The following is a 53,239-nucleotide window of genomic DNA, read 5'->3' on the forward strand; positions in this document are numbered from 1 at the left end:
GCACGCGCCTGCTCGCCGCGGTCGCTGACCATGGGCGCAACCACATCATGTACCCGATCATCGACTTCACGCAGCTGGGCGACCATCTGCTTGCGCTCGTTACGCGCATTCCACCAGCGGGTGATCCCCCCCTGCACCAGCTCGACGAGATCCAGCGTGATCTTGCCGGTCAGGTCCATCACCCGGAACCAGGAGAGATCGGCAAAGACGGTAAGACCGAAGAGGAACAGGGCAATGAACAGCAGCGTGCTGCCCTGGATATTGAGCGCGCCCTTGGCCAGGTCGCCCAGACCGCTGCCCAGCATGCCGCCGGCCGATGCGGGCATGTCGACACCCGCGGTGAAATGGATATCGGCCAGCGCCGCACCGCTGACCACCAGCAGCATCAGACCGACCAGGCGCAGAGAGAACAACCAGCCGTTCCACTGCCAGGGCTGATGACGACGGCGGAATATCTGCAGGGACTTCAGCGCCAGCAGCGCCGGAACCAGAAAGGCAAAATAACCCAGCACCAGAAACAGGATGTCGGCGAACCAGGCGCCCGCCCGCCCTGCCGCATTGCGCACCTGGACAACGTCGCTGGTGTGGGTCCAGCCCGGATCGGCAGGGTCATGGGTGAACAGGGACATCCACAGATAGATACTCAGCGCAGCAAAAGCAATGAGCGCACCTTCCTTCAGACGGTACTGCACATGCTGGCGCCAGGCCGGGGCCGAGTTTTGGGAGGCGGCTTTCTTCAAAACGCTGGGTTCCTGCGCTGGGCGTTTCTTCAATACGGAAGGGGTAATGAGATCGGCATTGTACGGCTTCACCGGCTGCATGCCATGCGGCAGGCCACACTCGCGATCGGCTTTCCGCCATCCCCCACCTTCGGTGTAGGATACCCGGCATTCCCCACTCCGACGCGGCCCAATTGGACCACGCATTGTTTTTACAGACAAAGGCTTATGAGGTTTTTTTATGAGTGAAGTCAAGCATTCGCGCCTGATCATCCTGGGCTCCGGACCCGCTGGCTACAGCGCGGCGGTGTATGCCGCCCGAGCCAACCTCAAGCCTGTCGTCATCACCGGCATCCAGCCTGGCGGCCAGCTGACCACCACCACCGAAGTCGACAACTGGCCGGGTGATGTTGAAGGCCTGACCGGGCCGGCGCTGATGGAGCGGATGCAGAAACATGCCGAACGCTTCGATACCGAGATCGTCTTCGACAACATCAACAGTGTCCAGTTGCAACAGCGCCCCTTCCTCTTGGTTGGCGACAGCGCCACCTACAGCTGCGATGCGCTGATCATCGCCACCGGCGCATCCGCCCAGTACCTCGGCCTGCCGTCGGAAGAAGCCTTCTCCGGCAAGGGCGTCTCCGCCTGCGCCACCTGCGACGGTTTCTTCTATCGCAAGCAGGTGGTCTGCGTGGTCGGCGGCGGCAATACCGCGGTCGAGGAAGCCCTGTATCTTTCGAACATTGCCAGCGAAGTCCATCTGATCCACCGCCGCGACAAGGTCCGCAGCGAGAAGATTCTGCAGGACAAGCTGTTCGAGAAGGCCGCGAACGGCAACATTCGCCTGCACTGGAACACCACGCTCGACGAGGTTCTCGGTGATGCCTCGGGCGTCACCGGCGTGCGCCTGCGCAGCACGCTCGACGACAGCACCCGCGAAATGGCCCTGACCGGGGTCTTCATCGCCATCGGCCACAAGCCCAATACCGATCTGTTCCAGGGCCAGCTCGAGATGAAGGACGGCTACCTGGTGGTCAAGGGCGGTCGCGACGGCAATGCCACCGCCACCAATATTCCCGGCGTGTTCGCTGCCGGCGATGTCGCCGACCATGTCTATCGCCAGGCCATCACTTCTGCTGGCGCCGGCTGCATGGCGGCGCTTGACGCCGAGAAGTTCCTCGACGACCTCTGAGCCGCTCGTGCTCACCTGGCTGTCGCGTGACGATCTGGCCTTCCCCCCGCTGGAGAAGGCCCTTCGCGAGCCCAACGGGCTGTTGGCGGCCGGCGGTGACCTGTCCGCGCAGCGTCTGATCGCTGCCTATCGGCATGGTTGCTTTCCCTGGTATCAGGGCGAACAGCCACTGTTGTGGTGGTCACCCGATCCGCGCACCGTTCTCTTCCCCAACGAACTGCATGTCTCCCGCAGCCTCGCCAAGTGCCTGCGCCAGCAGCGCTTCCAGGTGACATTCGATCAGGATTTTGCCGCCGTGATCCGCGAGTGCGCAGGTCCGCGCAGCTATACCGACGGTACCTGGATCACCGACGCGATGCGGAGCGCCTACCAGCAGCTGCATGAAATGGGAGTGGCTCATTCGGTTGAGGTCTGGCACGACGAACAACTCGTCGGCGGCCTGTACGGCCTGGCGATGGGTCGCCTGTTTTTCGGGGAATCCATGTTCAGTCGCGCCGACAACGCATCCAAGGTGGGCTTCGTCACCCTCGTGCGGCAGCTTCAGCAATGGGATTTCGTACTGATCGACTGCCAGATGCCGACCACTCATCTGCAAAGCTTGGGAGCCCGCCCCATCCCGCGCAGCGAATTTGCTGCGGCGCTGCGGACCCATCTCGACCAACGGAGCCTGGCCGACTGGCGTTCCTGTGCGAGTCCGCAAGCCTGACATACACTTGTGCAAGGCCTCCCTCGAGAAGATGCCGATGACCGAACTGGCGCGTCTGAAGTTCTATGCCACCCAACCCCATCCCTGCAGCTATCTGCCGGACGAGCAGGCCACGACCCTGTTCCTAGACCCGGCACAGCCGATGGATACCCAGGTGTACGGCGAGCTGTCCGAAGTCGGCTTTCGTCGCAGTGGCGATCATCTGTATCGCCCGCATTGCCAACGCTGCAACGCCTGCATCCCTGCACGCCTGCCCGCCTGCCTGTTCCAGCCCAATCGCCAGCAACGCAAGATCATCAAGCGCAACGCTGACCTGCAGGTACGGCCGGTCAAACCGGTCTTCCGCGAGGAGTACTACCAGCTGTATTCGCGCTATATCGAACAGCGTCACGCCGACGGCGACATGTACCCCCCAAGTCGCGAACAGTTCTCCACCTTCCTGGTGCGTGACCTGCCGTTCTGCCGCTTCTACGAGTTCCGACTGGACGAGCGGCTGCTTGCGATAGCGGTCACCGACGTACTGCCCAACGGTCTCTCGGCGGTTTATACCTTCTACGATCCGGACGAGGAAAAACGCAGCCTGGGACGCTATGCAATCCTCTGGCAGATTGGCGAAACCGCACGTCTGGGGCTGGAGGCGCTCTATCTGGGTTACTGGATTCGCGCCTGTCGCAAGATGAACTACAAGACCCAATATCGGCCCATCGAACTCTTCGTCAATCAGCGCTGGAGCCTTCTGACATAGGGCCTTGGCGGACGCTGCAATTTTCGGGCACAATGCACGCCGTTTTTGCCGGCTTATGCTGGCCACTCACCAAGAAATTCCCGAGGGCTCTACTGCATGTCGAAAGAAGACAGCTTCGAAATGGAAGGCACTGTCGTCGACACCCTGCCCAACACCATGTTTCGCGTGGAGTTGGAAAATGGGCACGTCGTTACCGCGCACATCTCCGGAAAGATGCGCAAGAACTACATCCGCATTCTGACCGGCGACAAGGTACGGGTAGAACTGACTCCCTACGATCTGAGCAAAGGCCGCATCACCTACCGCGCCCGCTGAAACCGCTCAGAAAAACGCCCAGCATCTGCTGGGCGTTTTCGTTTCCGCAACTAACTCAGGCGATTTCAGCGGTGGTCTCGAAATCAAAATGCAGCTCGTCATCCTGCAGATCGATACGCACTACCCCACCCTGATCGGCCAGTTCTCCGAACAGAATCTCCTCGGCCAACGGCCGCTTGATTCGATCCTGAATGAGCCGCGCCATCGGCCGGGCACCCATCTGTACGTCGTAGCCACGCTCGGCCAGCCAGCCGCGGGCGGCATCGCTGACTTCCAGCGTGACGTGCTTGTCCTCCAGCTGCGCCTGCAGCTCGGTGAGGAACTTGTCGACGATGCTCTTGATCACCTCGTGGCTCAGGCGGCCAAACTGGATGATGCCGTCCAGGCGGTTGCGGAACTCCGGGGTAAAGCTCTTCTTGATCACTTCCAGAGCATCGCTGGTGTGGTCCTGGAAGGTGAAGCCAATCGAGGCCCGCGCCGCCGTCTCCGCGCCGGCGTTGGTGGTCATGATCAGAATGACGTTGCGGAAGTCCGCCTTGCGCCCGTTGTTGTCGGTCAGCGTGCCGTGGTCCATCACCTGCAGCAGCAGATTGAAGACCTCCGGGTGCGCCTTTTCGATTTCGTCGAGCAGCAGTACGCAATGCGGCGTCTTGGTGATCGCCTCGGTCAGCAGACCACCCTGATCGAATCCCACATAGCCGGGCGGCGCTCCGATCAGGCGCGAAACGGTATGTCTCTCCATGTACTCCGACATGTCGAAACGCACCAGTTCGATACCCATGGCCTTGGCCAACTGCCGCGCGGCCTCGGTCTTGCCGACACCAGTGGGACCGGCAAAGAGGAACGAGCCGACCGGCTTGTCCGGCGCCTTGAGCCCGGCACGCGACAGCTTGATCGCGGTGGACAGCGAGGAGATCGCCTCGTCCTGACCGAACACCGTCAGCTTGAGATCCCGATCCAGGTTGCGCAGCAGCTCCTTGTCCGAACTGTTGACGTGCTTAGGCGGAATACGCGCAATCTTTGCGACTATGTCCTCAACCTGCTCGACATCGATGCGCTTGACGCGCTTCTCTTCAGGCAACAGACGCTGGTACGCGCCCGCCTCATCGATGACATCGATGGCCTTGTCCGGCATGTGCCGGTCGTTGATGTAGCGTGACGCCAGCTCGGCAGCGGCACGCAGCGCCTCGTCGCTGTACTCGATGTGGTGATGCTGTTCGAAGCGACCCTTCAGCCCACGCAGAATACCGATGGTGTCCTCAACCGAGGGCTCGACCACATCGACTTTCTGGAAACGACGGGCCAACGCCCGATCCTTCTCGAAGATGCCGCGAAATTCCTGGAAGGTGGTTGAGCCGATACAGCGAATCTCCCCGGAGGAAAGCATCGGCTTGAGCAGGTTGGACGCATCCATGACCCCGCCGGACGCTGCGCCTGCGCCAATGATGGTGTGAATCTCGTCGATGAAGAGAATTGCATGGGGCCGCTTGCGCAGCTCATTGAGCAACGCTTTCAGTCGTTTCTCGAAATCACCGCGATATTTGGTACCCGCCAGCAGCGCGCCCAGATCGAGCGAATAGACAACGCTGTCTTCGAGCATGTCGGGAACCTGACGGTCTACGATGCGCTTGGCCAGACCTTCGGCGATGGCCGTCTTGCCCACACCGGCCTCACCTACCAGAAGCGGGTTGTTCTTGCGTCGACGGGCGAGGATCTGCGCGACCCGCTCGACTTCGGACTCACGTCCGACCAAGGGATCAATGCGTCCTTGACGGGCCAACTCGTTCAGATTGCTGGCATAGGCATCCAGCGGATTGCTGGAACTGGCGGTTTCACCGCCTTCCTCGTCCTGCATTTCCTGCTCCGGATCAACCTGCTCGCCATGTCCGGGCACCTTGGAGATGCCATGGGCAATGAAGTTGACCACGTCGATACGAGCAACGCTCTGCTGCTTGAGAAGAAAGACCGCCTGGCTTTCCTGCTCGCTGAAGATAGCGACCAGTACGTTGGCACCGGTAACCTCGCGCTTGCCGGAGCTCTGTACGTGGAATACCGCGCGCTGCAGAACTCGCTGGAAGCCGAGCGTAGGCTGGGTTTCGCGATCCTCGTCATGCTGAGGAATGAGCGGCGTTGTGGAGTCGATGAATTCCTGAAGGTCGCTGCGCAGCCGGTCCAGGCTAGCGCCGCAGGCACGCAGCACGCTGGCTGCCGCTTCGTTGTCCAGAAGGGCCAGCAGCAGGTGTTCCACGGTCATGAATTCGTGACGTTTGGCCCGGGCCTCCTTGAAGGCCAGATTGAGAGTGACTTCGAGCTCGCGATTCAACATGGCTTCACCTCATATCCGGGCGGCTGCTTCAGCCGTCCTTCTCTATCTCACAGAGTAGCGGATGCTGGCTCTCTCTTGCATATTGGTTCACCTGCATTGCCTTGGTTTCGGCGATATCGCGGGTGAAAAGGCCACAAACTGCCCTGCCTTCTGTATGAACGGTCAACATGATTTTAGTTGCCGCTTCCCGATTGTGATTGAAGAAGACCTCGAGGACCTCGACCACGAAGTCCATTGGTGTGTAGTCGTCGTTGAACAGCACCACCTTGTACATCGGCGGCCGCCGTAGCTGGGGCCGGGCCTCCTGCAGGGCCAGACCGCTGGCGTCGTCTTCCGCAGGTTGCTGGCTGTCTTGATTGAATGTTAGTCGAATAGCTGGCATCACAAGCACGCTTGAGTCGGGACTGGATAGATGGAGGATGTGGGATTCTAGATGGACTTTGACCCGGTTCTCAGGCATCCGACACACGGCCTTGACTATCGGGAAATCAATGTTAAAAAACGTAAATGCCCTTTTACGGGTGTCAGGGCCTCGCATTGCTGTCCGGTTCTCCGGATGCGTGGTTGAAGTGGATGATACTCCAGAGATGGGGTCCTTTGCAGAGGGATAACAGCATGCTCAGCGGTAAGGTCAAGTGGTTCAACAACGCCAAGGGCTATGGATTCATCCTCGCCGACGGCCGAGATGAGGACCTGTTCGCTCATTACTCGGCAATCCAGATGGATGGCTACAAGACGCTCAAGGCCGGTCAGGCCGTGCGCTTCGATATCGTGCAGGGACCCAAGGGCTTGCACGCCGTGAACATTTGCTCCGCGATCGCTGAAGCCGGCGTTGCGACCTCTCAGCAGCAGGAGGCTACCGTCGAGGTTTGAGCTCCACGGAAATGAAAAAAGCCGGTCATTTGACCGGCTTTCTTTTTACCGCAAGCGTTGCTTTTACATGTGCTCGATCATGGCGTCGCCGAACTGCGAGCAGGATTGCAACTGCGCGCCTTCCATCAGACGCTCGAAGTCATAGGTGACCTTCTTCGCCGCGATGGCGCCTTCGGTGCCCTTGATAAGCAGATCGGCCGCTTCGAGCCAGCCCATGTGGCGCAGCATCATCTCGGCGGAGAGGATCAGCGAGCCCGGGTTGACCTTGTCCTGACCAGCATACTTGGGCGCAGTGCCGTGGGTCGCTTCGAACATGGCAATGGTGTCGGACAGGTTGGCACCCGGGGCGATGCCGATGCCGCCCACTTCCGCCGCCAGGGCGTCGGAGAGGTAGTCACCGTTCAGGTTCAGGGTCGCGATCACGTCGTATTCGGCCGGACGCAGCAGGATCTGCTGCAGCATGGCGTCGGCGATCGCATCCTTGACCACGATGGTCTTGCCGGTATTCGGGTTCTTGAACTGCATCCACGGGCCGCCATCCAGCAGCTCGGCGCCGAACTCGTCACGCGCGACCTCGTAGCCCCACTCCTTGAAGGCTCCTTCGGTGAACTTCATGATGTTGCCCTTGTGGACGATGGTGACCGAACGACGATCGTTGTCCACGGCATACTGCAGGGCCTTGCGCACCAGGCGCTTGGTGCCTTCCAGCGAGACCGGCTTGATGCCGATACCACAGTTCTCGGTAAAACGGATCTTCTTGACGCCCATTTCCTCGGTAAGGAATTTGATGACCTTCTCGGCCTCAGGCGAACCGGCTTTCCACTCGACGCCGGCATAGATGTCTTCGGAGTTCTCGCGAAAAATCACCATGTCCACGTCGCCGGGATTCTTCACCGGGCTTGGTACACCGGTGAACCAGCGTACCGGACGCTGGCAGACGTACAGATCCAGCTCCTGGCGCAAGGCCACGTTCAGCGAGCGGATACCGCCACCGACCGGCGTGGTCAGCGGGCCCTTGATCGACACGACGTAGTCGCGCACGGCTTCGAGAGTCTCCTTCGGCAGCCAGGTGTCCTGGTCATAGACCTGGGTGGCCTTCTCGCCGGCATAGATTTCCATCCAGGAGATCTTGCGCTGGCCGTTGTAGGCTTTCTGCACGGCGGCATCGACCACCTTGATCATCACCGGGGAAATATCCACACCAATGCCGTCACCCTCGATGTAGGGAATGATCGGATTGTTCGGTACGTTGAGGGACATGTCGGCGTTGACGGTGATTTTGTCACCGCTCGCTGGCACCTGGATCTTTTGGTATCCCATGCTGGACTCCGTTGCTCTCGTGGTCTGGTACTTCGTCGCGCGGGTGACGCAACGAAAGAATCTGTTTGGAGGGGTCTCAAAGAAGCGCTCCATTCTTGTAGTTTTTCTACAAAAAGTCACGCCTTCGTTCTTCGGCCTTCGCCCCTCACTGCCTATACAACTGCCTGCAGGCTTGCTCTCGCTCATGTAGTCCCGCGAACAGGTGTGCCTGCCGCGCACTTATCCTAGCAGTTGCTCTGCACTCCAATGCACTAGGATGATGACCCTCGCCGCAGAGGAGAAAAAGTATGCGCTTCACCCCCCATGTAACCGTTGCGACCATAGTCGAGGACCAGGGTCGCTTCCTGCTGGTTGAAGAACTGGCCGACGGCCGGGAAGTATTAAACCAGCCTGCCGGACATTTGGAAGCAGACGAAAGTCTCACCCAGGCGGCGCTGCGCGAAACCCTCGAAGAAACCGGCTGGGAAGTCGAGCTTACCGCCGTCACCGGCATCTATCTGTACACCGCCCCCAGCAACGGCATCACCTATCAACGTGTCTGCTTTGCTGCCCGCCCGATCAGACACTGCGACGAGTTGCCGCTTGATGACGGCATCATCGGGCCACGCTGGCTGACCCGCGCCGAGCTCGCCGAACAGCCGCAGCGCTGGCGCAGCGAGCTGGTAATGCGCTGCATCGACGACTATCTGGCCGGCTCGCGCCACTCTCTGAGCCTGATTCGTTGAGCGCTCTGACGACGGATAGAGCGCAGCCCTTCTGTTAGAATCCGCGGTTTTCCGCAGTCACTGTCCTATTCCCATGACCGAGCCAGCCAAAACCCGTGTGATCGTCGGCATGTCCGGCGGCGTGGACTCCTCCGTTTCCGCACTTCTGCTGCTGGAGCAGGGCTATCAGGTGGAAGGCCTGTTCATGAAGAACTGGGAGGAAGACGACGGCACCGAGTACTGTACCGCCCGCGAAGACCTGGCCGACGCCCAGGCCGTCTGCGACCGGATCGGGATCAAGCTGCATACGGCGAACTTTGCTGCGGAATACTGGGACAACGTGTTCGAGCACTTCCTGGCCGAGTACAAGGCCGGGCGCACGCCGAATCCGGACATCCTCTGCAACCGCGAGATCAAGTTCAAAGCCTTCCTGGAATACGCGCTGAGCCTGGGCGCGGACCTGATAGCCACCGGCCACTACGTGCGTCGCCGCGATGTCAAGGGCCGGACCGAATTGCTCAAGGGCCTGGATCCGAACAAGGACCAGAGCTACTTCCTGCATGCCGTCGGCGGCGAGCAGATCGCCAGAACCCTGTTCCCGGTCGGTGAACTGGAAAAGCCCGCCGTGCGCGCGATCGCCGAAAAGTACCAACTGGCCACTGCCAAGAAGAAAGACTCGACCGGCATCTGCTTCATCGGCGAACGACGCTTCAGCGATTTTCTCAAGCAGTACCTGCCAGCCCAGCCCGGCGACATCGAGACCACCACCGGCGAGGTCATCGGCCGCCATCACGGCCTGATGTACCACACCATCGGCCAGCGCCAGGGGCTCGGCATCGGCGGCATGAAAGACGCCGGGGACGAGCCTTGGTACGTACTGCGCAAGGATCTGACTCGCAACGTGCTTGTCGTCGGTCAGGGCAACGCCCATCCGTGGCTGTTCTCCATGGGCCTGAGCGTCAGCCAGGTCTACTGGGTCAATCCGATCGACATCCCCACCGAAGGCTTGCGCCTGACGGCCAAGGTGCGTTACCGCCAGGCAGATCAAGCCTGTACCCTTCGTTGCAGCGGCGCCGGCTACCACCTGACCTTCGATCAGCCACAGCGTGCAGTTACGTCGGGGCAGTCGGTGGTGCTCTACGACGGCGAGATCTGCCTGGGTGGCGGCGTCATCGAGTCGATGGACGGCGTGCCGGAGCAGCAAGCATGAGCCCATTGCAGGAGCAACTGGTCGCCCTCGGCGCCGTCTTCGAAGCCGCCGTCCTCGCGGATCGCCTGGCGCGGACCGGCCAGATCAGTGAAGCGGGCCTTGGGTGCATGTTCGGCAGCCTGCTGGCCCGCGATCCAAAGAACACGCTCGAGGTTTACGGCGGCGACGATTTCAGCCTGCGCGACGGCTACAAGGCATTGCATAGCGCCCTCAGCCGCGACCCCGCGACCCTGCAGCGCGAGCCGCTGCGCTACGCCCTGGCGATGATTGCACTGGAGCGCAAGCTCGACCGCCGTGACGACATGCTCGACGTCATCGGCAGCCGGCTTGAGCAGATCCGTCTGCAGGTCGGTCATTTCGGCCTGACCCACGACAACGTCGCGGCAGCCTTCGGCGGCCTCTATCAGGACACCATCAGCACCTTCAGCCAGCGCATCCAGGTGCATGGCGAGATGCGCTACCTGCAGCAGGCCGGCACCGCCTCGCGTATCCGCGGACTGCTGCTCGCCGGGATTCGCTCGGCGCGGCTCTGGCGTCAGCTCGGCGGACACCGCTGGCAGCTGGTTTTCAGCCGCGGCAAGCTGCTGCGCGAACTGCAACCGATGCTGGATCGGCAATGAGCCCCGCCGCCGTCAGGGCGGTGAAGCCGCTGCAGGGCGCTGCACTGCTGGCTCTTTCGGCGTTGCTGTTCTCGCTGATGGGCGTCGGCATACGCGAAGTCTCGACCAGCGTCGGCAACGAGTCGGTGGTGTTCTTTCGCAACCTGGTCGGGGTGATCCTGTTCCTGCCGCTGATCCTTGCTCGCGGGATCCAGCCGCTGAAGACCCGGCGACTCAAGTCCCACCTGTGGCGCACCACCTACGGTCTGGCGGCGATGTACTGCTTCTTCTACGCCATCGCCCATCTACCGCTGGCCGACGCCATGCTGTTCACCTACGCAGCGCCGGTGTTCACCCCGATCATCGCCTGGTGGTGGCTGAAAGAGCCGCTGTCGCGACGCATGCTCGGCATGGCGCTGATCGGCCTGGCCGGCGTGCTGCTGGTTGCAAAACCAAGCGCCGCGATTCTGGACAGCCTGTCTCTGGTTGGCGTGGCGGCGAGTCTGCTGGCGGCCTTCGCCTTCGTCTCGATCCGCGAAATGAGCGACACCGAACCGGTCTATCGCATCGTCTTCTACTTCTCCCTGTTCAGCGCACTGGCATCGGCCATCCCGCTGATCTGGGCCTGGCAGCCGCTGAGCCTGCGCGAGCTGGTGCTGCTAGGCGTCATCGGCCTGCTCGCCACCACCAGCCAACTGGTGATGTCCAAGGCCTACAGCCTGGCGCCGCCCGGCATCATTGGTCCGTTCGCCTACCTGGCCATCGTGTTTTCCGGGATCATCGCCTGGCTGGCGTGGGATGAAACGCCCGGCCTGACCTCGCTGATCGGCGCCGGCATGATCTTCACCGCCAGCCTGCTGTCGATTCCGCGCCGGTCCAAACCATCTTCCTGACTTCGAGCCGGCGCGTTTCATGTATGATGTGCGCCCTTTTTCTGCACCCGACTGTCGAGACGCCCCATGCAGCTTTCCTCGCTCACCGCGGTTTCCCCCGTCGATGGCCGCTACGCCGGCAAAACCGCCGCCCTGCGGCCGATCTTCAGCGAATACGGACTGATCAGGAGCCGCGTACTGGTCGAGGTTCGCTGGCTGCAACGCCTGGCCAGTCATGCCGGGATCCCGGAAGTGCCGGCGTTTTCCGCCGAGGCCAATGCCCTGCTCGATCAGCTCGCGGACGATTTCCAGCTTGAGCATGCCGAGCGGGTCAAGGAATTCGAGCGCACCACCAATCACGACGTGAAAGCCGTGGAATACCTGCTCAAGGAACAGGCCAAGCGTCTGCCGGAACTGGCAGCGATCAACGAGTTCATCCATTTCGCTTGCACCAGCGAGGACATCAATAACCTGTCCCACGCGCTGATGCTGCGTGAAGGCCGGGACGGCGTGCTGCTGCCGCTGATGCGCCAGCTGGCCGACGCCATCCGCGTCCTCGCCGTCGAGTTCGCCGAGGTGCCGATGCTCTCGCGCACCCACGGTCAGCCCGCCTCCCCCACCACGCTGGGCAAGGAACTGGCGAACGTCGTCTATCGCCTGGAGCGGCAGATCAGCCAGGTCGCCGCCGTCCCGCTGCTGGGCAAGATCAATGGCGCAGTAGGCAACTACAACGCGCACCTGTCGGCCTATCCGGACGTCGACTGGGAAGCCAACGCGCGCGAGTTCATCGAGGGCGATCTGGGCCTGAGCTTCAACCCCTACACCACCCAGATCGAGCCGCACGACTACATTGCCGAATTGTTCGATGCCATCGCCCGTTTCAATACCATCCTGATCGACTTCGACCGCGACATCTGGGGCTACATCTCGCTCGGCTACTTCAAGCAGAAGACCGTGGCAGGCGAGATCGGCTCATCGACCATGCCACACAAGGTCAACCCGATCGACTTCGAGAATTCCGAAGGCAACCTGGGGATAGCCAACGCGATCCTCCAGCACCTGGCCAGCAAGCTGCCGATCTCGCGCTGGCAGCGCGACCTGACCGACTCCACCGTGCTGCGCAACCTCGGTGTCGGCTTTGCCCACAGCGTGATTGCCTACGAGGCCAGCCTCAAGGGCATCGGCAAGCTGGAACTGAACGCCGCGCGCATCGCCGAAGACCTCGACGCCTGCTGGGAAGTGCTGGCCGAGCCGGTGCAGACCGTGATGCGCCGCTACGCGGTGGAAAATGCCTATGAAAAGCTCAAGGAACTGACCCGTGGCAAGGGTATCTCCGCCGCCGCACTGCAGACTTTCATCGACGGGCTGGACATTCCGGCCGAGGCGAAGGCGCAGCTGCGCCTGCTGACGCCTGCCAACTATGTCGGCAACGCGGCCGACCAGGCCAAGCGGATCTGATCTCGGGATGCTTCCTGTACGCCCGGCGAAGTCCGGGCGTTTTTATTTGAATTCAAGGTTTTGAAGATGAATGCTGATGTACCACTACAACTGCTCGGCGGCCTGACTGCACGCCAGTTCCTCAAGGACTACTGGCAGCGCAAACCTCTACTGGTGCGCCAGGCCATTCCCGACTTCGAGAGTCCGATCAGCCCCGATGAGCTGGCCGGCCTTGCGCTCGAGGAAGAAGTGGAGTCGCGCCTGGTCATCGAGCATGGCGAGCACCCCTGGGAGCTGCGCCGCGGCCCTTTCGAAGAAGACACCTTCAGCCAACTGCCGGAGCGCGACTGGACCCTGCTGGTGCAGGCGGTCGATCAATTCGTTCCCGAAGTCGCCGAGTTACTGGAGCATTTCCAGTTTCTGCCGAGCTGGCGCATCGATGACGTGATGATCAGCTTTGCGGCACCCGGTGGTGGCGTCGGTCCGCACTACGACAACTACGACGTATTCCTGCTGCAGGGCCATGGCACGCGGCGCTGGCGGATCGGCCAGATGTGCGACAGCGACAGCCCGCTGCTGGCCCACGCCGACCTGCGCATCCTCGCCGACTTCGAACAGACCGAGGAGTGGGTGCTGGAGCCCGGCGACATGCTCTATCTGCCGCCACGCCTGGCTCACTACGGCACGGCCGAGGACGGCTGCATGACCTACTCGGTAGGCTTCCGCGCGCCCAGCGCCGCCGAAGTACTCACCCACTTCACCGACTTCCTCGCGCAGTTCCTGCCGGACGAGGAGCGCTACAGCGACGCCGGCATAGCGCCGAGCAGCGACCCGCACCAGATCCAGCGAGACTCGCTGGATCGACTCAAGGCACTACTGACCGAACACATGAGCGACGAACGCCTGCTGCTGACCTGGTTTGGCCAGTTCATGACCGAGCCACGCTACCCCGAGCTGGTCGCCGGCGAAGAAATGCCGCTGGGCGAGTTCCTCGATGCCATGGAGAACGGCGCCGTGTTGCTGCGCAATCCGAGCGCACGCCTGGCCTGGAGCGAGATCGACCTGGGGCTGATGCTTTTCGCCAGCGGACAGAGCCGATTGCTCTCTGCCGAGCTGAGGGAGCTGCTCAAGCTGATCTGTTCGGCGGAATCGCTGCATCTTGCAAACCTTTCCGAATGGCTCAGCCACGAAGACGCGCGCACCCTGCTGTGGGAGCTGATCAAACAGGGCAGCCTGGAGTTCGCCAATGACTGACATCCATATCCGCATTGCCGACTGGCAGCAGGACAACGCAGAGCTGCGGCGCATCCGTGAAACCGTATTCATCGCCGAACAGTCTGTGCCGCCGGAACTGGAGTGGGATGCCGAGGATGCCGCAGCGATCCACTTCCTCGCCCTCGACGGCGACTATGCTATCGGCACTGCCCGACTGCTCGCCGACGGCCATATCGGTCGCGTCTCGGTGCTTCGCGACTGGCGCGGACTCGGCGTCGGCGATGCACTGTTGCAGGCGGTGATCGCCGAGGCGGAACGACGCGACCTCAAACAGCAACGGCTCAGCGCACAGGTGCAGGCGACAGCGTTCTACGAGCGGCACGGCTTCACGGTGATCAGCGGTGAGTTCCTCGACGCAGGCATTCCGCACGTCGACATGCTGCGCGAGAGTCGAGGCTGAGTTCAGGCACCAGGCAAAACCGGAGCCACTGACGAGTACCGGAGGACTGCATGCACAGCAACGACGAAAGCCAGGAGCAATCGCTTGAGCTGGACCTGCAGCCGGAGGAAGCCACCGCCCCCCTGCCTGAGATCGAATTCGAATCCCCGGGCCGCTTCGCCATCCACAACCCGCCCAGCGAGGTGGTCAGCGCGGACGAGCCGATAGCGGCGCCATTCCGCCTCGGCGAACCGACCCCGCTGCAGCGCTTCAGTCTGGCGACCGATGCCAGCGCACACGCCCTGGCACTGCTGCAGCAGGCCAGGCGCAGCCTGTGCATCTACAGTGACGATCTCGATCCCTGGTTGTACAACAATCGCGCGACCCTGGATGCCTGCAGCAAATTCCTCCTCGCCAGCCCGAAGAATCGCCTGCGCATTCTGATCCGTGATCCTTCGCGCCTGATCCGCGACGGCCATCGCCTGCTGAGCCTTTCACGCAAACTCTCCAGCAGTTGCTGGATTCGCAAGATGAACCCGGACTACCCTGCCGAGGAGATGGCCTTTCTGCTCGCCGACGGCAGGGGCCTGCTGATGCGCCCGGATCCCGGCGAAACCGCAGGGTATGTCCTCTACGAAGACCTGGGGCGTGGCCGCCAGTGCCAGGGGCAGTTCGACCAGGCCTGGGAAACCAGTGTCAGCGATCCCAATCTGAGGAGCATGCTGCTGTGAACCGATTTGCCACGCTCATCCTGTTGCTGCTCTGCAGCATGCCGGTCTCGGCAGCCACCGAAGTGCTGCCGCTGGGCTACCGCACTGCCGACGAGGTGCTACCGATAGTCAGCTCGGTTCTCGGCGACCAGGGTCGCGCCAGCGCCTACGGCAACCAACTGGTCATCAGTGCCCCCGCCGACAAGATCGCGGAAATCCGCGCCCTGCTCGCCCAGCTGGATACCGCGCCACGGCGCCTGCTGATCAGCCTCGACACCAGCGAGTCCTCCGCCAGCGACAGCCATGGCTATCGCGTCGACGGCGCCGCCAGCGCCGGCAACGTGCAGATAGAAGCCGGCCGCGGCGAACGCAACGGCCGCGACAACGTGCGCATCATCCGGCGCAACACCGACAGTCGCGGCGGCGGTGTACAGCAGGTACATGCCAGCGAGGGCTCGCCTGCGCTGATCCAGGTCGGCCAGAGCGTGCCGCTCACCAGCACCAGTGTCGGCCCTTATGGCCAGGTACATCAGCAGACCCAGTATCGCAACGTGACCCGCGGCTTCTATGTGACTGCGCGAGTGGTTGGCGATCAGGTGCAGGTGGATGTCAGCAGCAACAACGACCGAATGAGCCAGTCCCAGCCAGGCGTGGTGGATATCCAGAGCACTGACACCCGCCTTCGCGGCCGGCTCGGCGAATGGCTGCCGTTGGGAGGCCTTAACGAGAGCTACCAGCAGTCGGATGATGGCTTCCTGCGTCGTCATTCCACCCAGGGCCGCGAAGACCTGACCATGCGTCTGAAAGTGGAACTACTGGATTGAGGAATATCGCTGAAAGGCCCGCGTTTGGGGCCTGCGGCGAATATGTAGTAGTTTCTGAAAAGTCACTACAAAGCGTTTGACGTATGCGCCCGCCGAAGGCATCATTGCGCCGCTCCCGCTAATCAGAGGTCCGATGAGGATCTCCGGAAAGAGTAACCGGCACACCCCGGGACAATCGATCCGTGTCAAGACGGCCCACAAAGCGGCTTGACGAGGTTGCGACTGGAACGAAGTTGTCCTGAGGGACGGGGAAGCGCTTTATCGCAACAGTCGGCCTCCGTGTTCGACCGCTGCAGCAGGATCACAGAGTTGATCGCGCCGCTGCGAAGCCAAGGCTTCGAGTTGGCAACTGCCACGCTGACACCCTCCCCCTCCGAGATGACTCTCGTTCTGGTCAAGATTTCGACATTCTGCGGTGAGCCGCCCGCAATAACCTTGGTAACAGGTTTTGAGTGGGGGAAGTCGGTGCTCAACCCAACCCATACATTGAAGGATTGACCATGTCCGCATATCAAGACGACATCAAGGCCGTTGCCGCCCTGAAAGAAAAATTCGGCAGCAGCTGGAGCGCTATCAACCCGGAGTCCGTGGCCCGCATGCGCGCCCAGAACCGCTTCAAGACCGGTCTGGAAATCGCCCAGTACACCGCCGACATCATGCGCAAGGACATGGCCGAGTACGACGCCGACTCGTCCGTCTACACCCAGTCGCTGGGTTGCTGGCACGGCTTCATCGGTCAGCAGAAGCTGATCTCGATCAAGAAGCACCTCAAGACCACCAACAAGCGCTACCTCTACCTGTCGGGCTGGATGGTTGCCGCCCTGCGTTCCGACTTCGGCCCGCTGCCGGACCAGTCGATGCACGAGAAGACTGCCGTCTCCGACCTGATCGAAGAGCTGTACACCTTCCTGCGTCAGGCTGACAGCCGCGAACTGGACCTGCTGTTCACCGCCCTGGACGCCGCTCGCGAAGCCGGCGACAGCGCCAAGGCTGCCGAGATCCAGAACCAGATCGACAACTACGAAACCCACATCGTCCCGATCATCGCCGACATCGACGCTGGCTTCGGTAACCCGGAAGCCACCTACCTGCTGGCCAAGCGCATGATCGAAGCGGGTGCTTGCTGCATCCAGATCGAAAACCAGGTATCCGACGAGAAGCAGTGCGGCCACCAGGACGGTAAAGTGACCGTTCCGCATGCCGACTTCCTCGCCAAGATCGCTGCCGTTCGCTACGCCTTCCTCGAGCTGGGCATCGACAACGGCGTGATCGTTGCTCGTACCGACTCCCTGGGTGCCGGCCTGACCAAGCAGATCGCCGTGACCAAGGAGCCGGGCGACCTGGGCGACCTGTACAACTCCTTCCTGGATTGCGAAGAAGTTTCCGAAGCCGCACTGGGCAACGGCGACGTCGTCATCAAGCGCGAAGGCAAGCTGCTGCGTCCCAAGCGTCTGCCGTCCAACCTGTTCCAGTTCCGTGCTGGCACCGGTGAAGCGCGCTGCGTACTGGACTGCATCACTTCGCTGCAGAACGGCGCCGACCTGCTGTGGATCGAGACCGAGAAGCCGCACGTTGGTCAGATCGCTGCCATGGTCAACGAAATCCGCAAGACCATCCCGGACGCCAAGCTGGTCTACAACAACAGCCCGTCCTTCAACTGGACCCTGAACTTCCGCCAGCAGGTGTTCGACGCCATGGTTGCCGAAGGCAAGGACGTTTCCGCCTACGATCGCGCCAAGCTGATGAGCGTCGAGTACGACGAGACCGAACTGGCCCAGATTGCCGACGAGAAGATCCGTACCTTCCAGCGCGACGGTTCGGCCCACGCCGGCATCTTCCACCACCTGATCACCCTGCCGACCTACCACACTGCCGCGCTGTCCACCGACAACCTGGCCAAGGGCTACTTCGCCGACCAGGGCATGCTGGCCTACGTGAAGGGCGTTCAGCGTCAGGAACTGCGTCAGGGTATCGCCTGCGTCAAGCACCAGAACATGGCTGGCTCTGACATCGGCGACAACCACAAGGAGTACTTCGCTGGCGAAGCTGCTCTGAAGGCAAGCGGTAAAGACAACACCATGAACCAGTTCCACTAAGAACTGCTCAATCAGGCTTCGGCCTGAGGTGTAAGAAAAAAGGCGAGCTTGAAAGCTCGCCTTTTTTCGTTTCCGGAGCAGCTCCGCTTACTGCGTCAGTCGTAGGGCGGATTAGCCGCTTGCGGCGTAATCCGCCACGGACAGCGAAGCAGGCGGCCCGGCAAGCAGATGGAAAAAAGTCTTCACCCCAACCACCTGGGCCGCAACAGGCACCGGCGCAATGCGCTGCGCTTATTGCACCCTACAAAGCTTGCGCCTGAGGCGCAAAGAAAAAGGCGAGCTTGCGCTCGCCTTTTTTATTTTCGGCCAGGCACTCAGCCCGCGCCCGCAGGCGCCAGTGGCAGGCACACGCTGAATTTCGCGCCCTCCCCGACCTCACTCCACAGCTCGATCCGACCGCCATGGGCGCGCACGATTTCCTCGGCGATATACAACCCAAGGCCGAGGCCGGCTACCTGCTCGCTGCCCGCCGCCCGCTCGAACTGCATGAAGATCCGCTCGCGGTCTTCGGCGCTGATCCCCACGCCATGATCACGCACCGAGAAATGCGCGCCCTTGTCATCCGCCCATACCGCGATCTGCACCGGACTGCCAGCCCCATAGCGCAGTGCGTTGGTCATGAAGTTGGCCAGTACCTGCTCGATGCGAAACTCGTCCCAGACACCCTCGACCGGCCCGCTGGCCTCCAGCTGCAGTGGCGAGCCCGCGGCATTGAACTGGGCAGCAAAGTTCTCCACCTGGGCCCGTACCATTTCCGCCAGATCAAAACGCACCGGTCGGATCGATAGCTTTCCGGTACGAATCCGCGAGATGTCGAGCATGTCCTCGATCAGCCTGATCAGTCGCATGATCTGGCGCTCGTCACGTTCGAACATGGGACCGAGCCGGTCCATGCCGAAGGCCTCGGCGTTGCCCTTGCGCAGTTGCAGCTGGCGCAGCTGGGTTTCCAGGATCAATCCGTTCAGCGGCGTGCGCAGCTCGTGGGAGACGATCGACATGAAGTCGTCGCGCATGCGTACCGCACGCTGCAGCTCGCGCTGGGTGGAACGCAGTTCGCTGAGCAGCGTCTCCTGTTCCTGGCGCGCGGTTTCCAGCGCGGCCAGCTGGCGCTGCAGGGCCCTGCGCTGACGGTACAGATCGACGAAGACATTGACCTTGGACTTGACCTCGTGCACATCCAGCGGCTTGTGCAGGAAATCCACCGCACCATGCTCGTAGCCCTTGAACGCGTAGTTCAGCTCGCGCCCGGCGGCGCTGACCAGAATGATCGGGATGTCCTTGGTCTTCTCGGTACCGCGCATCAGCTCGGCCAGCTCGAAGCCATCCATGCCGGGCATCTGCACATCGAGGATGGCCAGGGCGAATTCGTGATCGAGCAGCAGCTCCAGGGCCTGCTCGGCGGAACCGGCCTGGAATACCCGACGGTCCTTGCCGGCCACCAGGGCATCGAGTGCCAGCAGGTTCTCCGGCAGGTCATCGACGATCAGCAGCTTGGCTTCGATATTACTCAGCATGTACTTCTTCCAGACGGAGTATCAGTTCAGCCATGTCCCGCAGGCGCAGCACATGGTCAGGAGAAAAACGCTGCAGGGCCGCCAGCGGCATGCAGGCAACGGCCGCTTCGGCGGGCTCCTGCACCAGCGTCAGACCGCCGTACTGGGCAATCTGCTCCAGCCCGGCGGAGCCATCTTCGTTGGCTCCCGTGAGCAAGACACCGATCAGTTTCGGACCGTAGGCGTGGGCAGCGGATTCAAACAGCAGATCGATCGAGGGTCGGGAGAAGTTCACCGGTGCCTCACTGCTCAAGGAGAAGCTGCGGTCGTTTTCGATCGACAGGTGATAGCCGGGCGCCGCGACATACAGGACACCAGGCTGCACCGGCGCCTTGTCCTCGGCTTCCCTGACCGGACGCTTCAGGCGCGCGGCAAGTATTTCGGCCAATTGGCTCTGCGCCTTCTCCGGCAGATGTTGCACGGCAATCAGCGGCAAACGGCAGCCGCCGCTGTCGAGGGCGCCGAACAGGTACAGCAGCGCCTCGACGCCCCCGGCGGAAGCGCCCAGCACCACTGCTTCGTAGGCCTGGCGCGTCATAGCTTGCGAAAGACCTTTTCATCTCGCAGCAAGGTCTCGAACTGCTTCCCATAGCTGGAAAAGTTGAGACTCTCCTTGCTGCCAAGACCGAGGAAACCGCGATGGCAGAGCGACTCGTGAAACAGGCCCAGGGCGCGATTCTGCAGCTGCTTGTTGAAATAGATCAGGACATTGCGACAGGAAATCAGCTGGGTTTCGGCGAACACGCTGTCGGTCGCCAGGCTGTGGTCGGCGAAAGTCAGGTGATCACGCAGCGACTTGTCGAACAGCGCACCATCGTAGGCCGCGGTGTAATAGTCGGAGAACGTCGAGGCGCCGCCCGCGGCCTGGTAGCTGCGAGTGAAGCCGCTGATCTGCGTCAGCGGGTAGATACCCTTGCGCGCGCGCTCCAGCGACAGCGGATTGATATCGGTGGCGTAGATCATGCTGCGTTCCAGCAGTCCCTCCTCACGCAGGAGGATCGCCATCGAATAGGCCTCCTCGCCGGTGCTGCAGCCGGCCACCCAGATCTTCAATGACGGATAGGTGCGCAAAAGCGGTATCACATGCTGGCGCAGCCCACGGAAATACTCCGGATCACGAAACATCTCGCTGACCGGGATCGTCAGGTACTGCAGCAACTGCATGAACCCAGCCGGATCATGTAGCACCCGCGCCTGCAGTTCGGAGATGGAAGCACACTCCAGTTGGCGCAGCGCCTGTTGCACGCGCCGGCGCAGCGATGCCAGGGAGTACTCGCGGAAGTCGTAGTCGTACTTCAGGAAGATCGCTTCCAGCAGCAGACGCAGCTCGATCTCCGCAGTGCGTTCAGGCATTCAGATCCGCTCCAGCTTGGGCATCCAGACCCGGATCAGCGAGAACAGGCGGGTCAGATCGATCGGCTTGGCCAGGTAGTCGTTGGCACCCGCCTGACGGCAGCGCTCCTGATCGTCCTTCATCGCCTTGGCAGTGACCGCAATGATCGGCAGACGCTCCCAGCGCGGGTCCAGGCGGATGCGTCGGGTCGCCTCGTAGCCGTCCATCTCCGGCATCATCACGTCCATCAGCACCAGATCGATATCCTCGATCTGCTCCAGACGCTCCAGCGCTTCGCGACCGTTGCGCGCCACCTCGACACGGGCACCCTTCTGCTCCAGCGCGCTGGTAAGGGCGAAAATGTTGCGCACGTCGTCATCCACCAGCAGGATGCGCCGGTCCTCCAGTACCTTGTCGCGGTTGCGCGCGCTGCGCAGCATGTCCTGACGCTCGCCGGACAGCTTGGACTCGACCTTGTGCAGGAACAGGGTGACCTCGTCGAGCAGGCGCTCTGGCGAACGCGCGCCCTTGATGATGATCGAGCGCGAGTACTTCATCAGCTCGGCTTCCTCGTCGCGGGTGAGGTTACGCCCGGTGTAGACGATCACCGGCGGGAAGGAGCAGATGTCCTCGCTGGCCATGCGCTCCAGCAGTTCGTTGCCCTGCATGTCGGGCAGCTTGAGATCGATGATCATGCAGTCGAAGATCGTCTCGCGCAGTTGCGCCAGCGCCTCGCCCGCCGTCGCCACCGCGCTGATCTCGACATCCTCGTCGTCGATCAGGTGGACGATGCTTTCGCGCTGGCGAGCGTCATCTTCCACCAGCAGGACGCGCTTGACCTTCTGGCTGAGCTTGGCCTCCAGGCGCGCGAACACATCCTTGAGCTGCTCGCGGCTGGTCGGCTTGAGCGCATAGCCGATGGCGCCCATGTGCAGCGCCGCCTCCATGCGGTCCTCGACCGAGATCACGTGCACCGGGATGTGCCGGCAGCGTGGGTTCTCCTTGAGCTGTTGCAACACGGTAAGGCCGGAGTGGTCGGGCAACTGCATGTCGAGCAGGATCGCCGCCGGCAAATGGCTGTTCGCCAATGCCAGACCATCATCCGCACCATGCGCCACCAGGCAGTTGTATTCCAGCTCGTGGGCCAGGTCATAGAGGATCTGCGCAAAGCGCGGCTCGTCCTCGATCACCAGCACCGTCTTGCCGCTGAACGGTTTGTTTTCGCGGTCATCGGCAAAACGCGGTATCGACCAGGCATCGCCTACCGGCTCGCTCGGCAGCATAGCCGGCAGCGGCAGGGTCGCCGGCTGCGTGGCAGCCGCGCTACGCGGCGCCGGCTGGTCCCGTTCGACATACTGCGTGGGAATCACCAGGGTGAAGCAGCTGCCTTCGCCCGGCACGCTGCTGACGGAAATGGTGCCGCCCAGCAGGTGCGCCAGATCGCGCGAGATGGACAGCCCCAGGCCCGTGCCGCCGAACTTGCGGTTGGTCGTGCCATCCGCCTGGCAGAAGGCATCGAAGATGACCTCCTGCTGACTGGGGTGGATGCCGATGCCGGTATCGCGAACCTCGAAGCGCACACCTTGCGGATCCGCAGCGACACCCAGGCTCACCTCGCCGCGCTCGGTGAACTTGATGGCGTTGGCCAGCAGGTTCTTCAGAATCTGCTCGATACGCTGACGGTCGGTATACAGCTTGCGCGGCGCATCCATGGCGATGTCGATGCTGAACTGCAGCGACTTGTCCTGCGCCAGCGGCTCGAACACCCCCTGCAACGATTCGACCAGCCGATCCACCCGGGTATTTTCCGGACGCAGTTCCAGCTTGCCCGCTTCCACCTTGGAGATATCGAGAATGTCGTTGATCAGGTTGAGCAGGTCGTTGCCGGCGGCATAGATCGATTCGGCAAAGCGCACCTGCTCGGCACTGAGGTTCTGCTGCGGGTTTTCCGACAGCAGCTTGGCCAGAATCAGCGAGCTGTTCAGCGGCGTGCGCAGCTCATGCGACATGTTGGCCAGGAACTCGGATTTGTAGCGACTGGCCCGCTGCAGCTCCTCGGCGCGCTGTTCAAGCAGCACGCGTACCTCGCCCAGGGCGGTATTTTTCTCGTCGAGCGCATCGCGCTGCTCGGCCAGCTGGACGTTGGTCTGTTCCAGTTCCGCCTGCTGCGCCTCCAGGTGTGCCTGGGACTCCTTGAGAATTCGTGACTGTTCCTCCAACGCCTCGTTGGAGCTGCGCAACTCTTCCTGCTGCACCTGCAGCTCTTCGTTGAGCTGCTGGGTTTCGGCCAGCACTTCCTGCAGGCGCTGGCGGAACAGGGCCGACTCCAGCGCCATGCCGAGGTTGCCGGCGAGCAACTCGAGCAGAGCCCGGTCTCGCTCCTGCAGCGGACGCAGAAAACCCAGTTCGAGCACACCGTTGACCCGCCGCTCGCTGCGCGTCGGCACCAGCAGCACCGACTGCGCGGCGCCCTCCCCGAGGCCGGAACTGACTTTCAGGTAGCCCGCCGGCAGACCCTGCAATTCGATGCTGCGCTGTTCGCGGGCGGCCTGACCGACCAGCCCCTCGTCCACCTGCAGCTGCTGGTTGAGCGCATCGGCTGCGCGCGTCAGCCCGTAGCCGGCAATTCGCCGCAGGCTGCCGCCCACCTCGCGCAGATAGAGCGCACCGACGGAGAAGCCGAGATAGCCGGCCAGATAATCGAGGGATTTGCGACCAATCTCCGACAGCTCCAGCTCGCCGATGACCTGCTCGGCCAGTTCGGTCTGACCGGTGCGCAACCAGGCCTGCTCTTGCAGCTCCTCGGCATGCTCGGTCTGCCGCGCCATCGCCTGGTTGTAGGTATTCGACAGACGCTGCAACTCGCGGCGACCGAGAAACGCCAGCAACAGACTGAAGCCCAGGCTGAACGCCAGATAGAGGCCGATAACGAGCGTGGTCAGCCGATTGGCGTTGCGGTTGCGCTGCTCGCGCATCGCCCGTTCGGTATCCATGAGTTCATCAAATTCGGCGCGTACAGCGTCAACGATGCGCTTGCCGGCGCGCGAGGCGACCAGCCCGGTGACGTCGCCGCCGTCCCGACGCAGGACGATGGCTTCGTCGGCGAACACTTCCCACTGCTCGAGCAGGCCACCGATTCGCTCGAGGCGCTCGTACTGCGCCGCTTCGGCGAGATTCCTGCTCGATAGCGCCTGCAGGTCGGCCAGAAGCAACGGTCGGCTCTTCTCGAAGTGATCAAGGAACCCCTCGTCCCCAGTGATCAGAAAACCGCGCATGCCGCTCTCGAGATCGACCACCATCTTCAGCGCGCTGTTGGCCGTGCGCAGGGTCTCGTCGGAGTTGGTCACCTCCTTAAGGACGCTCAGCAGATAGCCGATCAGCACCACGAAGAACACCGCACTGAGCAGGCCCACACCCAGTGGCAGGGTCACATGGCGGCTTAGAATCTTGCGAAATCTGTCTTCTTCCACGACGAAACCACGAGTCATTCGTTTTCCCTGTTGAGTGGCGCGAGCCGGCGATTTTGCCCCAGCGAGGCGAGAATGGCATTCTTTTGCATCTGATGCGCACGTTCGTTCCAGCGTGCTTCGACTGTCGAGAATGCCGCTTGGTTCGCCAAACCGGCCACCAGAAGAAGACTTCGGCAACGTTTGTCCTGCCGCGCGGTCTGACACGCACGCCAGCTCGCATGGCCCAGAATCAAGACGGCGTTACCGCCCCACCTGACGGCACAAGGAGTCCGCCATGAATTCGCGCAAATCCATCCTGGTTGTCGAAGACGATGACGTGGTCCGCATGCTGACCACCGATGTCCTCGAAGAACTGGGCTATCGGGTCGTCGCCGCAGCCGACTCCACCGAGGCGCTGCACAGCCTCGACGTCGACCGTGACTTCGATCTGCTGATGACCGATGTAGGCCTGCCCGGCATGAGTGGGCATCAGCTCGCCGAAGCAGCACGCCGCCTCTATCCGCGCCTGCCGGTACTGTTCGCCAGCGGCTATGTGCAGGGCTCGCAGATAGAAAGTGGCAGCGAAATGGCCGGCAGCCAGCCCCTGGAAGGACCTCTCGGCGTCATCGGCAAACCCTTCACCCTCGACCAGCTTCGTGACAAGGTTGGCGAGATGCTCGCGACCGTCGAGCACTGAACGGCCAGCAACAAGACTGTCACCGTTCCGTCGCTTCGCTCCGTTAGCGTCAAGGTTCCGTGCAACCCTGACCTGAGGAGCTATGGCTATGACCTGTGACCAGAAACCCGAGCTGTTCGACAACGGCGATGAACTGCCGAGCAACCACTCCGCCAACCCGCATATCAGCGAGCTGATCGCCGGCCTCAAGCGCCGCCAGGTGGTCGCCGCTGGCGCCGCTGTCGGCGCACTCGGATTCCTCGGCACCGCACTGCCCGGCAGCGCCCAGGCTACCGATCTGAAACCGATCGCCAAGAAGGTTGCTGAGGCCATCAAGCGTCGGCGTGAACGCCTCGGTTTCCAGGCTGTTCCTGTGACTCGCGCCGACACCATCAGCGTACCCGCCGGTTATCGCGCCAAAGCCTTCATTCCCTGGGGCACCCCGCTCTGCGGCCGCTATCCGGCATTCCTCGAAGATGGCAGCAATAGCGCCCAGGACCAGGCCGAGCAGATCGGCATGCACCACGACGGCATGCATTTCTTCCCCATCGACGGCAGCCGTGGCTACGGCAAGCGCAGCGACCACGGCCTGCTGGTGCTCAACCATGAGTACATCGAGCCCGGCATGCTGCACCGCAACGGCCCGAGCGTAAGCAACGGCAAGCGCACCAGTGCCGACGAGGTGAAGAAGGAAATCAACGCCCACGGCGTGTCGGTGGTGGAAGTGCGTCGCGATGCCCGCGGCGAATGGAACCTCGCACCCAGCGCACGCAACCGTCGCATCACCGGTGCCACGCCGATGCGCATTGCCGGTCCGGCCCGCGGCCACGCGCTGATGCGCACCCGCTACAGCCCCGAAGGTCACGCTGCCCGCGGCACCCTGAACAACTGCGCCAATGGCTTCACGCCCTGGGGCACCTATCTGACCTGCGAAGAGAACTGGGCGGGCTACTTCGCCACACGCGACAGCGAGCTGCCGCGCGAGCTGAGCCGTTACGGCGTGCGCGGCACCAGTCGCTACGGCTGGGATACCGTACCGGGCGACGAATTCGAACGCTTCGACCTGACCCGCAAGGGCGCAGACGCCCGTGACGACTATCGCAACGAAGCCAACCAGTTCGGCTGGATCGTCGAAATCGACCCGTTCAACCCCGACGCCACCCCGGTCAAGCGCACCGCGCTGGGCCGCTTCGCCCATGAAGGTCTGGTGTTCGCGCCCGCGCGTCCGGGCAAGCGCGTGGTCTGCTATTCCGGCGATGACTCGCAGAACGAATACATCTACAAATTCGTCAGTAAGGGCCGCTACATCCCGGGCATGAGCAATGGCCGCCTGCTCGACGAAGGCACTCTTTACGTCGCGCGCTTCGAAGCCGGCAACCGCGGTCGCTGGCTGGCACTGGACATCCGCGACGAGAACTTCCGCCGCGCCTGTGCCGCCGCCGGTGTCAGCTTCGCCGACCAGGGCGAGGTGCTGATCAACACCCGCCTGGCCGCCGACATCGTCGGCGCCACCAAGATGGATCGACCGGAATGGGGCGCCATCAATCCGGACACCGGCGACGTCTACTTCACCCTGACCAACAACAGCAGCCGCACCCAGCCCGACCCGGCCAACCCGCGTGCCGCCAATCCCTACGGCCATATCATCCGCTGGCGCGAAGCCAGCAGCGATCACGCTGGCAACCTGTTTGCCTGGGACATCTACCAGTTCGCCGGTCCCGAAGGCGAAGGCAAGGGCCCCAAGGGCAAGCCGCTGACCGCCGCCAACATCTACGCCAGCCCCGATGGCCTCTGGTTCGACGAGGATGGACGCCTGTGGATCCAGACCGACATGAGTGGCAGCCAGCTGGCCGCCGGCCCGTTCGGCAACAACCAGATGTTGATCAGCGATCCGAAGACCGGCGAGACCAAGCGTTTTCTGGTCGGTCCGGTCGGCGCTGAAGTCACCGGCATCACCGCGACGCCGGATTTCCGCACCTTGTTCGTCAACATCCAGCATCCGGGCGAAGGATCGACCCCGGGCGATCTGCGCAGCGTCTGGCCGGATGGCGCCGGCAAGCGACCGCGCTCGGCGACCGTGGTCATCACCCGCGAGGACGGCAAGCGCCTGCTGTAAGCCGACTGCACAAGCCCAGGGATGGGCAGCGCAGCGTCTGTTTCGCGGATCACGGAACCGCGACGCGCTGTCGGAGGTCTGCTTGCAGGCATTCGGCAGCGCGTCTTTTCAGGCGCGGAAACTTTTGACATATTCTGTAACATGGCTTTTGCTTCCTCTCGCCCAAGCGCCTAGAATGCAGCCCCTAGCCTGAGAGGTATCCGGTACGACCGGAGCCCCATAACTATTAGCCGCATCTTCGTCCAGGAGCGCCGGCATGCCTGCGGAAGTTGTATCGCCCCTGTCGCACCATTGGGGCTTCGCTGTTTTCCTGCTTGGAGTCTTCGGTCTCTGCGCCTTCATGATGGGCGCCTCCAGCCTGCTCGGCAGCAAGGCCTTCGGCCGCAGCAAGAACCAGCCATTCGAATCCGGCATGCTTCCCACAGGCGGCTCCCGCCTGCGTTTCTCCGCCAAGTTCTATCTCGTCGCGATGCTCTTCGTGATCTTCGACGTCGAAGCCCTGTTTCTCTTCGCCTGGGCCGTCTCCGTTCGCGAAAGCGGTGCGTACGGCCTGATCGGAGCTACCGTTTTCATAACCATTCTGTTCGCGGGTCTTGTCTACGAGGCAGCCATCGGTGCGCTGGATTGGGCACCGGAGGCGCGCCGCAAGCGGCAGGCGAAGCTGAAACAATGAGGCTTTGGCGATGCAATACAAACTTACCCGGATCGATCCGGATGCGGTCAATGACCAGTATCCGATCGGCCAGCGGGAGACGCTGTCCGATCCCCTAGAGGATCAGGTCCACCGCAATATCTACATGGGCAAGCTGGAAGACACCCTGCGCGGTGCGGTCAACTGGGGACGCAAGAACTCCCTCTGGCCGTACAACTTCGGGCTCTCCTGCTGCTACGTGGAGATGACCACCGCCTTCACCGCACCCCACGACATCGCCCGCTTCGGTGCCGAGGTCATTCGTGCGTCACCCCGCCAGGCCGATTTCATGGTCATCGCCGGCACCTGCTTCATCAAGATGGCGCCGGTCATCCAGCGCCTCTATGAGCAGATGCTCGAACCCAAGTGGGTCATTTCCATGGGTTCCTGCGCCAACTCCGGCGGCATGTATGACATCTACTCGGTCGTTCAGGGGGTCGACAAGTTCCTTCCGGTCGACGTCTACGTGCCCGGCTGCCCGCCCCGCCCCGAGGCTTTCCTGCAGGCGCTGATGCTGCTGCAGGAGTCCATCGGCAAGGAGCGCCGCCCACTATCCTGGGTAGTGGGCGACCAGGGTGTCTACCGTGCCGAGATGCCATCGCAGCGCGAGCAGCGCCGCGAGCAGCGCATCGCCGTCACCAACCTGCGCAGCCCCGACGACGTCTGAATCCGGCCGCAAGGCCAGAGCTCTTTCCGCACGTTCACCGATAGCGACCGAGAACATGACCGCTGACAGCGCGCTGTACATTCCGCCGTACACCTCCGATGACCCGGAAGTCGTCACCGAACTCAATGCCCGCTTCGGCGCGGGCAGCTTCACCGTGCAGGACACCCGCACCGGCATGCCGGTGCTCTGGGTCGAGCGCGCCCGTCTGATCGAGGTACTCAGGTTCCTGCGCGAGCTGCCGCGTCCGTACGTGATGCTCTACGACCTGCATGGTGTCGACGAGCGCCTGCGCACCCAACGCCGCGGTCTGCCGGACGCCGACTTCACGGTGTTCTATCACCTGATGTCGCTGGAGCGTAACAGCGACCTGATGATCAAGGTCGCATTGGCCGAGTCCGACCTCGAGCTGCCCAGCGTCACCAGCATCTGGCCCAACGCCAACTGGTACGAGCGCGAGGTCTGGGATCTCTACGGCATCAGTTTCAAGGGCCATCCACACCTGACCCGGATCATGATGCCGCCGACCTGGGAAGGTCATCCGCTGCGCAAGGACTACCCGGCACGCGCCACCGAGTTCGATCCTTTCAGCCTCACGCTGGCCAAGCAGGAGCTGGAGGAGGAAGCCGCGCGGTTCCGCCCCGAAGACTGGGGCATGCAGCGCGGCAACGAACACAGCGACTACATGTTCCTCAACCTGGGACCCAACCACCCCTCGGCCCATGGCGCCTTCCGCATCGTGCTGCAGCTGGATGGCGAAGAGATCGTCGATTGCGTGCCGGACATCGGCTACCACCACCGCGGCGCCGAGAAGATGGCCGAGCGCCAGAGCTGGCACAGCTTCATCCCCTACACCGACCGCATCGACTACCTCGGCGGGGTGATGAACAACCTGCCTTATGTGCTGGCGGTGGAAAAGCTCGCCGGCATCCGCGTGCCGGACCGGGTCGACTTCATCCGGGTGATGCTCGCCGAATTCTTCCGCATCACCAGCCACCTGCTGTTCCTCGGCACCTACATCCAGGATGTGGGCGCGATGACACCGGTGTTCTTCACCTTCACCGACCGCCAGCGTGCCTACAAGGTGATCGAGGCCATCACCGGCTTCCGCCTGCACCCGGCCTGGTACCGTATCGGCGGCGTCGCCCACGACCTGCCGCGCGGCTGGGACAGGCTGGTCAAGGAGTTCGTCGACTGGCTGCCCAAGCGCCTCGACGAGTACGAAAAGGCCGCGCTGAAGAACAGCATCCTCAAGGGTCGCACCATCGGCGTGGCTGCCTACAACACCCGCGAGGCGCTGGAATGGGGCGTCACCGGCGCCGGCCTGCGCGCCACCGGCTGCGATTTCGACCTGCGCAAGGCGCGCCCCTATTCCGGCTATCAGCACTTCGATTTCGAGGTGCCGTTGGCGGTCAATGGCGATGCCTACGACCGCTGCATCGTTCGCGTCGAGGAGATGCGCCAGAGCATCCGCATCATCGAGCAGTGCATGAAGAACATGCCCGAGGGCCCGTACAAGGCGGACCATCCGCTGACCACGCCGCCGCCCAAGGAGCGCACCCTGCAGCACATCGAGACCCTGATCACCCACTTCCTGCAGGTGTCCTGGGGCCCGGTGATGCCGGCCAACGAGTCGTTCCAGATGATCGAGGCGACCAAGGGCATCAACAGCTACTACCTGACCAGCGACGGCAGCACCATGAGCTACCGCACGCGCATCCGCACGCCCAGCTTCCCGCACCTGCAGCAGATTCCCTCGGTGATCCGCGGCAGCATGGTCGCGGACCTGATCGCCTACCTGGGCAGCATCGATTTCGTCATGGCCGACGTGGACCGCTGATATGACCATCACGACCCTGATCCAGACCGACCGTTTCGCCCTGAGCGACGCCGAGCGCGCCGCCATCGAACACGAGATGCATCACTACGAAGACCCGCGTGCGGCGAGCATCGAGGCGCTGAAGATCGTGCAGAAGGCGCGCGGCTGGGTGCCTGACGGCGCCGCCGATGCCATCGGCGCGATCCTCGGCATTCCGGCGAGCGACGTCGAAGGGGTGGCCACCTTCTATAGCCAGATCTTCCGCCAGCCGGTGGGCCGCCACATCATCCGCGTCTGCGACAGCATGACCTGCTACATCGGCGGCCACGAGTCGATCCTCGAGGCCATCCAGAAGCAGCTCGGCATCGCCCCCGGCCAGACCACCGGTGACAACCGCTTCACCCTGATCCCGGTGTGCTGCCTGGGCAACTGCGACAAGGCCCCGGCGCTGATGATCGACGATGACACCTACGGCAACGCCAGCGCCGCCGAGATCGCCAGCCTGCTGGAGGCCTACGCATGAAGACGCTCGCCTCCATCGGCCCGATCAACCGCATCGAAAGAAGCGAAGAAACCCATCCGCTGACCTGGCGCCTGCGCGATGACGGCCAGCCGGTCTGGCTCGACGAATACCAGCGCACCAACGGCTATGCCGCCGCGCGCAAGGCACTGACCGAGATGGCCCAGGCCGACATCGTCCAGCAGGTCAAGGACGCCGGGCTCAAAGGTCGCGGCGGCGCCGGCTTCCCCACCGGGGTGAAGTGGGGCCTGATGCCGGCCGACGAGTCGCTGAACATCCGTTACCTGCTGTGCAACGCCGACGAGATGGAGCCCAACACCTGGAAGGACCGCCTGCTGATGGAGCAGCTGCCACACCTGCTGGTGGAAGGCATGCTGATCAGCGCGCGGGCGCTCAAGGCCTATCGCGGCTACATCTTCCTGCGCGGCGAGTACGTCGATGCTGCCGCCAATCTCAATCGCGCCATCGATGAAGCCAAGGCTGCCGGCCTGCTGGGCAAGAACATCCTTGGCTCGGGTTTCGATTTCGAGCTGTTCGTGCACACCGGCGCCGGGCGCTACATCTGCGGCGAGGAAACCGCGCTGATCAACTCGCTGGAAGGCCGCCGCGCCAACCCGCGGGCCAAGCCGCCCTTCCCCGCCGCCGTCGGCGTATGGGGCAAGCCGACCTGCGTCAACAACGTCGAGACCCTGTGCAACGTGCCGGCCATCGTCGGTCAGGGTGTGGACTGGTACAAGTCGCTGGCGCGTCCCGGCAGTGAGGACATGGGCACCAAGCTGATGGGCTTTTCCGGCAAGGTGAAGAACCCCGGCATCTGGGAGCTGCCCTTCGGCATCAGCGCCCGCGAGCTGTTCGAGGACTACGCCGGCGGCATGCGCGACGGCTACCGGCTCAAATGCTGGCAGCCCGGCGGCGCCGGTACCGGCTTCCTGCTGCCCGAACACCTGGACGCACAGATGTATGCCGCAGGCGTCGCCAAGTTCGGCACGCGCATGGGCACCGGGCTGGCGCTGGCGGTGGATCACACGGTCAACATGGTGTCCCTGCTGCGCAACATGGAAGAGTTCTTCGCCCGCGAGTCCTGCGGCTGGTGCACACCCTGTCGCGACGGCCTGCCCTGGAGCGTGAAGACCCTGCGCGCGCTGGAGCGCGGCCAGGGCACGGCCCAGGACATCGAGGTACTGCTGGGGCTGGTCGAGTTCCTCGGTCCGGGCAAGACCTTCTGCGCCCATGCACCGGGAGCGGTGGAGCCGCTGGGCAGCGCGATCAAGTATTTCCGCCCCGAGTTCGAGGCCGGCGTCGCACGTGGTGAGGCTGCCCTCACCAGCGGAGCACCGGCATGAAGAAGCGCCTGCAGCGGGAAGTTGGCCTGTGCCATTGCCCCGCCGCGCGCTGCGTCACGCACCTGAATTCCCTTAGCCACACCCGCTTGCGCGGGTAAGAAGAAAAAAGACCCATGGCCACTATCCATGTAGACGGCAAAGACTACGAAGTCGACGGCGCGGACAACCTGCTGCAGGCCTGTCTGTCGCTGGGCCTCGACATTCCCTACTTCTGCTGGCACCCGGCGCTCGGCAGCGTCGGCGCCTGCCGCCAGTGCGCGGTCAAGCAGTACAGCGACGAGAACGACACCCGCGGGCGCCTGGTCATGTCGTGCATGACGCCGGCCACCGACAACAGCTGGATCAGCATCGACGACGAGGAGGCCAAGGCCTTCCGCGCCAGCGTGGTCGAGTGGCTGATGACCAACCACCCGCACGACTGCCCGGTGTGCGAGGAAGGCGGCCACTGCCACCTGCAGGACATGACCGTGATGACCGGTCACAACCAGCGCCGCTATCGTTTCAGCAAGCGCACCCACCAGAACCAGGAACTCGGCCCCTTCATCGCCCACGAGATGAACCGCTGCATCGCCTGCTACCGCTGCGTGCGCTACTACAAGGACTATGCCGGCGGCACCGACCTGGGCGTGTTCGGCGCGCACGACAACGTCTACTTCGGCCGGGTCGAGGATGGCGTGCTGGAAAGCGAGTTCGCCGGCAACCTCACCGAGGTCTGTCCCACCGGCGTATTCACCGACAAGACCCATTCCGAGCGCTACACCCGCAAGTGGGACATGCAGTTCGCCCCAAGCATCTGCCATGGCTGCGCCAGCGGCTGCAACATCAGCCCCGGCGAACGCTACGGCGAGATCCGCCGCATCGAGAACCGTTTCAACGGCGAGGTGAACCAGTACTTTCTCTGCGATCGCGGCCGCTTCGGCTACGGCCATGTCAACCGCAAGGACCGACCGCGCCAGCCGCTCATGCAGCTGTCGAAGATGAAGATGGGCGTGGACTCGGCGCTGGATCAGGCCGCCGCCCTGGTGAAGAACCGCACGCTGATCGGCATCGGCTCGCCGCGCGCCAGCCTGGAAAGCAACCATGCCCTGCGCGAACTGGTCGGCGCCGACAACTTCTACAGCGGCATCGCGGCCGGCGAGTGGCAGAACCTGCAGCTGATCCGCGACCTGTTGCGTGACGGCCCGCTGCCGACGCCCTCGCTGCGCGAGATCGAAGAGCACGACGCCATCTTCGTGCTCGGCGAAGACCTGACCCAGACCGCCGCGCGCATGGCCCTGGCCCTGCGCCAGGCGGCGCGCGGCAAGGCCACCGAGATCGCTGCCAGCGCACGCATCCAGGACTGGCACCAGGCCGCGGTGCAGAACGTCGCCCAGCACGCGCTGCACCCGCTGTTCATCGCCAGCGTCGCCGCCACCCGGCTCGATGATGTGGCCGAGCAGAGCGTACAGGCCGCGCCGCTCGACATCGCTCGTCTGGGCTTCGCCGTGGCGCATGCCATCGACCCCTCGGCGCCGGCAGTCGAAGGCCTGGAGCAGGATGCCGCCGAGCTGGCGCAGCGCATCGCCGCGGCCCTGCTCGCCGGCCAGCGTCCGCTGATCGTCTCCGGCGCCTCGCTGGGCAACCGGGCCGTGATCGAGGCCGCCGGCAACATCGCCCAGGCGCTGAAGAACCGTGAAAAGAATGCTTCGCTGAGCCTGGTGGTCCCCGAAGCCAACAGCCTCGGCATGGCCCTGCTGCTGGCCGGCGAAAGCCGCGACAGTTCGCTGGATGCCGCCCTGGCGGCACTCGAGAACGGTGCGGCGGATGCCGTGCTGGTGCTGGAGAACGATCTCTACCGGCGTGCCGATCCGGCCCGTGTCGATGCTGCGCTGGCGGCGGCCCGGGTGGTGATCGTCGCCGATCACCAGCGCAGCGCCACCAGCGAGCGCGCGCATCTGCTGCTGCCGGTGGCCAGCTTCGCCGAGGCCGATGGCACCCTGGTCAGCCTGGAGGGCCGCGCCCAGCGCTTCTTCCAGGTCTTCGAGCCCAGCTACTACGACGGCGAGAGCCTGATTCGCGAAGGCTGGCGCTGGCTGCATGCACTGCACAGCACCCTGCGCGGCCAGCCGCTGGACTGGAGCCAGCTCGACCAGGTCACCGCCGCCTGCGCCGCCAGCCAGCCGCTGCTGGCCGGCATCGAGGACGCCGCGCCCAAGGCCGGCTTCCGCATCAAGGGCCTCAAGCTGGCCCGCGAGCCGCACCGCTACAGCGGCCGCACCTCGATGCGCGCCAACCAGAGCGTGCACGAGCCGCGCCAGCCGCAGGACGTCGACAGTCCCTTCGCCTTCTCCATGGAGGGTTACGCCGGCAGCGCCGAGGATCGCCAGCAGATTCCCTTCGCCTGGTCGCCGGGCTGGAACTCGCCGCAGGCCTGGAACAAGTTCCAGGACGAGGTCGGCGGCCACCTGCGCGCCGGTGATCCGGGCGTGCGCCTGCTGCATGGCGGTGCCGGCGGGTCCTGGTTCGCCGTGCCGGCGCCCTTCGCTCCAGCCGCCGGGGAATGGCAACTGGTGCCGCGCCATCACCTGTTCGGCAGCGAGGAAAACAGTGCCCGCGCCGAACCGATCCAGGCGCGCATGCCGCAACCCTACGCCGCCATCGCCGAGGAAGAAGCCCAGCGCCTGGGCCTTGCCGAGGGCTCGCAGCTGCGCCTGAGCAGCCAGGGTTGTTTGCTGCAGCTGCCGTTGCTGGTCGATGCCAGCCTGCCGCTGGGCGTGGTCGCTCTGCCGGTCGGTCTGGCCGGGATTCCCGCCCACCTGTTCGGCGGCGTCGCCGCACTGGAGGCCGTGCAATGAGCTGGTTCGCCGGGGAAAACCTGGAAATCGTCATCGCCGTGCTCAAGGCGGTGGTGATCCTGCTTGCGGTGGTGATCAGCGGCGCGCTGCTGAGCTTCGTCGAACGTCGCCTGCTGGGCTGGTGGCAGGATCGCTACGGGCCGAACCGGGTCGGTCCGTTCGGCATGTTCCAGATCGCCGCGGACATGCTGAAGATGTTCTTCAAGGAAGACTGGATTCCGCCCTTCGCCGACCGGCTGATCTTCATGCTGGCGCCGGTGGTGGCGATGAGCGCGCTGCTGATCGCCTTCGCCGTGGTGCCGATCACCCCGACCTGGGGCGTGGCGGACCTCGACATCGGCCTGCTGTTCTTCTTCGGCATGGCCGGGCTTGCGGTCTATGCGGTGCTCTTCGCCGGCTGGGCGAGCAACAACAAGTTCGCCCTGCTCGGCAGCCTGCGCGCCTCGGCCCAGACGCTGTCCTACGAGGTGTTCATGGGCCTGGCGCTGATGGGCGTGGTGACCCAGGCCGGCAGCTTCAACCTGCGCGACATCGTCGAGTACCAGCAGCAGAACCTGTGGTTCATCATTCCGCAGTTCCTGGGTTTCTGTACCTTCTTCATCGCCGGCGTGGCGGTCACCCACCGCCATCCGTTCGATCAGCCGGAGGCCGAGCAGGAGCTCGCCGATGGCTACCACATCGAATACGCCGGCATGAAGTGGGGCATGTTCTTCGTCGGCGAGTACATCGGCATCGTGCTGATCTCGGCACTGCTGACCACGCTGTTCTTCGGCGGCTGGCATGGCCCCTTCCTGGAAGCGGCGCCCTGGTTGGCATTCATCTGGTTCGCGCTCAAGACCGGCTTCTTCATCATGCTGTTCATCCTGCTGCGCGCGTCCATCCCACGCCCGCGCTATGACCAGGTGATGTCCTTCAGCTGGAAGTTCTGCCTGCCGCTGACCCTGATCAACCTGCTGGTGACCGGCGCACTCGTGCTGGCCGCGGCCCAGTAAGGAGAAACTGATGTTCAAATACATATGGGACGTGCTGGTCGGTACCGGCACCCAGCTGCGCAGCCTGGCGATGGTCTTCAGCCACGGTTTTCGCAAGCGCGACACCCTGCAGTACCCCGAGGAGCAGGTGTACCTGCCGCCGCGCTACCGCGGCCGCATCGTGCTGACCCGCGACCCCGACGGCGAAGAGCGCTGCGTGGCCTGCAACCTCTGCGCGGTGGCCTGCCCGGTGGGCTGCATCGCCCTGCAGAAGGCGGAAAAGGAAGACGGCCGCTGGTATCCGGAGTTCTTCCGCATCAACTTCTCGCGCTGCATCTTCTGCGGCCTGTGCGAGGAGGCCTGCCCGACCACCGCGATCCAGCTCACCCCGGACTTCGAGATGGCCGAGTTCAATCGCCAGGAGCTGGTCTACGAGAAGGAAGACCTGCTGATCTCCGGGCCCGGCAAATACCCTGACTACAACTTCTACCGGGTCGCCGGCATGGCCATCGCCGGCAAGCCCAAGGGCGCGGCGCAGAACGAAGCCGAGCCGATCAACGTCAAGGGGCTGCTGCCGTGATCACACTGACTGCCTGTCCCCTTCCGTCCGTTTCGAGGTTTCACTGATGGAATTCGCCTTCTATCTGGCCGCCGGTGTCGCCGTGGCCGCCACCTTCCGGGTGATCACCCATACCAACCCGGTGCACGCCCTGCTCTATCTGATCGTGTCGTTGCTGGCCGTGTCGATGTGCTTCTTCGCCCTCGGCGCGCCCTTCGCCGGGGTGCTGGAGATCATCGTCTACGCCGGCGCCATCATGGTGCTGTTCGTCTTCGTGGTGATGATGCTCAACCTCGGCCCGAGCGTGGCCGAGCAGGAACGCAAATGGCTCGCACCGAGGCAGTGGATCGGCCCGTCGCTGCTCTGCGCCCTGCTGCTGGCCGAGCTGCTCTACCTGCTGCTGGCCCAGCCCAGTGGCGCCATCCTCGGCAGCGACACCGTGAGCGCCAAGGAGGTCGGCATCAGCCTGTTCGGTCCTTACGTGCTCGCCGTCGAACTGGCCGCGATGCTGCTGCTCGCCGCGCTGGTGGCAGCCTTCCATCTCGGTCGCCCGGAAGCCAAGGAGGTCATGTGATGAGCCCGGTCCCCATGGAGCACGGCCTGGCCCTGGCCGGCATGCTGTTCAGCCTCGGCCTGCTCGGGCTGATGGTACGACGCAACATCCTCTTCGTGCTGATGAGCCTGGAAATCATGATGAACGCCTGCGCGCTGGCCTTCATCGTTGCCGGCAGCCGCTGGGCCCAGCCCGACGGTCAGGTGATGTTCATCCTGGTGATCACCCTGGCGGCGGCCGAGGCCTCCATCGGCCTGGCGATCCTGCTGCAGCTGTATCGCCGCTTCCACACCCTGGACATTGACGCAGCCAGCGAGATGCGCGGATGAACCTTCTCTATCTCACCCTGGTGTTTCCGCTGATCGGCTTCGTGTTGCTGTCGTTCAGCCGCGGACGCTTCTCGGAAAACCTCTCTGCATTGATCGGCGTCGGCTCGGTCGGCCTGTCGGCGCTGCTCAGTGCCTGGATCATCTGGCAGTTCAACGCTGCGCCGCCGCTGGACGGCGCCTACAACCAGCTGCTCTGGCAGTGGATGGACGTCGACGGCTTCGCGCCGCGTTTCGCCCTGTATCTGGATGGACTGTCGCTGACCATGCTTGGCGTGGTCACCGGCGTGGGTTTTCTGATCCACCTGTTCGCCAGCTGGTACATGCGTGGCGAGGCCGGCTACTCGCGCTTCTTCGCCTACACCAACCTGTTCATCGCCAGCATGCTGCTGCTGATTCTGGGCGACAACCTGCTGCTGCTGTACTTCGGCTGGGAAGGCGTGGGCCTGTGCTCGTACCTGCTGATCGGCTTCTATTACAGCGAGCGCAAGAATGGCAACGCGGCGCTCAAGGCCTTCATCGTCACCCGCGTCGGCGACGTGTTCATGGCCATCGGCCTGTTCCTGCTGTTCATCAACCTCGGCACCCTGGACATCCAGCAACTGCTCGAGATCGCCCCACACCGCTACGTCGAGGGTGACGCCTGGTTGTGGCTGGCGACCCTGATGCTGCTCGGCGGCGCCGTCGGCAAGTCGGCCCAGCTGCCGCTGCAGACCTGGCTGGCCGACGCCATGGCCGGCCCGACCCCGGTGTCGGCGCTGATCCACGCGGCGACCATGGTCACCGCCGGCGTCTACCTGATCGCGCGCACCCACGGTCTGTTCCTGCTCACCCCCGAGGTGCTCGAGCTGGTCGGCATCGTTGGTGGCGTGACCCTGGTGCTGGCCGGCTTCGCCGCCCTGGTGCAGACCGACATCAAGCGCATCCTCGCCTACTCGACCATGAGCCAGATCGGCTACATGTTCCTCGCCCTCGGCGTCGGCGCCTGGGACGCGGCGATCTTCCACCTGATGACCCACGCCTTCTTCAAGGCGCTGCTGTTCCTCGCCTCCGGTAGCGTGATTCACGCCTGCCACCACGAGCAGAACATCTTCCGCATGGGCGGGCTGTGGAAGAAACTGCCGCTGGCCTACGCCAGCTTCATCGTCGGTGGCGCGGCGCTGGCGGCGTTGCCGCTGATCACCGCGGGCTTCTACTCCAAGGACGAGATCCTCTGGGAAGCCTTTGCCAGCGGGCACTCCGGGCTGCTCTACGCAGGCCTTGCCGGCGCCTTCCTGACCTCGCTGTATACCTTCCGGCTGATCTTCATCGCCTTCCATGGCGAGCAGAAGACCGAAGCGCATGCCGGCCATGGCCTTGCCCACAACCTGCCGCTGGCCACACTGATCGTGCTCTCGACCTTTGTCGGCGCGCTGATCACGCCGCCGCTGGCCGGGGTCCTGCCGCAAAGCGCGGGCCACGCCGGTGGCGAGGGCAAGCTGGCGCTGGAAGTCATTTCCGGCAGCGTGGCGGTCGCCGGGATCATTCTCGCGGCACTCTTGTTCCTGGGCCGACGCCGTCTGGTGCAGGCATTGGCAGCCAGCACACCGGGTCGTCTGCTGAGTGCCTGGTGGTTCGCCGCCTGGGGCTTCGACTGGCTCTATGACTGGCTGTTCGTCAAACCCTACCTGCTGCTCTGCCGCCTGCTCGCACGCGACCCCATGGACCGCAGCATTGCCCTGCTGCCACGCCTGGCGGTGGTCAGCCACCAGTTGCTCAGCCGCAGTCAGAACGGCCAGCTGCGCTGGTATGCCGGCGCCGTCGCCTGCGGCGCGGTGGCGATCCTCGGTCTGATCCTGCTGAGTGCCTTCTGATGACGCATCTGCCTACTTGCACAAGGACCTGAAGCCGACATGATTCTGCCCTGGCTTATCCTGATTCCCTTCATCGGCGGCCTGCTCTGCTGGCTGACCGAACGCGTCGCGCCGACCCTGCCACGCTGGATCGCGCTGTTCAGCATGGCGCTGGTACTCGGCCTCGGCCTCTGGCTGTGGAGCGTCGGCGACTACAGTCTGGCGCCCCACCCGGCCGATGCCGCGAACTGGACGGTCGAGTTCAAGCACGTCTGGATCGCACGCTTCGGCATCAACTTCCATCTGGCACTGGATGGCCTGTCTCTGCTGATGATCCTGCTCACCGGCCTGCTCGGCGTGCTCTCGGTGCTCTGTTCCTGGAGCGAGATCCAGAAGCGTGTCGGCTTCTTCCACCTCAACCTGATGTGGATTCTCGGCGGCGTGGTCGGCGTGTTCCTCGCCCTGGATCTGTTCCTGTTCTTCTTCTTCTGGGAAATGATGCTGGTGCCGATGTACTTCCTCATCGCGCTCTGGGGCCACAGCGGCGACGGCAAGAAGACCCGCATCACCGCCGCTACCAAGTTCTTCATCTACACCCAGGCCAGCGGCCTGATCATGCTGGTGGCGATTCTGGGCCTGGTGTTCTTTCACCAGAGCGTCACCGGCGAGTTCACCTTCGACTACGCGCGCCTGCTAGGCACCCCGCTGCCGCCGACGGTCGAATACGTGCTGATGCTGGGTTTCTTCATCGCCTTTGCGGTCAAGCTGCCGGTGGTGCCGGTGCATTCCTGGCTGCCCGACGCCCACGCCCAGGCGCCTACCGCAGGCTCGGTCGACCTCGCCGGCATCCTGCTCAAGACCGCGGCCTACGGCCTGCTGCGCTTTGCCCTGCCGCTGTTCCCGAACGCCTCGGCGGAATTCGCGCCGATTGCCATGGCACTGGGCCTGGTCGGCATCTTCTATGGCGCCTTGCTGTCCTTCGCGCAGACCGACATCAAGCGCCTGGTGGCCTATTCCAGCGTCTCGCACATGGGTTTCATCCTGATCGCCATCTACTCCGGCAGCCAGCAAGCGCTGCAGGGCGCCGTGGTGCAGATGGTCGCGCACGGCCTGTCGGCCGCAGCGCTGTTCATCCTCTGCGGCCAGCTCTATGAGCGCCTGCACACCCGCGACATGCGCCAGATGGGCGGACTCTGGGCGCGCCTGCCGTGGCTGCCGGCGCTGAGCCTGTTCTTCGCCGCCGCCTCGCTGGGCCTGCCCGGTACCGGCAACTTCATCGGCGAATTCCTGATCCTGCTGGGTACCTTCGCCGACTGGCCGTGGATCTCGGCGGCCGCCACCTTCGGCCTGGTGTTCGCCTCGGTGTACTCGCTGATCATGATCCACCGTGCCTACTTCGGCCCCGCCACCAGCGAACAGGCCCTGCGCGGCCTGAACGGGCGCGAGCTGAGCATGGTGCTGGGCCTGGCGGCGCTGCTGATCGGCCTGGGCCTGTTCCCGCAGGTGGTTCTCGATACTTCCTGGAGCAGCATGCAGGGCGTCCAGCAATGGCTGGGCACCGCCTTCTCCCAACTCGCCCCGACTCGGTAGTGGTGACATGCAACTGACGACCCAACATCTCATCGCCCTGCTGCCCCTGCTGATCCTCAGCGCTACCGTGCTGCTGGTCATGCTGGCGATCGCCTGGCGCCGCCACCATGCACTCACCTACCTGCTGTCACTGGCAGGTCTTGGCGCGGCCCTGGTATCGGTAGTCGCCGTTGCCGGCGGCGACGCGCAGCAGGTCACTTCCCTGCTCAAGGTCGATCGCTTTGCCTACTTCTACATGGCGCTGCTGCTGATCGCGACCATCGCCTGCGTGACGCTGGCGCACGCCTATCTGGGCGAACGCGAGGGCCAGGGTTTCCCCGGCAACCGCGAGGAGCTGTACCTGCTGATGCTGCTGGCGACCCTGGGCGGCATGGTGCTGGTTTGCGCGGAACATCTGGCGGCGCTGTTCATCGGCCTGGAGCTGCTCTCGGTGCCGGTCTACGGCCTGGTGGCCTACGCCTTCTTCAACAAGCGCTCGCTGGAGGCCGGCATCAAGTACATGGTGCTCTCGGCGGCCGGCAGTGCCTTCCTGCTGTTCGGCATGGCGCTGCTGTATGCCGAGGCCGGCAGCCTGGCCTTCGCCAGCATCGGCATCGCTCTGGAAAATGGTCTGAGCAGCCCGCTGGCGCAGATGGGTACCGGGATGATGCTGGTGGGTCTGGCATTCAAGCTGTCGCTGGTGCCCTTCCACCTGTGGACCCCGGATGTCTACGAGGGCGCGCCAGCGCCAGTGGCGGCCTTTCTCGCCACCGCGGCGAAGATTGCCGTGTTCGCCGTGCTGCTGCGTCTGTATCAGCTGTCACCGGCCACCGCCGGCGGCTGGCTGGCGGGCGTGCTCAGTGCCATCGCGGTAGCCTCGATCCTGCTGGGCAACCTGCTGGCACTGCTGCAGAACAACCTCAAGCGTCTGCTCGGTTATTCCTCCATCGCCCATTTCGGCTACCTGCTGATCGCGCTCATTGCCAGCAAAGGCCTCGCGGAGGAAGCCGTTGGCGTCTATCTGGTGACCTACGTGCTGACCAGTCTGGGCGCGTTCGGGGTGATCACGCTGATGTCGACGCCCTACAACGGCCGCGACGCCGACGCGCTCTACGAGTACCGCGGCCTGTTCTGGCGGCGCCCCTACCTGACCGCGGTACTGGCACTGATGATGCTGTCGCTGGCCGGCATTCCGCTCACCGCAGGCTTCATCGGCAAGTTCTACATCATCACCGTGGGCGTGCAGGCTGAACTCTGGTGGCTGCTGGGTACCCTGGTGCTGGGCAGCGCGATCGGCGTTTTCTACTACCTGCGGGTAATGGTCACGCTGTTCCTGGTCGAACCCAAGCTGCACCACCACGACGCCCCCTTCAACTGGGGGCAGCGTGCTGGCGGCGTGATGCTGATGATGGTCGCCTTCTTCGCCTTCTTCTTCGGCGTTTACCCGCAGCCGCTGCTGTCGCTGGTGCAGCAGGCGGCACTCTGATCATTCACGCCGGCCGTCCGTAGCGGTCTGCCCCTGGGTGGCGGGTCGCTGGGTCTGGTCGGCAAAGATGCTCCAGATCGAGACGAACAGCGCGGCGATCAGCGGGCCGATGACGAAGCCGTTGAGGCCGAACAGCGACAGGCCGCCGAGCGTGGAGATGAGGATCAGATAATCCGGCATGCGGGTGTCCTTGCCGACCAGGATCGGACGCAGGATGTTGTCGACCAGGCCGATCACCAGCACGCCGAAGGCGGTCAGCATCACTGCCTTCAAAGGCTCGCCAGACATCAGGAAGTACAGCGCCACGGGTCCCCAGACCAGCCCGGCGCCCACCGCGGGCAGCAGTGACAGAAATACCATCAGCACACCCCAGAGCAGCGCACCGGGGATTCCCAGCACCGCGAAGATCGCCCCGCCGAGCAAGCCCTGGATCAGCGCCACCACCAGATTGCCCTTTACCGTGGCCCGCACCACCTGGGTGAACTTGTCCAGCAGTCGGCTCTTGTGCGGCGCGCTCAGCGGTATCGCACGACGGGTCTTCTCCAGCAACTGCGGACCGTCGCGCAGCAGAAAGAACAGCAGATAAAGCATCACGAAGAAGGCGACGAAGAAGCCGAAGGTGTCCTGGCCGATGCTCAGTGCCTTGCCCGCCATCAGTTCACTGCCCTGTTTGGCGGCGTTGACCAGTTGTTCGCGAATGCTCGCCCAGTCGCCAAAGCCGAAGCCGTCCAGCGCGCTGCGCAGGCGCTCCGGAAGCGCCGCGTTGAACTGATCGAGCATCGCATTCAGGTCTAGCTCACCGGACTCGATGCGCTTGTACAGCGCGGTGCCCTGACGAATCAGCAACGCGAAGGTAAGGCCCACCGGCAAAACCACCAGCAGCAGGCAGCTGAGCGTGGAAAGCAAGGCACTCAGGTTGCGCCGTTCGCCGCACAGCCGCAGCAGGCGACGCTGCACCGGCATGAACAGGATCGCCAGCACCACTGCCCAGAACACCGCGCCGTAGAACGGCAGCAGAATCCAGCCAAATGCCAGTGACACCAGTACCAGCAGAAGTACGAAGAAGCGATATTCGAAGGTCCGCAAAGCCGCTCACCCCTTTTGACTTGCCCGACGACCTCCGGATGGGGCCATCCCTGCTTAGTCCGCGGGCGCTCAGGCAAGTGCCGCAGCTTGTTGGGCGCAGCGTCGGCAGTTAGGCTGGCTGCCTTCTCTCGAAAGGAAAATGCAGATGTCCACCATTGCTCTGCTGGCAGGTTCCAGTCGTCCCGATAGCCAGTCCGGCAAGGTTGCCCGCTATCTGTCGCGGCGACTTGTAGCACTGCAGCCTTCGCTGCAGGTCGAGCTGATCGATCTTGCCCTGGAGCCGCTGCCGCTATGGCCGGCCGCGCCTGCCGAGCATTGGCCAGATCACGCCGAAATCCTGCGCCGGGCCGATGCCCTGGTACTGGTTTCCCCTGAGTGGAATGGCATGGCCTGCCCTGCAGTGAAGAACTTCTTTCTCTACGCCGGCCGCGACGAGCTGGCACACAAACCCTGTCTGCTGGTTGGTGTTTCCTCGGGGATCGGCGGTGCCTACCCGATCAGCGAGCTGCGCGCCTCCGGTTACAAGAACTGTCGCCTCTGCCACATCCCCGAACATCTGATCATCCGCCAGGTGGAAAAAGTGATGAACGAAGGCGATGCGGCCGATGCCGAGGATGCGCGCATCCGCAGGCGCAGTGACTACGCATTGCAGGTCCTGTTGCAGTACACCGAGGCGCTCGCACCGATACGCGGGCGAATCGAGATGGCGGAGTTTCCCACCGGCATGTAGTCAATTTGGCAACGGCAGGCGCACGTCGACGCGCAACCCGCCCAGCCCGGCGTTCCCCAGCTGCAAGGTTCCGCCCCAGGCATCCAGGGTGTCGCGAACGATCGCCAGCCCCAGCCCGTGACCAGGAACCTGTTCGTCCAGGCGCGAACCCCGCGCCAGCAGGCTGCTGCGCAACTGCTCCGCAACACCGGGGCCGTCGTCCTCGATGCGCAGCAGCAGCTCCTGCCCATCCTGTTCAATGCTCAGCGACACCTGGGTAAGCGCCCATTTGCAGGCGTTGTCGAGCAGGTTGCCGAGCACTTCGAGCAGATCTTCGCGATCCCATGGCAGGCGCAACCCTGGTGGTGCCTGCCAACTCAACTGACGCAGATGCGGATGGATCATGCGCAGGGTGTCGCACAACGGCGGCAACTCCTGATCGCACTCGAAGTGCGCGCCGGGCAGCACCTCTCCGGACAGACGCGCGCGGTTCAGCTCGCGTGCCAGACGCTGCTCGACGACATCCAGCTGATCGTCCATCTGTCTGCGCAATGGCTGCAGCGCGTCCAGCTCAGCGCGTGCCAGCAGGCTGCGCAGCACCGCCAGCGGCGTCTTCAGCGCATGTCCCAGATTGCCTACCGCGTTGCGCGAGCGGCGCAGGCTACCTTCGGTGTGCTGCAGCAGACTGTTGATCTGCTCGACCAGGGGCGCCAGCTCGCGGTCGGCCTCGCTGTCCAGGCGCCCACGCCGGCCTTGCTGCAGCTGCAAGACCTGCAGCCTCACGCGCTCCAGCGGATGCAGCGCGGCGCGCACGTTGAGCCATTGCAGTAGCAGTACGACCAGCAACGCCAGTGCGCCTATGCCGCTGAGCAGCCAGCGAACCTGGGTAAAAGCCAGCGACAGCGGTCGATAGTCCTGTGCAGCGGTGATCGAGAGATCGCTACCGAAGCGCCGGAAATCGGCGCGATAGACCAGCAGCTCCTGTCCACCGGGGCCGTCCACCAGGCCGTGTTGCAAGCCCGAGCGGGTCGGCCGCTCCAGCTGGAAGTCCCATGACGAGCGTGAGCGCCAGACCTGATCGGGCAGATCGACACGAAAGTAGCTTCCCGACAGAGGCCGCTGGTAAGCCGGTGACAGCCGCAAGTCGTCCAGCTGGATCCCGGCGGGACCGCGCACGGTGGCGATCAGCAGCAGCTCCGCCTCGTCACGCAGACCGTTTTGCAGGTAGCGACGCAGGCCCAGGTCGACCAGCCAGATGCTGGCATTGACCATGACGACGCCGACCAGCAGCAGAATGAACAACAATCCGACGCCCAGACGTCGCTGGATCGACCTCATGCGCTCAACCCGACGAAGCAGTAGCCCTGGCCGCGACGGGTTTCGATGACCTGTCTGCCGAGCTTGCGCCGCAAGTGGTTCACATGGACCTCAAGAACGTTCGAGTCCGGCTCGCCATCGCCCTCGTAGAGATGCTCGCCCAGGCGCGACTTGGACAGCAGCTGGTTGCTGTGCAGCATGAAATAGCGCAGCAGACGAAACTCCGCGCCGGTCAGGCCGATCTCCTCGTTATCGCGCCAGACAGTTTGCCGCGACTCGTCCAGGCGCAGACCTGCGACTTCGATAGGTGCTCGGCTGTCCAGGCCACGGGCGCGCCGCAGCAGGCCCTGGACTCGCAGGAAGAGTTCCTCGGGGTGAAACGGCTTGGCCAGATAGTCATCCGCCCCGGCGCGCAGGCCCTCGATCCGCTCTGCCCAGGACGCACGCGCGGTGAGGATCAGTACCGGAAAGCGCAAGCCGGCATCACGCCACTCGCGCAACACGTCCAGCCCCGGACGACCGGGCAGACCGAGGTCGAGAATGATCAGGTCGTAGGGCTCGCAGGCCGCCTGGAACGCGGCATCACGCCCATCAGCCAGCCAGTCGATGGCGTAGCCCTGGCGTTGCAGGCCCTGGACCAGCTCGTCAGCAAGAGGCACGTTGTCCTCAACCAGCAGCAGGCGCATCAGTCCACCTCGTCCTTGTACAGTCGACCGTCGCGCGCGTCGAACTCCAGCTCGCGTACCACGCCGCCGTCAGTCAGCAACTCCACCTCGTACACCAGTTGCCCGTCCTCTTCCTCAAGCTCCACCTCAAGCAGACGTGCCCTTGGATAGCGTCCGAGAGCAGAGTCGATGACCTGTTCCAGCGGCAGGATCACGCCAGCCTTGCGCAAGGCCAGCGCCTCATCGTGATCGAGGTCGCGCGCCGTTGCCGCCGAACACATCAGGGTGATCAGCAGCAGCGGCTTCCAGCGCCCTTTCGCCATCAGTCGTCCTGTTGGTTGCGCAGCATCTCGCCTGTTGCAGCGTCGAATTCCAGATCCCATTTCACTCCCTGCGCATCGCGCAGTTCCAGCTGATAGATGTAGCGACCGTACTCTTCTTCCAGCTCGCTTTCCTCGATCACGGCGCCTGCATGCTTGGCGACTGCCGACTTGTTCAGTTCTTCCAGATTCTTGATGGTATTTGCTTCACGCAGGCGCAGTACCTCGTCCGGGCCGATATCGCGAGCCTGGGCCAGACCGCTGACACTCAGTGCGATGGTTGCAACGCCGATGATCTTGGTGAAATTGTTCATGTCGATTTCCTCGTTGGTTTCGTTTTCAGCGATGCCAGGTTACAAAGCCGAGCTGAAGCGAAACTGAAATCGAGCCATGTCTCTCGCGCGTCCTTATAATCGCTCGCCTGCGACATGGAGACCAGAATGAGCGCTATCCAGATCAAGTTCCCTGCCCTCACCCTGCGCGCCGGCAAGCGCGCCATGGCGCGCATTCGCGAGCGCGGCCTGCGCGCAGAGGATATCGCCATCCTTCCGGGCGCGGCAGGCGGGCCCAAGGGTTTGGGCATACAGGGGCTGGATCTGGCGCTGTTCGGCGACTGGCTACCCGCGGTACCACGTCCGCGTACCCTGATCGGCGCCTCGATAGGCTCCTGGCGTTTTGCTGCGGCCTGTCTGCCAGACGCACGAGCCGGCATCCTCCGCCTGGGAGAGCTCTACACCAGCCAACGCTTTGCCCGACGCGTCAGCATGGGCGAGGTCTCGCGCTGTTGCATGCAGCTGCTGGACGACTTGCTCGAAGGCCGGGACCAGACACTGCTGAGCAATCCGCTGTATCACCTGAACATCGTCGTGGTTAAGAGCCAGGGTCGACTCATTGATGATGATCGGCGTGCTCTGGCGCTGGGACTTTCTTCGGTGATCGGCAACAACCTGATCGCCCGCAGTCGGCTGGCCCGCCACTTCGAGCGAGTGATCCTGCATGACGAACGTCTGGCGCCGCCTCTCGCGCCGCTGACGGATTTTCGCTCGCACTTTCATACCCTCAGCGTCGCCAACATCCGCCAGGCGCTACTCGCCTCGGGCTCAATTCCGATGGTCATGGAGGCCATCCGCGAGATTCCAGGCGTCGGCCAGGGCACCTTCCGCGATGGCGGACTGCTCGACTACCACCTCGACCTGCCCTATCAGAGCGATGGCCTGGTGCTCTACCCGCACTTCACCGACAGGATCATCCCCGGCTGGTTCGACAAGAGCTTGTTCTGGCGCAAGGCCAACAACGAGCAGCTGCAGGACGTCGTCCTGCTGGCGCCTTCGGCCGAATACCTGCAGCGCCTGCCGCATCGCAAACTACCGGACCGGACCGACTTCAAGCGCTACCTGGGCGACGATGACGGACGCGAGCGCTACTGGCGCAAGGCAATGCTCGAAAGCCAGCGTCTGGGTGACGAATTTCTCCAGCTTGCCGACAAGAGCGCCATAGTCGACCGGCTCGCTCCGCTCTGAATGACCATGTCGCAGTGCTAAACAGCGAAACAGAGCTGCTAAACTGCAGCCCCTTTTGATCATTGATCACCCTCTTCTGCCAAGGCGCTCAACGTGGAACTGTTCAAGGAATTCATCTTCGAAGCCGCCCATCGTCTTCCGCACGTTCCCGAGGGCCACAAGTGCGGTCGCCTGCACGGCCACTCGTTCAAGGTCGGTATTCATATCGAAGGCGCTGTAGATCCATATACCGGCTGGATTCGCGATTTTTCCGAGATAAAAGCGATCTTCAGGCCTATCTACGAGCAGCTTGATCACAATTACCTGAACGAAATCCCCGGACTGGAAAATCCCACCAGCGAAGTACTTGCCAAGTGGATCTGGCAACAACTGAAGCCGTTGCTGCCAGAGCTTTCCCGGGTGCGTATCCACGAGACCTGTACCAGCGGCTGCGAGTATCGCGGCGACTGAGCCACCTGGCCCTTCTATCGGCTGCCAAGCGCCCTGCGCCTGACAGCGCGCGTTCTAAAAAAGGGCATGACGACACTACCGCTTATGTCTTTGCATCTGACGCGGCCATAGACAGCGAATGACTGCCCACAGAGGCCGACGAAGAAAGAGCTCAAGCCGGCCGGGCCGCAAAAGTGCTCCGCGCATCCGCCGCGGTTGAACTCGAGTGTGCCACCAGCGCTCACCAACTCACGCCACTTGCGCTTGATAGCTAGTCGGTTGGTTTTCATTACTGATTGTGCTGAATCGAGCAGGCTGCCCCTGCTGCCCAATGAAACTAGCGTGGCGACAACGTCTGTCGCCAGACGCAGCGCAGATGCGTTTTCAGCTCGGCTATTGCCAATAAGCAAGTCGCTAGCTCAGCGGCTGCAGAGGTGTTTGCCCTCTGGCTTGCTTCCTTGCCATCGTGGGTAACCCAACCTGGCTGGAGGGCTGCCGGAGCATCGACATTCTGCCGCGTCTCAAGGTGCCACGCTGGTCGTCGTGTCGCGCACGCTGAAGAATCCAAGGGGGAGAACCTGGCGCAGAGCTAAGCCCTCGCGACACGCCATCGCACTGCCCGAGATAGCCGAGAGCGACGCCCAGACTTTTTCCCGCGCAAAGTAAAACCCCGGTTATCTGTCGATAACCGGGGTTTTGGTATAGGTGCTTGACGATGACCTACTCTCACATGGGGAAACCCCACACTACCATCGGCGATGAATCGTTTCACTACTGAGTTCGGGAAGGGATCAGGTGGTTCCAATTCTCTATGGTCGTCAAGCGATTGGGTTGGGAAGCCGCGGTGAGGCGTCTTCCCGAATGGGTATGTGATATGAGTAATTTGTGGTTCGTTGCAAATTTTCGGTTTGTCGACTTCAACCGTCTAACACGCAAATTGTTTGGGTGTTATATGGTCAAGCCTCACGGGCAATTAGTATGGGTTAGCTCAACGCCTCACAGCGCTTACACACCCCACCTATCAACGTCGTAGTCTTCGACGGCCCTTCAGGGAGCTCAAGGCTCCAGTGAGATCTCATCTTGAGGCAAGTTTCCCGCTTAGATGCTTTCAGCGGTTATCTTTTCCGAACATAGCTACCCGGCAATGCCACTGGCGTGACAACCGGAACACCAGAGGTTCGTCCACTCCGGTCCTCTCGTACTAGGAGCAGCCCCTCTCAAATCTCAAACGTCCACGGCAGATAGGGACCGAACTGTCTCACGACGTTCTAAACCCAGCTCGCGTACCACTTTAAATGGCGAACAGCCATACCCTTGGGACCGGCTTCAGCCCCAGGATGTGATGAGCCGACATCGAGGTGCCAAACACCGCCGTCGATATGAACTCTTGGGCGGTATCAGCCTGTTATCCCCGGAGTACCTTTTATCCGTTGAGCGATGGCCCTTCCATACAGAACCACCGGATCACTAAGACCTACTTTCGTACCTGCTCGACGTGTTTGTCTCGCAGTCAAGCGCGCTTTTGCCTTTATACTCTACGACCGATTTCCGACCGGTCTGAGCGCACCTTCGTACTCCTCCGTTACTCTTTGGGAGGAGACCGCCCCAGTCAAACTACCCACCATACACTGTCCTCGATCCGGATAACGGACCAGAGTTAGAACCTCAAAGTTGCCAGGGTGGTATTTCAAGGATGGCTCCACGCGAACTGGCGTCCACGCTTCAAAGCCTCCCACCTATCCTACACAAGCAAATTCAAAGTCCAGTGCAAAGCTATAGTAAAGGTTCACGGGGTCTTTCCGTCTAGCCGCGGATACACTGCATCTTCACAGCGATTTCAATTTCACTGAGTCTCGGGTGGAGACAGCGCCGCCATCGTTACGCCATTCGTGCAGGTCGGAACTTACCCGACAAGGAATTTCGCTACCTTAGGACCGTTATAGTTACGGCCGCCGTTTACCGGGGCTTCGATCAAGAGCTTCGCTTGCGCTAACCCCATCAATTAACCTTCCGGCACCGGGCAGGCGTCACACCCTATACGTCCACTTTCGTGTTTGCAGAGTGCTGTGTTTTTAATAAACAGTCGCAGCGGCCTGGTATCTTCGACCGGCATGGGCTTACGTAGTAAATACTTCACCCTCACCGGCGCACCTTCTCCCGAAGTTACGGTGCCATTTTGCCTAGTTCCTTCACCCGAGTTCTCTCAAGCGCCTTGGTATTCTCTACCCGACCACCTGTGTCGGTTTGGGGTACGGTTCCTAGTTACCTGAAGCTTAGAGGCTTTTCTTGGAAGCATGGCATCAACCACTTCGCATTCTAAAAGAACGCTCGTCATCAGTTCTCGGCCTAGATTTCCCGGATTTGCCTAAGAAATCAGCCTACTACCTTAAACAAGGACAACCAACGCCTTGCTGGCCTAGCCTTCTCCGTCCCCCCATCGCAGTAACTAGAAGTACGGGAATATTAACCCGTTTCCCATCGACTACGCATTTCTGCCTCGCCTTAGGGGCCGACTAACCCTGCGTCGATTAACGTTGCGCAGGAAACCTTGGTCTTTCGGCGTGCGAGTTTTTCACTCGCATTGTCGTTACTCATGTCAGCATTCGCACTTCTGATACCTCCAGCAAGCTTCTCAACTCACCTTCACAGGCTTACAGAACGCTCCTCTACCGCTCACACATAGTGTGAACCCGTAGCTTCGGTGCATGGTTTGAGCCCCGTTACATCTTCCGCGCAGGCCGACTCGACTAGTGAGCTATTACGCTTTCTTTAAAGGGTGGCTGCTTCTAAGCCAACCTCCTAGCTGTCTAAGCCTTCCCACATCGTTTCCCACTTAACCATGACTTTGGGACCTTAGCTGACGGTCTGGGTTGTTTCCCTTTTCACGACGGACGTTAGCACCCGCCGTGTGTCTCCCACGCTGACACTTCCAGGTATTCGGAGTTTGCATCGGTTTGGTAAGTCGGGATGACCCCCTAGCCGAAACAGTGCTCTACCCCCTGGAGTGATACGTGAGGCGCTACCTAAATAGCTTTCGAGGAGAACCAGCTATCTCCGAGCTTGATTAGCCTTTCACTCCGATCCACAAGTCATCCCCTGCCTTTTCAACGGAAGTGGGTTCGGTCCTCCAGTCAGTGTTACCTAACCTTCAACCTGCTCATGGATAGATCGCCCGGTTTCGGGTCTATACCCAGCGACTAAACGCCCTATTAAGACTCGCTTTCGCTACGCCTCCCCTATTCGGTTAAGCTCGCCACTGAATATAAGTCGCTGACCCATTATACAAAAGGTACGCAGTCACCCAACAAAGTGGGCTCCCACTGCTTGTACGCATACGGTTTCAGGATCTATTTCACTCCCCTCTCCGGGGTTCTTTTCGCCTTTCCCTCACGGTACTAGTTCACTATCGGTCAGTCAGTAGTATTTAGCCTTGGAGGATGGTCCCCCCATATTCAGACAAGGTTTCACGTGCCCCGTCCTACTCGATTTCATGACTAAGAGATTTTCATATACGGGGCTATCACCCACTATGGCGGCACTTTCCAGAGCCTTCTATTAATCTCAAAGCCACTTAAGGGCTAATCCCCGTTCGCTCGCCACTACTAAGGGAATCTCGGTTGATTTCTTTTCCTCAGGGTACTTAGATGTTTCAGTTCCCCTGGTTCGCCTCTTGCACCTATGTATTCAGTACAAGATACCCAGCTTATGCTGGGTGGGTTCCCCCATTCAGAGATCTCCGGATCGCAGGTTGTTTGCCACCTCCCCGAAGCTTATCGCAGGCTACAACGTCTTTCATCGCCTCTGACTGCCAAGGCATCCACCGTATGCGCTTCTTCACTTGACCATATAACCCCAAGCAATCTGGTTATAGATTCGTAACGTGAAGACGACATTCGCCGAAAATTTGCGCTTGAACTCACAAATTTTACCTTAGCCAACATAACTACCAGTGAAAGTAATCATGCTGTCTACTTCTATCACATACCCAAATTTTTAAAGAACGATTCTGGTAAAGACCAGAAATCAACACTGACTGCCTTTGCAGCAATGCTCATTTCTGTACTCTAACGAGAGTGGTGGAGCCAAGGAGGATCGAACTCCTGACCTCCTGCGTGCAAAGCAGGCGCTCTCCCAGCTGAGCTATGGCCCCAATGTACTGAAGCCTGCGCCCCGTAACATTGGTGGGTCTGGGCAGATTCGAACTGCCGACCTCACCCTTATCAGGGGTGCGCTCTAACCAACTGAGCTACAGACCCAATCGTCTTCGCAATGAATCAAGCAATTCGTGTGGGAGCTTATGAAGAAGCTGATGTCTTCGATTAAGGAGGTGATCCAGCCGCAGGTTCCCCTACGGCTACCTTGTTACGACTTCACCCCAGTCATGAATCACTCCGTGGTAACCGTCCCCCCGAAGGTTAGACTAGCTACTTCTGGAGCAACCCACTCCCATGGTGTGACGGGCGGTGTGTACAAGGCCCGGGAACGTATTCACCGTGACATTCTGATTCACGATTACTAGCGATTCCGACTTCACGCAGTCGAGTTGCAGACTGCGATCCGGACTACGATCGGTTTTGTGCGATTAGCTCCACCTCGC

General features: G+C 62.6%; 46 protein-coding genes, 2 tRNA genes and 3 rRNA genes (2 of these 51 running past the window's edge). 33 read left to right on the top strand and 18 right to left on the bottom strand.

Annotated features, from left to right (window positions below; all coding sequences use genetic code 11):
- Window positions 1–740, bottom strand: partial view of a DNA translocase FtsK gene (locus DBO85_RS16040; RefSeq protein WP_233356624.1) — the 5' end (the start) only. It extends 1,666 nt beyond the left edge of the window; the window shows 740 of its 2,406 coding nt (coding positions 1–740); its start codon is at window positions 738–740; its stop codon lies beyond the left edge, outside the window.
- Window positions 741–960: 220 nt separating this feature from the next.
- Between DBO85_RS16040 and trxB the strand changes: the two genes are divergently transcribed.
- From trxB to infA, 4 genes are all read left to right on the top strand, one after another.
- Complete coding sequence (gene trxB / locus DBO85_RS16045; protein ID WP_108108256.1) at window positions 961–1,911, top strand: thioredoxin-disulfide reductase; 951 nt, start codon at window positions 961–963, stop codon at window positions 1,909–1,911.
- Between the two features lie 7 nt (window positions 1,912–1,918).
- Window positions 1,919–2,617 carry a leucyl/phenylalanyl-tRNA--protein transferase gene (gene aat / locus DBO85_RS16050; RefSeq protein ID WP_108108257.1) on the top strand — a complete coding sequence of 233 codons (699 nt, stop codon included), beginning with the start codon at window positions 1,919–1,921 and terminating at the stop codon, window positions 2,615–2,617.
- A gap of 37 nt (window positions 2,618–2,654) precedes the next feature.
- Window positions 2,655–3,362, top strand: coding sequence for an arginyltransferase (locus DBO85_RS16055; RefSeq protein ID WP_108108258.1), 708 nt, complete (start codon window positions 2,655–2,657; stop codon window positions 3,360–3,362).
- 96 nt (window positions 3,363–3,458) lie between these two features.
- On the top strand, window positions 3,459–3,677 hold the full coding sequence (infA, locus tag DBO85_RS16060) for a translation initiation factor IF-1 (protein ID WP_002553999.1): 219 nt from the start codon (window positions 3,459–3,461) through the stop codon (window positions 3,675–3,677).
- Between the two features lie 55 nt (window positions 3,678–3,732).
- Here the strand turns inward: infA and clpA are convergent, their stop codons facing one another.
- Complete coding sequence (gene clpA, locus DBO85_RS16065) at window positions 3,733–6,003, bottom strand: ATP-dependent Clp protease ATP-binding subunit ClpA (protein WP_108108259.1); 2,271 nt, start codon at window positions 6,001–6,003, stop codon at window positions 3,733–3,735.
- Window positions 6,004–6,031: 28 nt separating this feature from the next.
- Window positions 6,032–6,385, bottom strand: coding sequence for an ATP-dependent Clp protease adapter ClpS (clpS, locus tag DBO85_RS16070; protein WP_108108396.1), 354 nt, complete (start codon window positions 6,383–6,385; stop codon window positions 6,032–6,034).
- 233 nt (window positions 6,386–6,618) lie between these two features.
- Between clpS and cspD the strand changes: the two genes are divergently transcribed.
- On the top strand, window positions 6,619–6,876 hold the full coding sequence (cspD, locus tag DBO85_RS16075; RefSeq protein WP_108108260.1) for a cold shock domain-containing protein CspD: 258 nt from the start codon (window positions 6,619–6,621) through the stop codon (window positions 6,874–6,876).
- Window positions 6,877–6,939: 63 nt separating this feature from the next.
- Here cspD and icd read toward each other — a convergent pair whose 3' ends face one another.
- Window positions 6,940–8,196 carry an NADP-dependent isocitrate dehydrogenase gene (gene icd, locus DBO85_RS16080; protein ID WP_108108261.1) on the bottom strand — a complete coding sequence of 419 codons (1,257 nt, stop codon included), beginning with the start codon at window positions 8,194–8,196 and terminating at the stop codon, window positions 6,940–6,942.
- A gap of 287 nt (window positions 8,197–8,483) precedes the next feature.
- Here icd and DBO85_RS16085 point away from each other — a divergent pair, with 287 nt between their 5' ends.
- The 10 genes from DBO85_RS16085 to DBO85_RS16135 all read left to right on the top strand — a co-directional run bounded on the left by DBO85_RS16085 (window position 8,484) and on the right by DBO85_RS16135 (window position 18,302).
- Window positions 8,484–8,921 carry an NUDIX hydrolase gene (locus DBO85_RS16085; RefSeq protein WP_108108262.1) on the top strand — a complete coding sequence of 146 codons (438 nt, stop codon included), beginning with the start codon at window positions 8,484–8,486 and terminating at the stop codon, window positions 8,919–8,921.
- Between the two features lie 73 nt (window positions 8,922–8,994).
- A complete protein-coding gene (gene mnmA / locus DBO85_RS16090; RefSeq protein WP_108108263.1) occupies window positions 8,995–10,110 on the top strand; it encodes a tRNA 2-thiouridine(34) synthase MnmA in 1,116 nt (371 codons plus the stop codon).
- A complete protein-coding gene (gene hflD, locus DBO85_RS16095) occupies window positions 10,107–10,730 on the top strand; it encodes a high frequency lysogenization protein HflD (RefSeq protein ID WP_108108264.1) in 624 nt (207 codons plus the stop codon). Before mnmA ends, hflD begins: the two co-directional genes overlap by 4 nt.
- The gene (locus DBO85_RS16100) at window positions 10,727–11,602 is read left to right on the top strand and encodes a DMT family transporter (RefSeq protein WP_108108265.1); all 876 of its coding nucleotides are present in this window, start codon (window positions 10,727–10,729) and stop codon (window positions 11,600–11,602) included. The genes hflD and DBO85_RS16100 overlap by 4 nt, the downstream gene beginning before the upstream one ends.
- A 66-nt stretch (window positions 11,603–11,668) precedes the next feature.
- On the top strand, window positions 11,669–13,039 hold the full coding sequence (gene purB / locus DBO85_RS16105) for an adenylosuccinate lyase (RefSeq protein WP_108108266.1): 1,371 nt from the start codon (window positions 11,669–11,671) through the stop codon (window positions 13,037–13,039).
- A gap of 66 nt (window positions 13,040–13,105) precedes the next feature.
- Window positions 13,106–14,272 (top strand): ribosomal protein uL16 3-hydroxylase, encoded by a 1,167-nt coding sequence (locus tag DBO85_RS16110; RefSeq protein ID WP_108108267.1) that lies wholly within the window; start codon window positions 13,106–13,108, stop codon window positions 14,270–14,272.
- On the top strand, window positions 14,265–14,693 hold the full coding sequence (locus DBO85_RS16115; RefSeq protein WP_108108268.1) for a GNAT family N-acetyltransferase: 429 nt from the start codon (window positions 14,265–14,267) through the stop codon (window positions 14,691–14,693). Before DBO85_RS16110 ends, DBO85_RS16115 begins: the two co-directional genes overlap by 8 nt.
- Window positions 14,694–14,743: 50 nt before the next feature.
- A complete protein-coding gene (locus DBO85_RS16120) occupies window positions 14,744–15,403 on the top strand; it encodes a DUF7931 domain-containing protein (RefSeq protein ID WP_407681476.1) in 660 nt (219 codons plus the stop codon).
- Between the two features lie 38 nt (window positions 15,404–15,441).
- The gene (locus DBO85_RS16125) at window positions 15,442–16,206 is read left to right on the top strand and encodes a secretin N-terminal domain-containing protein (protein ID WP_108108400.1); all 765 of its coding nucleotides are present in this window, start codon (window positions 15,442–15,444) and stop codon (window positions 16,204–16,206) included.
- Between the two features lie 500 nt (window positions 16,207–16,706).
- Complete coding sequence (locus DBO85_RS16135) at window positions 16,707–18,302, top strand: isocitrate lyase (RefSeq protein ID WP_108108270.1); 1,596 nt, start codon at window positions 16,707–16,709, stop codon at window positions 18,300–18,302.
- A gap of 314 nt (window positions 18,303–18,616) precedes the next feature.
- On the opposite strand, the gene DBO85_RS16140 is transcribed toward DBO85_RS16135, so the two are convergent.
- From DBO85_RS16140 to DBO85_RS16150, 4 genes are read right to left on the bottom strand one after another with little or no spacing between them, the layout of a single operon-like run.
- A complete protein-coding gene (locus DBO85_RS16140; RefSeq protein ID WP_108108272.1) occupies window positions 18,617–19,816 on the bottom strand; it encodes a hybrid sensor histidine kinase/response regulator in 1,200 nt (399 codons plus the stop codon).
- Window positions 19,806–20,393, bottom strand: coding sequence for a chemotaxis protein CheB (locus DBO85_RS16145; protein WP_108108274.1), 588 nt, complete (start codon window positions 20,391–20,393; stop codon window positions 19,806–19,808). The genes DBO85_RS16140 and DBO85_RS16145 overlap by 11 nt, the downstream gene beginning before the upstream one ends.
- Window positions 20,390–21,208, bottom strand: coding sequence for a CheR family methyltransferase (locus tag DBO85_RS19320; protein WP_177429782.1), 819 nt, complete (start codon window positions 21,206–21,208; stop codon window positions 20,390–20,392). The genes DBO85_RS16145 and DBO85_RS19320 overlap by 4 nt, the downstream gene beginning before the upstream one ends.
- Complete coding sequence (locus DBO85_RS16150) at window positions 21,209–24,676, bottom strand: response regulator (protein WP_177429783.1); 3,468 nt, start codon at window positions 24,674–24,676, stop codon at window positions 21,209–21,211.
- 256 nt (window positions 24,677–24,932) lie between these two features.
- Here DBO85_RS16150 and DBO85_RS16155 point away from each other — a divergent pair, with 256 nt between their 5' ends.
- From DBO85_RS16155 to nuoN, 15 genes are all read left to right on the top strand, one after another.
- Entirely contained in the window at window positions 24,933–25,334 is a 402-nt protein-coding gene (locus DBO85_RS16155) for a response regulator (protein WP_108108276.1), read from the top strand.
- A gap of 88 nt (window positions 25,335–25,422) precedes the next feature.
- On the top strand, window positions 25,423–27,429 hold the full coding sequence (locus DBO85_RS16160; RefSeq protein ID WP_108108277.1) for a PhoX family protein: 2,007 nt from the start codon (window positions 25,423–25,425) through the stop codon (window positions 27,427–27,429).
- Window positions 27,430–27,685: 256 nt separating this feature from the next.
- Complete coding sequence (locus DBO85_RS16165; RefSeq protein WP_108108279.1) at window positions 27,686–28,102, top strand: NADH-quinone oxidoreductase subunit A; 417 nt, start codon at window positions 27,686–27,688, stop codon at window positions 28,100–28,102.
- Between the two features lie 10 nt (window positions 28,103–28,112).
- The gene (locus DBO85_RS16170; protein WP_108108281.1) at window positions 28,113–28,787 is read left to right on the top strand and encodes a NuoB/complex I 20 kDa subunit family protein; all 675 of its coding nucleotides are present in this window, start codon (window positions 28,113–28,115) and stop codon (window positions 28,785–28,787) included.
- Between the two features lie 55 nt (window positions 28,788–28,842).
- The gene (gene nuoC, locus DBO85_RS16175) at window positions 28,843–30,624 is read left to right on the top strand and encodes an NADH-quinone oxidoreductase subunit C/D (protein WP_108108283.1); all 1,782 of its coding nucleotides are present in this window, start codon (window positions 28,843–28,845) and stop codon (window positions 30,622–30,624) included.
- Between the two features lies 1 nt (window position 30,625).
- Window positions 30,626–31,126 (top strand): NADH-quinone oxidoreductase subunit NuoE, encoded by a 501-nt coding sequence (nuoE, locus tag DBO85_RS16180; RefSeq protein ID WP_177429784.1) that lies wholly within the window; start codon window positions 30,626–30,628, stop codon window positions 31,124–31,126.
- Complete coding sequence (gene nuoF, locus DBO85_RS16185) at window positions 31,123–32,466, top strand: NADH-quinone oxidoreductase subunit NuoF (protein WP_108108285.1); 1,344 nt, start codon at window positions 31,123–31,125, stop codon at window positions 32,464–32,466. The genes nuoE and nuoF overlap by 4 nt, the downstream gene beginning before the upstream one ends.
- 113 nt (window positions 32,467–32,579) lie before the next feature.
- On the top strand, window positions 32,580–35,300 hold the full coding sequence (nuoG, locus tag DBO85_RS16190) for an NADH-quinone oxidoreductase subunit NuoG (protein WP_108108287.1): 2,721 nt from the start codon (window positions 32,580–32,582) through the stop codon (window positions 35,298–35,300).
- Complete coding sequence (nuoH, locus tag DBO85_RS16195) at window positions 35,297–36,292, top strand: NADH-quinone oxidoreductase subunit NuoH (protein WP_108108289.1); 996 nt, start codon at window positions 35,297–35,299, stop codon at window positions 36,290–36,292. Before nuoG ends, nuoH begins: the two co-directional genes overlap by 4 nt.
- Window positions 36,293–36,302: 10 nt before the next feature.
- On the top strand, window positions 36,303–36,851 hold the full coding sequence (nuoI, locus tag DBO85_RS16200) for an NADH-quinone oxidoreductase subunit NuoI (RefSeq protein ID WP_108108290.1): 549 nt from the start codon (window positions 36,303–36,305) through the stop codon (window positions 36,849–36,851).
- A gap of 46 nt (window positions 36,852–36,897) precedes the next feature.
- Window positions 36,898–37,404, top strand: a complete 507-nt coding sequence (gene nuoJ / locus DBO85_RS16205) for an NADH-quinone oxidoreductase subunit J (protein ID WP_108108292.1) — start codon at window positions 36,898–36,900, stop codon at window positions 37,402–37,404.
- Window positions 37,404–37,712 carry an NADH-quinone oxidoreductase subunit NuoK gene (gene nuoK, locus DBO85_RS16210; RefSeq protein ID WP_108108294.1) on the top strand — a complete coding sequence of 103 codons (309 nt, stop codon included), beginning with the start codon at window positions 37,404–37,406 and terminating at the stop codon, window positions 37,710–37,712. The genes nuoJ and nuoK overlap by 1 nt, the downstream gene beginning before the upstream one ends.
- Window positions 37,709–39,562 carry an NADH-quinone oxidoreductase subunit L gene (gene nuoL, locus DBO85_RS16215; protein WP_108108296.1) on the top strand — a complete coding sequence of 618 codons (1,854 nt, stop codon included), beginning with the start codon at window positions 37,709–37,711 and terminating at the stop codon, window positions 39,560–39,562. Before nuoK ends, nuoL begins: the two co-directional genes overlap by 4 nt.
- A gap of 39 nt (window positions 39,563–39,601) precedes the next feature.
- Window positions 39,602–41,131, top strand: coding sequence for an NADH-quinone oxidoreductase subunit M (gene nuoM, locus DBO85_RS16220; RefSeq protein ID WP_108108298.1), 1,530 nt, complete (start codon window positions 39,602–39,604; stop codon window positions 41,129–41,131).
- Between the two features lie 7 nt (window positions 41,132–41,138).
- Window positions 41,139–42,596: an NADH-quinone oxidoreductase subunit NuoN gene (gene nuoN / locus DBO85_RS16225; protein ID WP_108108300.1), complete on the top strand. Its 1,458-nt coding sequence runs from the start codon at window positions 41,139–41,141 to the stop codon at window positions 42,594–42,596.
- Here the strand turns inward: nuoN and DBO85_RS16230 are convergent, their stop codons facing one another.
- Complete coding sequence (locus DBO85_RS16230; RefSeq protein ID WP_233356625.1) at window positions 42,597–43,682, bottom strand: AI-2E family transporter; 1,086 nt, start codon at window positions 43,680–43,682, stop codon at window positions 42,597–42,599.
- Between the two features lie 145 nt (window positions 43,683–43,827).
- Here DBO85_RS16230 and DBO85_RS16235 point away from each other — a divergent pair, with 145 nt between their 5' ends.
- Window positions 43,828–44,412, top strand: coding sequence for an NADPH-dependent FMN reductase (locus DBO85_RS16235; protein WP_108108302.1), 585 nt, complete (start codon window positions 43,828–43,830; stop codon window positions 44,410–44,412).
- Here DBO85_RS16235 and DBO85_RS16240 read toward each other — a convergent pair whose 3' ends face one another.
- From DBO85_RS16240 to DBO85_RS16255, 4 genes are read right to left on the bottom strand one after another with little or no spacing between them, the layout of a single operon-like run.
- Window positions 44,413–45,729, bottom strand: a complete 1,317-nt coding sequence (locus DBO85_RS16240; RefSeq protein WP_108108304.1) for an ATP-binding protein — start codon at window positions 45,727–45,729, stop codon at window positions 44,413–44,415.
- Window positions 45,726–46,394 carry a response regulator transcription factor gene (locus DBO85_RS16245; RefSeq protein WP_108108306.1) on the bottom strand — a complete coding sequence of 223 codons (669 nt, stop codon included), beginning with the start codon at window positions 46,392–46,394 and terminating at the stop codon, window positions 45,726–45,728. The genes DBO85_RS16240 and DBO85_RS16245 overlap by 4 nt, the downstream gene beginning before the upstream one ends.
- Entirely contained in the window at window positions 46,394–46,696 is a 303-nt protein-coding gene (locus DBO85_RS16250; protein ID WP_108108308.1) for a PepSY domain-containing protein, read from the bottom strand. The genes DBO85_RS16245 and DBO85_RS16250 overlap by 1 nt, the downstream gene beginning before the upstream one ends.
- Window positions 46,696–47,007 (bottom strand): PepSY domain-containing protein, encoded by a 312-nt coding sequence (locus tag DBO85_RS16255; RefSeq protein ID WP_108108310.1) that lies wholly within the window; start codon window positions 47,005–47,007, stop codon window positions 46,696–46,698. The genes DBO85_RS16250 and DBO85_RS16255 overlap by 1 nt, the downstream gene beginning before the upstream one ends.
- Window positions 47,008–47,133: 126 nt before the next feature.
- On the opposite strand from DBO85_RS16255, the gene DBO85_RS16260 reads away from it, so the two are divergent.
- Window positions 47,134–48,213, top strand: a complete 1,080-nt coding sequence (locus DBO85_RS16260) for a hypothetical protein (RefSeq protein ID WP_108108312.1) — start codon at window positions 47,134–47,136, stop codon at window positions 48,211–48,213.
- Between the two features lie 93 nt (window positions 48,214–48,306).
- Window positions 48,307–48,663: a 6-carboxytetrahydropterin synthase QueD gene (queD, locus tag DBO85_RS16265; RefSeq protein WP_108108314.1), complete on the top strand. Its 357-nt coding sequence runs from the start codon at window positions 48,307–48,309 to the stop codon at window positions 48,661–48,663.
- Between the two features lie 686 nt (window positions 48,664–49,349).
- Here the strand turns inward: queD and rrf are convergent.
- From rrf to DBO85_RS16290, 5 genes are all read right to left on the bottom strand, one after another.
- Window positions 49,350–49,465: ribosomal RNA gene (rrf, locus tag DBO85_RS16270) — 5S ribosomal RNA — on the bottom strand.
- A gap of 129 nt (window positions 49,466–49,594) precedes the next feature.
- A 23S ribosomal RNA gene (locus DBO85_RS16275) occupies window positions 49,595–52,486 on the bottom strand.
- Between the two features lie 230 nt (window positions 52,487–52,716).
- Window positions 52,717–52,792 (bottom strand) — tRNA-Ala (locus DBO85_RS16280).
- 29 nt (window positions 52,793–52,821) lie between these two features.
- A tRNA-Ile gene (locus tag DBO85_RS16285) sits at window positions 52,822–52,898 on the bottom strand.
- A gap of 64 nt (window positions 52,899–52,962) precedes the next feature.
- Window positions 52,963–53,239: ribosomal RNA gene (locus tag DBO85_RS16290) — 16S ribosomal RNA — on the bottom strand (it continues 1,260 nt past the right edge of the window).
- Together the 16S, 23S and 5S rRNA genes with 2 tRNA genes alongside form the textbook arrangement of a ribosomal RNA operon.

Source organism: Pseudomonas mangrovi (assembly GCF_003052585.1).
Classification (GTDB): Bacteria; Pseudomonadota; Gammaproteobacteria; order Pseudomonadales; family Pseudomonadaceae; genus Aquipseudomonas; species Aquipseudomonas mangrovi.

Excerpts from the sequence above, each read along its gene's own strand:
- nuoC (WP_108108283.1), top strand. The coding sequence starts at position 28,843 with ATGACCGCTGACAGCGCGCTGTACATTCCGCCGTACACCTCCGATGAC.
- DBO85_RS16110 (WP_108108267.1), top strand. The coding sequence starts at position 13,106 with ATGAATGCTGATGTACCACTACAACTGCTCGGCGGCCTGACTGCACGC.
- DBO85_RS16250 (WP_108108308.1), bottom strand. The coding sequence starts at position 46,696 with ATGGCGAAAGGGCGCTGGAAGCCGCTGCTGCTGATCACCCTGATGTGT.
- DBO85_RS16085 (WP_108108262.1), top strand. The coding sequence starts at position 8,484 with ATGCGCTTCACCCCCCATGTAACCGTTGCGACCATAGTCGAGGACCAG.
- DBO85_RS19320 (WP_177429782.1), bottom strand. The coding sequence starts at position 21,208 with ATGCCTGAACGCACTGCGGAGATCGAGCTGCGTCTGCTGCTGGAAGCG.
- nuoF (WP_108108285.1), top strand. The coding sequence starts at position 31,123 with ATGAAGACGCTCGCCTCCATCGGCCCGATCAACCGCATCGAAAGAAGC.
- nuoE (WP_177429784.1), top strand. The coding sequence starts at position 30,626 with ATGACCATCACGACCCTGATCCAGACCGACCGTTTCGCCCTGAGCGAC.
- DBO85_RS16235 (WP_108108302.1), top strand. The coding sequence starts at position 43,828 with ATGTCCACCATTGCTCTGCTGGCAGGTTCCAGTCGTCCCGATAGCCAG.
- DBO85_RS16245 (WP_108108306.1), bottom strand. The coding sequence starts at position 46,394 with ATGCGCCTGCTGCTGGTTGAGGACAACGTGCCTCTTGCTGACGAGCTG.
- mnmA (WP_108108263.1), top strand. The coding sequence starts at position 8,995 with ATGACCGAGCCAGCCAAAACCCGTGTGATCGTCGGCATGTCCGGCGGC.
- nuoL (WP_108108296.1), top strand. The coding sequence starts at position 37,709 with ATGAACCTTCTCTATCTCACCCTGGTGTTTCCGCTGATCGGCTTCGTG.
- icd (WP_108108261.1), bottom strand. The coding sequence starts at position 8,196 with ATGGGATACCAAAAGATCCAGGTGCCAGCGAGCGGTGACAAAATCACC.
- DBO85_RS16055 (WP_108108258.1), top strand. The coding sequence starts at position 2,655 with ATGACCGAACTGGCGCGTCTGAAGTTCTATGCCACCCAACCCCATCCC.
- DBO85_RS16260 (WP_108108312.1), top strand. The coding sequence starts at position 47,134 with ATGAGCGCTATCCAGATCAAGTTCCCTGCCCTCACCCTGCGCGCCGGC.
- DBO85_RS16145 (WP_108108274.1), bottom strand. The coding sequence starts at position 20,393 with ATGACGCGCCAGGCCTACGAAGCAGTGGTGCTGGGCGCTTCCGCCGGG.
- DBO85_RS16125 (WP_108108400.1), top strand. The coding sequence starts at position 15,442 with ATGCCGGTCTCGGCAGCCACCGAAGTGCTGCCGCTGGGCTACCGCACT.
- DBO85_RS16255 (WP_108108310.1), bottom strand. The coding sequence starts at position 47,007 with ATGAACAATTTCACCAAGATCATCGGCGTTGCAACCATCGCACTGAGT.
- DBO85_RS16115 (WP_108108268.1), top strand. The coding sequence starts at position 14,265 with ATGACTGACATCCATATCCGCATTGCCGACTGGCAGCAGGACAACGCA.
- hflD (WP_108108264.1), top strand. The coding sequence starts at position 10,107 with ATGAGCCCATTGCAGGAGCAACTGGTCGCCCTCGGCGCCGTCTTCGAA.
- DBO85_RS16135 (WP_108108270.1), top strand. The coding sequence starts at position 16,707 with ATGTCCGCATATCAAGACGACATCAAGGCCGTTGCCGCCCTGAAAGAA.
- DBO85_RS16140 (WP_108108272.1), bottom strand. The coding sequence starts at position 19,816 with ATGCTGAGTAATATCGAAGCCAAGCTGCTGATCGTCGATGACCTGCCG.
- infA (WP_002553999.1), top strand. The coding sequence starts at position 3,459 with ATGTCGAAAGAAGACAGCTTCGAAATGGAAGGCACTGTCGTCGACACC.
- DBO85_RS16100 (WP_108108265.1), top strand. The coding sequence starts at position 10,727 with ATGAGCCCCGCCGCCGTCAGGGCGGTGAAGCCGCTGCAGGGCGCTGCA.
- nuoH (WP_108108289.1), top strand. The coding sequence starts at position 35,297 with ATGAGCTGGTTCGCCGGGGAAAACCTGGAAATCGTCATCGCCGTGCTC.
- nuoM (WP_108108298.1), top strand. The coding sequence starts at position 39,602 with ATGATTCTGCCCTGGCTTATCCTGATTCCCTTCATCGGCGGCCTGCTC.
- DBO85_RS16240 (WP_108108304.1), bottom strand. The coding sequence starts at position 45,729 with ATGAGGTCGATCCAGCGACGTCTGGGCGTCGGATTGTTGTTCATTCTG.
- nuoI (WP_108108290.1), top strand. The coding sequence starts at position 36,303 with ATGTTCAAATACATATGGGACGTGCTGGTCGGTACCGGCACCCAGCTG.
- DBO85_RS16170 (WP_108108281.1), top strand. The coding sequence starts at position 28,113 with ATGCAATACAAACTTACCCGGATCGATCCGGATGCGGTCAATGACCAG.
- clpA (WP_108108259.1), bottom strand. The coding sequence starts at position 6,003 with ATGTTGAATCGCGAGCTCGAAGTCACTCTCAATCTGGCCTTCAAGGAG.
- nuoJ (WP_108108292.1), top strand. The coding sequence starts at position 36,898 with ATGGAATTCGCCTTCTATCTGGCCGCCGGTGTCGCCGTGGCCGCCACC.
- DBO85_RS16160 (WP_108108277.1), top strand. The coding sequence starts at position 25,423 with ATGACCTGTGACCAGAAACCCGAGCTGTTCGACAACGGCGATGAACTG.
- DBO85_RS16155 (WP_108108276.1), top strand. The coding sequence starts at position 24,933 with ATGAATTCGCGCAAATCCATCCTGGTTGTCGAAGACGATGACGTGGTC.
- nuoN (WP_108108300.1), top strand. The coding sequence starts at position 41,139 with ATGCAACTGACGACCCAACATCTCATCGCCCTGCTGCCCCTGCTGATC.
- nuoK (WP_108108294.1), top strand. The coding sequence starts at position 37,404 with ATGAGCCCGGTCCCCATGGAGCACGGCCTGGCCCTGGCCGGCATGCTG.
- DBO85_RS16120 (WP_407681476.1), top strand. The coding sequence starts at position 14,744 with ATGCACAGCAACGACGAAAGCCAGGAGCAATCGCTTGAGCTGGACCTG.
- DBO85_RS16150 (WP_177429783.1), bottom strand. The coding sequence starts at position 24,676 with ATGACTCGTGGTTTCGTCGTGGAAGAAGACAGATTTCGCAAGATTCTA.
- purB (WP_108108266.1), top strand. The coding sequence starts at position 11,669 with ATGCAGCTTTCCTCGCTCACCGCGGTTTCCCCCGTCGATGGCCGCTAC.
- cspD (WP_108108260.1), top strand. The coding sequence starts at position 6,619 with ATGCTCAGCGGTAAGGTCAAGTGGTTCAACAACGCCAAGGGCTATGGA.
- trxB (WP_108108256.1), top strand. The coding sequence starts at position 961 with ATGAGTGAAGTCAAGCATTCGCGCCTGATCATCCTGGGCTCCGGACCC.
- nuoG (WP_108108287.1), top strand. The coding sequence starts at position 32,580 with ATGGCCACTATCCATGTAGACGGCAAAGACTACGAAGTCGACGGCGCG.
- clpS (WP_108108396.1), bottom strand. The coding sequence starts at position 6,385 with ATGCCAGCTATTCGACTAACATTCAATCAAGACAGCCAGCAACCTGCG.
- DBO85_RS16165 (WP_108108279.1), top strand. The coding sequence starts at position 27,686 with ATGCCTGCGGAAGTTGTATCGCCCCTGTCGCACCATTGGGGCTTCGCT.